The sequence below is a fragment of the Mycobacterium sp. NGS51 genome, assembly GCF_059812525.1.
Genome location: NZ_JCALCV010000021.1, coordinates 1 through 55,455, shown reverse-complemented (window position 1 = coordinate 55,455; position 55,455 = coordinate 1). Strand labels below are relative to the sequence as shown.

Below are 55,455 nucleotides of genomic sequence, written 5' to 3'. Positions count from 1 at the left end.
CTGGGTATTCCCCGACGAGTTCGGCCGAACCGCGGATCAGGCGCTGGAATCCACTCTCACCGCCGGCGGGATCGCCGAGGCGCTCGAGAACAACATCGAGGGCGGCGGCACCGTTACGCCGCTGCGCGCCTGGCGATCACGCCGCAGCCGGTTTTCTCAACTCGGCGATTCCTCGGACCCGAGGGTGTCGAAGACCTCGTGATACAGCAGCGCGTGGACTTGCTCCACGCGCGGAATGTCGTAGAACTCCAACGGGTCCTGTGACGCCGACTCGATGATCAGCGTCCCAGTGCGCAAGATCCGATCGATGATTCCGTGCCGGAATTCCACGCTGTTGATGCGGGCCAGCGGAATGTCGATTCCGCTGCGGCTCAACACTCCGTGGCGAAACATCACCCGCCGGTCGGTAATCACGAAATGGGTGGTCAGCCAGGTCAGGAACGGCCACAGCGTCAGCCAGCCGACAACCACCAGCCAGATCGCCCAGATGACCGCGAAGGTGATGTTCTTGGCGTTGCGATCCCAATCGGTGGTGCTGACAACGGCGGCGACGAATGACGCCAGCGCCGTGGCCAACAGCAGGACGAGGACCGCGCCGATCAGCCGCTTCCAGTGCGGGTGTCGATGCAACACCACCTGTTCGTCGCCGGCCAGCACGTTATCGGGGTAACCCACGGCAGCACTCTAGACGGCAGAACGCAGATGCGTGATGTCTCCGGCCGAGACCGTCACGGTCTGAGCACCGGTGTCCACGCACAGTCGGCCCAACTCGTCGACGCCCTGAGCCACGCCGACGACCTCCCGATCGCCGGGCAGCAGCGCCTGCACTCGTGAACCCAACGTCACGCTGTAGCGCTGGTAGTCAGCCAACAGCTTCGGGTCGGCGCCGCCGGCGGTTCGCCAAGCATCGATTCGACTGGCCAGTTCGCGAAGTATGCGGTGGGCCAATGCGTTTCGATCAGCTGTCGATCCCGTCATCAGCAGCGAGGTGGCCACCGGGTCGGGTGCTTCCGCTGCCGTCAGTGTCACGTTGAGGCCCAGCCCGACGACGATCGCCGCCGCCGGCGCGGCAACTTCGGCGAGAATCCCGGCCAGCTTGCCGTCGCCGACCAGCACGTCGTTGGGCCACTTGAGGCCCGCGGTGACGTCGGCTTCTGCGGCCAGCGCGTCGACGACGGCAACACCGGTAGCCAGTGGCAGCCAACCCCAACCCGACCGGGGCACCGAGGAACCGTCGACGCCCACAGATAAGGCGACCTGAGTGCGTGGCGGTGCCGACCACTGCCGGCCATGGCGCCCGCGACCGGCGTTCTGATATTCGGCCAGCAACACTGACCCGTTGATGTCTTCGCCGGCGGCCGACCGGGCCAGTAGGTCGGCGTTGGTGGAGCCGGTCTCGGCGACCACGTCGAGCCGACGCCATGCCAGCTCCGGCCCGACCAGTCCATCGCCGATCACCGCCGCGTCTAGCGGCGGCCGGGGCAGGTCAGCGTCCATTTGGCGATTTTTTCACGTTGAGTCTGCGGCTACCAGGCAAATGTGTGAGTGGACTGCCTGGTGAACGCAGAATCAACGCGCCGACCGGCATGCCCGCGATTCGGCCCACCGATCGAGCGCGGCTAAGCTCGTCACCCATGACGAGCGTTTCCGAGAGCCATGTCGAAGCGGCCGCTGAGCACGAGATCGACATCCACACCACCGCCGGCAAGCTGGCCGAACTGCGCAAGCGGGCCAACGAGACGCTGCATCCGGTCGGTGAGGCCGCAGTCGAGAAGGTGCACGCCAAGGGCAAGCTGACCGCCCGCGAGCGCATCACCGCGCTGCTCGACGAGGACTCGTTCGTCGAACTCGACGCGCTGGCCAAGCACCGCAGCACCAACTTCGGGCTCGGCGAGAAGCGGCCGGTCGGCGACGGCGTCGTCACCGGCTACGGCACAATCGACGGCCGCGACGTGTGTGTCTTCAGCCAGGACGTCACGGTGTTCGGCGGCAGCCTCGGCGAGGTGTACGGAGAGAAGATCGTCAAGGTCCAGGAGCTGGCGATCAAGACCGGCCGCCCGCTGATCGGCATCAACGACGGCGCCGGCGCGCGCATCCAAGAGGGCGTCGTCTCGCTGGGGCTCTACAGCCGGATCTTTCACCGCAACATCCAAGCTTCGGGCGTGATCCCGCAGATCTCGCTGATCATGGGCGCCGCGGCCGGTGGGCACGTCTACTCCCCCGCGCTGACCGACTTCGTCGTGATGGTCGACCAGACCAGCCAGATGTTCATCACCGGCCCGGACGTGATCAAGACGGTCACCGGTGAGGACGTCACGATGGAGGAGCTGGGCGGCGCGCACACCCACATGGCCAAGTCCGGCCTGGCGCACTATGTGGCCTCCGGCGAGCAGGACGCTTTCGACTACGTCCGCGAGCTGCTGAGCTACCTGCCGCCCAACAACTTCACCGATCCGCCGCGCTACCCGGTGCCGATCCCCGACGGTGCCATCGAAGACAACCTCACCGACGAGGACATCGAGCTGGACACGCTGATCCCGGACTCGCCGAACCAGCCGTACGACATGCACGAGGTGATCACCCGAATCCTCGACGACGACGAGTTCTGCGAGGTGCAGGCCGGTTACGCGCAGAACATCGTGGTCGGGTTCGGCCGCGTGGACGGCCGACCGGTCGGGATCGTGGCCAACCAGCCCACCCAGTTCGCCGGCTGCCTGGACATCAACGCCTCGGAGAAGGCGGCCCGCTTCGTGCGGACCTGCGACTGCTTCAACATCCCGATCGTCATGCTGGTCGACGTGCCGGGCTTTCTGCCGGGCACCGGGCAGGAGTACAACGGCATCATCCGCCGCGGCGCCAAGCTGCTGTACGCCTACGGTGAGGCCACCGTCGCCAAGATCACCGTCATCACCCGCAAGGCCTACGGCGGCGCCTACTGCGTGATGGGGTCCAAGGACATGGGCGCCGACGTCTGCGTGGCCTGGCCGACGGCGCAGATCGCGGTAATGGGCGCCTCCGGCGCGGTCGGGTTCGTCTACCGCCAGCAGCTGAAGGAAGCGGGCGAGGACGGCCGGGATGTTGACGCGCTGCGCTTACAGCTGCAGCAGGAGTACGAGGACACTCTGGTCAACCCCTACGTTGCCGCCGAGCGCGGCTACGTCGACGCGGTGATTCCGCCGTCGCACACCCGCGGCTACGTGGCGACCGCGCTGCGGCTGCTGGAACGCAAGATCGCCCAGACGCCGCCCAAGAAGCACGGAAACATTCCGCTGTGACCGACGGGACCGAGATGAGCGACCAGGAGCATGCACACGAGCCGCATATCGCGGTGCTCAAAGGCAACCCGACCGACGAGGAATTGGCCGCGCTGATCGCGGTATTGGGCAGCGCCGGCGGCGGCGCGGCCGAGGCGGTGCAGCCCCAGCGCAGCCGGTGGGGCCTGCCTATCGACAAGCTGCGCTACCCGGTATACAGCTGGCAGCGTGTGACGCTGCTGGAACGGACGCACATGCGCCGATGACGATGCAGTGCGCAGCGATGAGGAGGAATGGCGCCATCCAGCCGCGCCGATGACCCGGCTGGTGCTCGGGTCCGCCTCGCCCGGTCGGCTCAATGTGCTGCGTCAAGCCGGCATCGAGCCGCTGGTCGTGGTCTCCGGCGTCGACGAGGACGCCGTCATGGCGGGGCTGCCATCAGATGCCTCATCCGCTGAAGTTGTCTGCGCGCTGGCGCGAGCCAAGGCCGAGCAGGTGGTCACTAGCCTGGAGGCGTCCGTCGCCGCGGATTGTGTTGTCATCGGCTGTGATTCGATGCTGGACGTCGATGGCCGGCTGGTCGGCAAACCAGGCTCGGCCGATGCCGCACAAGCCCAATGGCATTCGATGGGCGGCCGGTCCGGCCAGCTGCACACCGGCCACTGTCTGGTCCGCCTCCACGACGGCGCCATCGCCGCATGCGAAGTCGAATCATCGTGCACCACAGTGCATTTCGCTAGCCCCCAGCGAGAGGACCTGCAGGCGTACATCGATAGCAGCGAGCCGCTGCGCGTCGCCGGCGGCTTCACGATCGATGGGCTCGGTGGCTGGTTCGTCGACCGGATCGAGGGCGATCCATCGACCGTCATCGGCATCAGCCTGCCGTTGACCCGCCGGTTGTTGCAGCGCGTCGGGTTGTCCGTCAGCGCGCTGTGGGCAGACAACGCCGTCGGCTAAGCGCGGAGTCCAACGACGTCATCGAGATTGCGTTCAGGGCTGTGATTCCTCGAAATTCACGACCCTGGGCGCAATCTCAACACGTAGTGTCATCGCGATGACGACGTGGACCGAGTTCATGGTCGACGCGCCTCGGATCGCCACGGTCTTCACCCGCCGCCATCGCGCCACCGGCAACCTGTGCCTGCTTGCCACGCTTCGCTCCGACGGGTTTCCACGGATCAGTGCGATGGAGCCGCGAATCTTCGAGGGCCATCTGTGGCTCGTTGGCATGCCCGGCACCACCAAGTTCGCTGACCTAGCCCGCGACCCGCGGTTTTGCCTGCACACCGCCACCATCGACACCCATGTCAGCGAAGGTGACGCGAAATTGTGGGGCATCGCCCACGATGTCCGCGACCCAGCGCTGCACCAGCGTTTCGCCGCGGCGCTCTTCGACGAGACCGGATTCGATCTACGCGGACAGGAGTTCGACCACTTCTACTGCGCCGCCGACATCATCGGCGCCTCCGCGGTGCAGGTCGACGGCGACAACCTGGACATCACGATCTGGAAGCCGGGCCAGCCAGAGATGGTGGTGCGCAAGCATTGACGTCAGTACCTGTGGTCGAATCGCTGATCGAGACCTGATCGCAACATAACCGCGACCGCTCCGAGCCCAGACACACCGCAAATGGTTGCTTAGGTTCGGCCGATTGGCGGCAACACTGGACTCATGCCGGTGGAAGAGACCATGTGGAACGTGCCCGTATCGCGGGATATCGACCGCTATGACACCGAACAGCTCCGAGCCGCACTGGCCAATGTTGTTCGAGACCAGTTGTCGCCGGGCAAGCGACTTTTGCGGGTGGTGAGCTGGTGCCCCAATGGCGGCGCGCTGTTTCGGCCGAGGCCGGACGCCCGCCGCTTTGCGGTGGCCTACGAGGTCGCGCTGAGCGTCTGACTCCGGCGACGCATCGCGACGGTAGGCTCAATGCCGTGCCGCTACCAGCAGATCCCAGCCCCACCCTGAGCGCCTATGCCCACCCGGAACGGTTGGTCACCGCCGACTGGCTGGCCGGCAACATGGGCAAACCCGGCCTGGTGATCGTCGAATCCGACGAGGACGTGCTGCTCTACGACGTCGGTCATATCCCCGGCGCAGTCAAGATCGACTGGCACACCGACCTCAACGATCCCCGGGTGCGGGACTACATCACCGGCGAGCAGTTCGCCGACTTGATGAACCGCAAGGGCATTTCGCGCGACGACACCGTGGTGATCTACGGGGACAAGAGCAACTGGTGGGCCGCGTATGCGCTGTGGGTCTTCACGCTGTTCGGCCACCCGGACGTCCGGCTGCTGAACGGCGGGCGCGACCTGTGGCTGTCCGACGGCCGGGAGACCACGCTGGATGTCCCGTCCAAGACGTCGACCGGCTATCCCGTCGTGCAACGCAACGACGCACCGATCCGCGCTTACAAAGACGACGTCTTAGCAGCGTTGGGTTCTGGCCCGCTGATCGACGTCCGTTCGCCACAGGAGTACACCGGCGAGCGCACTCACATGCCCGACTATCCCGAGGAAGGCGCGCTGCGGGCCGGCCACATTCCCTCTGCGGTGTCGATCCCGTGGGCCAAAGCCGCCGACGACAGCGGCCGGTTCCGCAGCCGCGAGGAGCTCGAGCAGCTCTACGGGTTCATCGAGCCGGACGACAAGACCATCGTGTATTGCCGGATCGGCGAACGGTCCAGCCACACCTGGTTCGTGTTGACTCATCTGCTCGGCATCCCGGGCGTGCGTAACTATGACGGCTCCTGGACCGAATGGGGCAACACCGTGCGGGTGCCGATCGTCGCCGGCGAGCAACCCGGAGCCGTACCGGTCCGATGAGCATGCCCGCGCCGCTGGCCGAGGTGGTGTCCGACTTCGCCGAAGTCCAGGGCCAGGACAAGCTGCAGTTGTTACTGGAATTCGCCAATGACCTGCCAGCATTGCCGGCCGATCTGCAAGAGGCGGCCATGGAACCGGTGCCCGAGTGCCAAACCCCGCTGTTTCTGCACGTCGACGCTCATGACCCCGACCGGGTCCGGCTGCATTTCAGTGCGCCCGCCGAGTCCCCCACGACTCGCGGATTCGCCTCGATCCTGGCCGCCGGGCTCGACGAGCAGCCCGTGGCCGACATCCTGGCGGTGCCCGATGATTTCTACGCCGATCTGGGGCTGGCGGCCCTGATCAGCCCGCTGCGGTTGCGCGGCATGTCGGCGATCCTGGCCCGGATCAAGCGGCGGCTGCGCGAGTCCAATGGGGCACCAGCTGGTTCGGCGCCACACCGCGACGCTTAAACTTCCCCCGACAGACTTGTAAGAGGATTTCTTAAAAAGCAAGCCCTTAGCGACCAGACGTCCAGCCATACAGGAGGCGCAGTGCCTAGTCACGCCAGCTCGAAGATCACCAAGGTTCTCGTCGCCAATCGCGGGGAGATCGCGGTCCGGGTGATCCGGGCGGCCAGAGACGCCGGCCTGCCCAGCGTCGCGGTGTACGCCGAACCCGACGCCGACGCGCCGCACGTACGGCTGGCCGACGAGGCGTTTGCGCTCGGCGGGCAGACCTCGGCGGAGTCCTATCTGGTGTTCGACAAGATCCTGGAGGCCGCCGCGAAGTCCGGCGCCAACGCCATTCACCCGGGCTACGGATTCCTTTCGGAGAACGCCGATTTCGCTCAGGCGGTCATCGATGCCGGCCTGATCTGGATCGGCCCCAGCCCGCAGTCGATCCGCGACCTCGGTGACAAGGTGACCGCCCGCCACATCGCCGCCCGCGCCCAGGCCCCGCTGGTGCCCGGCACTCCCGATCCGGTGAAGGACGCCGACGAGGTGGTGGCCTTCGCCCAGGAGTACGGGGTGCCGGTCGCGATCAAGGCCGCGTTCGGCGGCGGCGGTAAGGGCATGAAGGTCGCCCGCACCATCGAGGAGATTCCCGAACTGTTCGAGTCGGCCACCCGCGAGGCCGTCGCGGCCTTCGGGCGCGGGGAATGTTTCGTCGAGCGCTACCTGGACAAGCCCCGCCACGTCGAGGCGCAGGTGATCGCTGACCAGCACGGCAACGTCGTCGTCGCCGGTACCCGGGACTGCTCGCTGCAGCGCCGCTTCCAGAAGCTGGTCGAGGAGGCGCCGGCGCCGTTCCTGACCGACGCACAGCGCAAGGAGATCCACGAGTCGGCCAAGCGGATCTGCAAGGAAGCCCACTACTACGGCGCCGGTACCGTCGAATACCTGGTCGGCCAGGACGGGCTGATCTCGTTCCTCGAGGTGAACACCCGGCTGCAGGTCGAGCACCCGGTTACCGAGGAGACCGCCGGCATCGACCTGGTGTTACAGCAGTTCAAGATCGCCAACGGCGAAAAGCTGGACATCACCGAAGACCCGACCCCGCGCGGGCATGCCATCGAGTTCCGGATCAACGGCGAGGACGCCGGCCGCGGCTTCCTGCCGGCGCCCGGCCCGGTCAACCGGTACGACATCCCGACCGGGCCCGGCGTCCGGCTGGACTCCGGCGTCGAAGCCGGTTCGGTGATCGGCGGTCAGTTCGACTCGATGCTGTCCAAGCTGATCGTCTACGGCGCCAGCCGTCAGGAGGCGCTGGCCCGGGCCCGCCGCGCGCTGGACGAATTCCACGTCGAAGGACTGGCCACCGTCATCCCGTTCCACCGCGCAGTGGTCTCCGACCCCGCGTTCATCGGCGACGACGACGGCTTCTCGGTGCACACCCGCTGGATCGAGACCGAATGGAACAACACCATCGAACCGTTCACCGGCGCGGAGCCGCTCTACGATGAAGCGGATGCCCGTCCGCGCCAAAAGGTGGTCGTCGAGGTCGGCGGCCGCCGACTCGAGGTGTCGTTGCCGGCCGATCTGGCGTTGTCCAACGGTGGCGGCGACACGGCGGGCGTCATTCGCAAGAAGCCCAAGCCGCGCAAGCGTGGCGCCCTCTCCGGCGCCGCGGCCTCCGGTGACGCAGTGACCGCGCCGATGCAGGGCACCGTGGTCAAAGTCGCCGTCGAAGAGGGCCAGGAAGTCACTGCCGGTGACCTGGTGGTGGTGCTGGAAGCGATGAAAATGGAGAACCCGGTCACCGCGCACAAGGACGGGACGATCACTGGGCTGGCCGTCGAGGCCGGTGCCGCGATCACCCAGGGCACGGTGCTCGCCGAGATCAAGTAGCTCGCGGGCTGATACCGAGGAGCCGGACATAGACCCTATCGAAATCAATGCCGGCACATGGTATCTGCGGGCACTCCGAGCGGACGACCGGATCGACGACCGACCGGTGCTGGCCGAGCTCGGGGTCACCGATCCCGACTACATCGAACGCAGTGCCGCCCAGTGGGCATCGGACAGCTGCTACACGTGGGCGGTATGCGAACCGACGACGGGCGAGATGCTGGCCGAAGTCAAGCTCGATCCGGCGACCGGTGAGATCCGCACCCGAACCCGCGCAACCCACGACCAGCCGGCGGCGGCGGGCAGCGCATCGGTGCGGCGCTTCGCCATGACACTGCCGTCGAAGCCGCAGTGACCAGGGATTCTGAGAATCGCTCTCAGGTCGTTGTCGACCCGACAGGGCGGGAGTAGTGTTCATCACCAGGTTGAGTTAACAGCCGCCCGGAAAAGCGTCAAAGACGTGCGGGAGGCCCAGCCGCCCGCCGCGAGGGGGCATCAAAACCGCCTGACGTGATCCACAGCACGAACACTCGTCGACTGATGGAGTCACCAATGTCTTCCGCCAAGAACAGACGCGTTGAGAGCAGCACCGCTGCAGCAGACGCCGTATTTCCGTCCCAACCGTGGGAAACCCACACCGTCCGATTCACCGCTCAGTGGGTGTCGTCGGTCGCCGTGATCGGTGCGTACGGTGAACTCGACGCGTCGAACGCCAATCAGCTCGCCAATTATGTACAGCGTTGCTCCGCTCATGCCAAGCGAGTGATCGTGGACTTGACCGGCCTGGAATTCTTTGGCACAGCAGGCTTTTCAGCGCTGCACACAATCAACGTCAGGTGCGCTGGCGCCGATGTGGAGTGGGCCGTCGTGCCCGGTCCCGCGGTTTCCCGGTTGCTGCGGATCTGCGATCCGGACCACACACTGCCGACCACGGATTCGTCGGCGGCTGCCCTGCCCACCGACGATGACGAGCCGCAGCGGTTACTCCAGCTGATCCCGCAGGCGCGCTAGCGATTTCGCGAGCAGCCGAGACACGTGCATCTGTGAGATGCCGACGCGCTCGGCGATCTGCGTCTGCGTCATCGACTCGAAGAACCTGAGCACCAACACCGTTCGCTCACGTTCGGGCAGCGCATCCAGCAACGGACGCAACGATTCACGGTTCTCGATTCGCTCCAGGCCGGTGTCGACATCGCCGAGTGTGTCGGCGATGGCGCGGGCGTCTTCATCACCGCTGCCGCCGCTGTCGATGGACAGCGTGTTGTACGAGCTGCCGGCCACCAGACCTTCGATGACCTCGGTGCGGTCCATGTCCAGTTCTTCGGCCAACTCCGTGGCGGTGGGTGCGCGGCCCAGCCGCTGGGACAGGTCGGCGGTAGCGGTGCCCAGCCGTAGATGGAGCTCCTTGAGCCGTCGGGGCACCTTGACCGACCAACTGTTGTCCCGGAAATGGCGCCGAACTTCGCCCATGATGGTCGGGACCGCAAACGAGACGAAGTCCGACCCCGCGTCGACGTCGAAGCGGACGACGGCATTGACCAGCCCAACCCGCGCAACCTGGACCAGGTCGTCGCGTGGTTCGCCCCGGCCCTCGAACCGCCGGGCGATGTGATCGGCCAGCGGCAGGCACCGTTCGACGATCTTGTCCCGCTGACGCTGGGATTCCGGTGAATCGGCCGTCAAACTGACCAGTTCACGGAACATGTCGGGAACGTCGGCGTATTCGTTGGGCCTCGAGCTCGAACCGCCGACAGCTCGCGGTGTCACCTGGCGGAGCCCGCCCGTCGCGTAGTCAGCGTGATGCCGAACACCCCGCCGGATCCATCTTGGGCTCGCCCGTCGTGGAACGTCTGCACGTCATCAGCCAGCGAGGTCAGCACATGCCAGCTGAAACTCCCGGGGGTCACCACCTCCGCGGTCTGGCAGGCTGCCGACGCCTGCACCACCAACTCGTCGTCGCGCGGATCGACCACCAGCACCAACGACGCGTTGTCGGCGGCAGACCGGATCAACCGGGTGCACACCTCATCCACCGCCAGTCGAAGGTCGGCGACTGCATCGAAGTCGAGGTCCTCAAAAGTGCCGACCGCGCCGACCAGAGTGCGCAGCACGGCAAGGTTCTCCAAGCGTGCGGCGACCCGAAGCTCAATGGCGCGGTCACTCCGTTGCTGGGTGTTGCCCGGCACATCGGTAGTGGTCATCTGCCCTCCCGGCATGGTTCGACTGAGACTACCCCCGCGTTGGAGCCGGTTAGTCATGGCCACCGCCGGGTATTCCAGCCGCCATGGACGAGGCTGAGACGACGGAAACTCCCCGCACGCGCCGACTTCGGCGCACTGCGCTGATTGCCGTTATCACGCTGGTCGTCTTGATTCTGGTCGCAGTGGGAATCTATGTCATCGCGTTTGTGATCCTGTCTCCGATGCTGGCGTAGCCGCGTTTTCGCATCGTTGCTGGATGCCGTCGAAGTCATCATTGTGCAGACTTGATACCCCTTCGCTGCGGCGAATAAAACCCAGGAGAATGTGATGGACGACCGCGACGACAAATCCGACGAAGTTCCCGTCGCCGACGCCGTCGAGCAGGACCAGGAAGCCACATCCGTGCCGAGCGTGCTCGAGGGCGAAATCCCGCCGGTAGAGGCGAATACCTCCGACTGGCAAGAGCAGCACCAGGAAATCGTCGGCGGCGACGATGACGACCGCGAGGAGTACCGGCAGTAAGCTTCCGCCGGCCGCGCCGCGGGACTTAGGCTTATTGCCATGAGCGTCACTACCCGGCAAGTTCTGCTGCGAGCTGTTGTGCTGCTGGCCGCGTGGGCGATTGGACTGCTGGTGGCGGCGTGGGTGGTGCCGGGTGTTTCAGTGTCGGTGCCGGGGTTCGTCGTCGCCATAGTGGTGTTCTCGATAGCGCAGGCGGTCCTGTCCTGGTGGATTTTGAGGTTGCCCCGCGCCTATGCGTCGCTCGTGCTGGGGGCCACCGGCCTGGCACTGACTGTGGTCGCTTTGATCATTGCCGCGGCTGTGACACGCGGGCTCGATATCTCCGACACGCCATCCTGGGTTGCCACCACGGTTGTGGTGTGGCTCGTGACCACGGTGGGGGCGATCATGGTGCCCGAGTTGCTCGCCCGCGACGAGGCCGGCTCGGACTGACTAGCATTGTGTTTGTCTCGTCCTACGACGGAAGGCGCGCTGATGGGAGACAGGCATCACGATCCGAGCGATCACTTCCGTACCACCCAGCCCCACGCTGGTATCTCCATGAAGGACAACCTGTTCTGGCCCGGATTTATCCTGCTGGCCGTCGCGGTAGCCGGGATTATCAGCACTGCGGCAGCCGCCGCTTACCAGCATTACGAGTGGCTCGGCACAACAGTGCTCGTCGCCGTGCTCGGCACGGTAACCGGGGCGCTGTGGTTCGTCGTGGAGCGTCGCCGCGTGGTCCGCATCGACGAGCAGTGGCACGTTGCGCACCGCGACGGCCGACCGCACCAGCCCGCGACCTGAGCCGACAGCCCTCAGCCGGCCAACGCGGGGCCGACGATCGGCGGGACGCCCATCGTCAGAGTCAGGACCATCAGCACCAACAGGAACCATCCGGCGCCCTGCCACGCCCACCAGGTTCGACGATCACGCCACACGCGGTACGTGCGCAGGAATGCCCAAAACCCACCGGCCAGCAGGATCGCCGGTGCGCCGAACGCCAACAACGTGCGCTGCGGCGCGCCGCACGCCGCGGTGTCGACCGCCAGCGGACCGGTACAGGTGCTGACCCACAAGGCGGCGACGATGAAAAAACCCACCGCGGCGGCCCCCGCCAACACCGCGAATCGGACGGCCGACCCAATGTCGCCGTCATGCTGCTCGATATGGTCGCCACGTGACCGTTGGCGCGGTATCTGCATCCTGAACCTCGATCCTGCGTTCGGCTGCTCTAGATCCATCGTCCGATCGGTCGCATCAGTTACATCCGGTCGTAGTCAGCCATACCCGACTCCGTCGCGCTCACGCGCGGGAGCGGTTATACCCAGTGGTCGGAAGGGGTAAACGTCCCTGCCGACCGGCGCCGCACGCTACGACGCAACCGCACAGGAGAGCGCCCCGATGACACTGCCCACCGCCGATGAATTGCGCACCCGAGTGCACCGCGCATTGGCCGCTATCGGCGCCTCGCCGACGCTTGGCGAGCCGGGCGGGTCCGGCTTGCCGGCCAGCACTCCCATCACCGGCGAGGTACTGTTCACGGTCGCCCAGACCGGCGATGTCGAAAGTGTGGTCGCGACTGCCGCCCGGGCGTTTCCGGCGTGGCGCGCCACCCCGCCGCCGGTGCGGGGCGCGTTGGTGGAGCGCCTCGGCGACTTGCTCACCGCGCACAAAGAAGCACTCGCCGCCCTGGTGACCGTCGAGACCGGCAAGATCACCGCCGAGGCGCTGGGCGAGGTGCAGGAGATGATCGACGTCTGCCAGTTCGCCGTCGGGTTGTCGCGTCAGCTGTACGGCCGCACCATCGCTTCCGAACAGCCCGCCCATCGGCTGATGGAAACCTGGCATCCGCTCGGCGTGGTCGGTGTGATCACCGCGTTCAACTTCCCGGTTGCGGTGTGGGCCTGGAACACCGCGGTGGCGTTGGTCTGCGGCGACACCGTGGTGTGGAAACCGTCGGAACTGACCCCGTTGACCGCGCTGGCCTGCCAGGCGCTGATTGAACGCGCGGCCGGCGATGTCGGAGCGCCACCTGAGGCCAGCCGCCTGGCCCTGGGTGGTCCTGAGGTCGGCGAGCAATTGGTCGACGACGAGCGCGTCGCGCTGCTGTCGGCGACCGGTTCGGTGCGGATGGGTCGGCGGGTCGGGCCGCGGGTCGCGCAGCGGTTCGGCCGGGTGCTCCTGGAGTTGGGCGGCAACAACGCCGCGATCGTGACGCCGTCAGCCGACCTGGATTTGGCGCTGCGCGCCATCGTGTTCGCCGCCGCCGGTACGGCCGGGCAACGCTGCACCACCCTGCGCCGGCTGATCGTGCACAGCTCGATCGTCGACGAGGTTTTTGAGCGGGTCGTCTCGGCCTACCGTCAGCTGTCGATCGGCGATCCGTCCGACAGTGCCACCCTGGTCGGACCGCTGATCCACGAAACCGCCTACCGCGACATGGTGGGCGCCTTGGACCAGGCGCGGGTCGACGGCGGCGAGGTGATCGGCGGTGAGCGCCACGACGTCGGACCGCCCGGTGCCTATTACGTTGCGCCCGCCGTAGTGCGGATGCCCTCGCCGACGGCCATCGTGGCGACCGAGACGTTCGCGCCGATTCTCTACACGCTCGCCTATGACGATCTCGAGGACGCTATCGCGTTGAACAACGCTGTCCCGCAAGGGCTTTCGTCATCGATTTTCACCACCGACATGCGCGAAGCAGAGCGCTTCATCGACGGGTCGGACTGCGGCATCACCAACGTCAACATCGGCACGTCGGGCGCCGAGATCGGCGGCGCGTTCGGCGGCGAGAAGCACACCGGCGGCGGACGCGAGTCCGGGTCGGACGCATGGAAGGCCTACATGCGCCGGGCCACCAACACCATCAACTACTCCGACCAACTGCCGCTGGCGCAGGGTGTGCACTTCGGCTAGTCAGCGTCGGTGGCTACGGTGAGCTCAAGCGGATACCGAATCCGTCTCTCGATCCCAGACCCGGTGCTTGGCCAGTGCGGCGGCGAAGGCGTCGAAGAAATCGTCGGCCAGGTCGCCTGCGGCGGCTGTCGTCGTCAGCACGCCTTGGGCGTCGACCACATCCGTACTCTGGGCGGTCTGCTCGGATATGCCGGCTTTCGGGAGCAACTTCACGCCCGCCCCGAACGCCGCCACCGGCTTGAGGTGCTTGTAGGCCTCGGTCACGAAGTGCAGCGCATACCCGTCGCCGGACAGCGTTTCAATGGCGTCGGGTCCGCACGGCACCACCACCGCGTCATACAGCACCGAAGCCACGCTGTTGATGGCGCGGTCCACCGCGAGCTCGCCGCCGGAGCCACCGGACAGCGTCCCGCCTCCGATCGGTGCCAGCACCTCGGCGATCGCGCCGCGCTGCCGCATCGCCTCGATGAACGCTTCGGTGCCTTGCACGTCGACACCGTCGGCGGCCAGGATGGCGATCTTGCGGCTTTCGATGGTGTCGGTGGCGGTGTTGAGCTGGGACAGCGCCGGCGAAGCCGGCATCTTGTCGTCGACGGGTTGCTCGTCAGGCACGGGCAGGCCCAATTGGCCGGCCACCTGGGCGGCCAGGTCGTGGTCGACCAGGTTCAGCTGATCGACGACCCGCGATCGGATTTCGATGGTTTCGCAATGGCCGAGTTCGAAAGCGTATGCGGCGACGATGTGTTTGGCTTCCGGCGCTGACATGCTCTTCCAGAACATCCGCGCCTGACTGTAGTGGTCCTGGAAACTCTCGGCCCGTTGACGGATCTTGTGACCGTCGACTTTTTCGGTGTAGTGCCGGAACACGCCCTCGTCGGCCATCGCGGGGCAGCCACCACCCAGTGAATTCTTGTAGTAACTGGATTTGCCTTTCGGGATGGCGGTTTGGCCGTAGCCGTCGTGTTGGTTGTTGCGGACGTCAGCCACCGGCCGGTTGACCGGCAACTGCGCGAAGTTGGGTCCGCCCAACCGGATCAGCTGGGTGTCCAGGTAGGAGAAATTGCGGAACTGCAGCAGCGGGTCGTTGGTGAAGTCGATGCCGGGCACCACGTTGGCGGTGCAGAACGCGACCTGCTCGGTTTCTGCGAAGAAGTTGTCCGGGTTGCGGTTGAGCACCATCTTGCCCACCGGCCGAACCGGAACTTGTTCCTCCGGAATGATTTTCGTCGCGTCCAGCAGATCGAACTCGAAGTTGAACTCGTCGCTTTCACCGATCAGCTGCACACCGAGCTCGTACTCGGGATACTGACCGGCCTCGATGGCGTCCCACAGGTCGCGCCGGTTGAAGTCGGGGTCTTTGCCGGCGACCTTTTGGCATTCGTCCCATACCAGCGAATGCACGCCGAGCTTCGGCTTCCAGTGGAACTTCACGAATGTGCCCTCGCCCTTGGCGTTGACGAACCGGAAAGTGTGCACGCCGAAGCCCTGCATCATTCGATAACTGCGCGGCAACGACCGATCCGACATCAGCCACATGATGGTGTGCAGCGTTTCGGGCTGCAGCGACACGAAGTCCCAGAGCGTGTCGTGGGCGGATTGGGCCTGCGGAATCTCGTTGTGCGGTTCGGGTTTGACCGCGTGCACAAAATCGGGGAACTTGATTCCGTCCTGGATGAAGAACACCGGGAAGTTGTTGCCGACCAAGTCGTAATTGCCTTGGTCGGTGTAGAACTTGGTGGCGAACCCGCGCACGTCGCGCACGGTGTCAGCAGAACCGCGAAAGCCGGCGACCGTGGAGAACCGCACAAACACCGGCGTTTGCTTGCCCGGTGTGGTCAGGAACTTCGCGACGGTGTATTCGGCAAGTGCGTCGTCATAGGGCTCGAAGTAGCCGTAGGCGCCGCTGCCCCGGGCATGGACGACGCGCTCGGGGATGCGCTCGTGGTCGAAGTGGGTCACCTTCTCCCGAGCATGGAAGTCCTCCAGGAGCGTGGGACCGCGTGCACCGGCACTGAGCGCATCGTCGGTGTGATCGACCCGGACTCCTTGCTGAGTGGTTAAGTACCCGGTGCTGCGGTCGACTCGGTATTGGTCAAGCTGCTGTTGCTTTTCATTTTCGTTGTCTGCCATCGCGTCCCTCCGGGATAGGAATTCGCACGCTGGGTACCCATACCGGATTTAGACAAACGCTCGACAGGCGCGCGCCGCCTCGGCGTCAGTTCGCCCGCGGCAACTGGCCTGGCTTGTATCCGAACACCGCCGAGGTCGGCCCGATCAGATGGCGCGCCTTGACGTCGACCAAGCCGTGGGCCCTAAACATCTCGACACACTCGGCAACCGAAGATTCGTAGCCCTCGCGAGTCTCGAGCATGACATTGAGGCTCGACAGCAGGCTGGCGTAGTTGTGACGGTGACCGGGGTCGACCATGGCGTCATAGACGATCACGGCACCGCCCGGCGGAATCGCGGCATACGCCTTATCGATCAGTTCCCGCCGGGTGGACTGGTTGTAGCCGTGGAACACGTGGCCGAAGGAAACGACATCGGCGGGTGGTAGGGGATCCTCGAGGCAATCGCCGGCGATGAAGCGGACCCGGTCCTTGAGCCCGAACGACGCGACATACTCCTCGAAGACCGGCTGCACTGCGGCGAAGTCGAAACCGGCGCCGCGTAGGTGCCGGTGCGTGAGCGCGACCCGTACCGGAAGTGCACCCTGGGCCGAGCCGACGTCGAGGAACGTCCGGAAACGCTTCCAGGGGAATCGGACAGCCAGCAGGGTGGCCTCGACGGTCGAAACGCCCGTCATCCCGGTCAGGAATTCCCGCATCGCCGCAGGATCCCGGTAGAGCGTGGAAAAGAACTTGTCTTCGCCCTGTCCTTCCTCGGCGGCGGGACGCCCCGTCCGCAGCAGATCCGGAAGGCCGCACCACAGCTCGTAGAGGCGTTTGCTGGACAACTCCATCAGTCCGGCGGCATAGCTCGGCTTGGCTCTATCCAGGAAAATGGCGCTGCGCGCCGAGTTGGAATACCGCCCCGACCGGTCGCGGCGCAGCAGCCCGAGGGCAACCAGCGCATCCAGCGCGTCGCCGGCGGCCCGGGGGTGCCAGCCGAAGGCTTCGATCAGCTCCCCTCTCGTCCGCGGCCCCTCGGCCAATTCGGTGAAGACACCGCATTCGACGGCGGTCAGGACGAGCCGGGAGGACCAGAACGCCATCCCCGTCTCCACGATCTGCTGCGGGCCGGCGATGCGCTGAACCACCCGTCCCACTAGCGGGCTCTGGAAGACTCGCATGATCAGCCGCTCCCGCCGGATGTCGCGCGCCCGGTAGCTGATCAATGGAGCGGCGGCCTTCTGCAATCCCTTATCGCGGCGTGCCATTGGCTAACTTTTACCATTCGCCGGTGCCGACCGGCACAGGTGGTCGAAAATTTGCCCGCATCCGGTTTATTGGACGTTTCGGCTGAATATGATGGCAGCAAACGGCGCAACGGGATGTGCAAGTAGCATCGCGGTATGCCAGCAACCAGACGGCGGTTATCGCCCGAGAGTCGGCGCGCTGAGTTGCTAGCCCTCGGAGCGCAGGTCTTCGGCCAGCGACCCTACGACGACGTCCGCATCGACGAGATCGCGGAGCGGGCCGGTGTTTCGCGAGCGCTGATGTACCACTATTTCCCGGATAAGCGAGCGTTTTTCGCCGCAGTCGTCAAAGACGAAGCCGACCGGCTGTTCGACGCCACCCACAACCTTCCCGACTTGGGCTTGACGCTCTTCGACGAGGTTCGGGCGGGCGTGCTCGCGTACATGTATTACCACGAACAGCATCCGCACTCCTCCTGGGCGGCGTATGTCGGCCTGGGCCGCACCGATCCCGTGCTGTTGGGCATCGATGACGAGACCAAGAATCGCCTGATGATGCACATCATGTCGCGCATCTGCGATATCGAGGGACCCGGAAGCCAGCTCGAGCCCGATGTCGAGAAGGACGTGCACGTGATCGTGCACGGCTGGATAGCGTTCACCTTCGAGCTGGGCCGACAGCGGATCATGAACCCCTCGATCGAAGCGAGTCGACTCGCCGACGCGTGCGCGCACACGCTGCTCGACGCGGTCGCCCGGGTTCCCGGCATCCCACCCGAGCTGGTCGAAGCGGTGGGTCCGGACAAACGCTCATGACCTTGTCGTAGCCCCTTGGCACTATGGCGCAGTGAGCACCACACCGGCCGATCCACTCGCGCGGTTCAGCCCGGTCACCCGGGACTGGTTCGCCGGTACCTTCGCTGCGCCGACACCCGCCCAGGCCGACGCCTGGGCAGCGATCGCCGACGGCCATAACACCCTGGTCATCGCACCGACCGGGTCCGGCAAGACGCTGGCGGCATTCCTGTGGGCAATCGACAGCTTGGCCGCCTTGGCCGAGCGGCCGGCCGGCACCCGGGTTCTGTACGTGTCGCCGCTGAAAGCCCTGGCTGTCGACGTCGAGCGCAACCTGCGCACACCACTCACCGGGATGGCCAGAGTCGCCGAGCGGCGTGGTCTGCCCACCCCGGAGATCGGCGTGGGGGTGCGGTCGGGTGATACCCCGCCCGCCCGCCGTCGCCAACTCGTCAGCACACCGCCCGAGGTGCTGATCACCACGCCGGAGTCGCTGTTTTTGATGCTGACCTCGGCCGCGCGGCAGACCCTGACCGGCGTGCAGACCGTGATCGTCGACGAGGTGCATGCCATCGCCGGCACAAAGCGCGGTGCGCATCTGGCGCTGTCGCTGGAACGCCTCGATGAGCTGTTGCCCCGGCCGGCGCAGCGCATCGGGCTGTCGGCCACCGTTCGCCCGCCCGAGGAGGTGGCGCGGTTTTTGTCGGGGGCAGCCCCGACGACAATCGTGGCGCCGGCCGCGGCCAAGACGTTTGACCTGACGGTGCAGGTACCTGTGCCCGACATGGCCGACTTGGCGAACACTCCCCCGCAAGCGGGTGGTACCCCCTCCATCTGGCCCGATGTCGAGGCCCGGTTGGTGGACCTGATCGAAGCGCACACCTCGACGATCGTGTTCGCCAACTCGCGGCGGTTGGCTGAACGGCTCACCGCGCGGCTCAACGAGATTCACGCCGAGCGCTCCGGCGTCGACTTGCCGGCGGAGGCCAACCCGCAGGTGGCCGGCGGTGCTCCCGCTCAGCTGCTGGGCAGCGGTCAGACTTACGGCGCCGAGCTGGTGCTGGCCCGCGCCCATCACGGGTCGGTGAGCAAAGAGCAGCGTGCCGTCGTCGAAGAAGACCTCAAAAGCGGACGGCTCAAGGCGGTGGTGGCGACCTCCAGCCTGGAGTTGGGCATCGACATGGGCGCGGTGGATTTGGTGATTCAGGTCGAGGCGCCGCCGTCGGTGGCCAGCGGTCTGCAACGCATCGGCCGGGCCGGGCATCAGGTCGGCGAGACCTCTCGGGGGGTGCTGTTTCCCAAACACCGCACCGATCTGATCGGCTGCGCGGTGACCGTGCAGCGCATGCTCACCGGGCAGATCGAGACGATGCGGGTGCCCGCCAATCCGCTGGACATCCTCGCCCAGCACACGGTGGCCGCCGCCGCGCTGGAGCCGGTTGACGCCGACCGCTGGTTCGACACGGTCCGGCGCAGCGCGCCGTTCGCGACGCTGCCGCGCAGCGCCTTTGAGGCCACGCTGGATTTGCTGTCCGGCAAGTACCCGTCCACTGAATTCGCCGAGCTGCGGCCACGGCTGGTCTACGACCGGGACAACGGAACGTTGACCTCCCGCCCGGGCGCCCAGCGGCTGGCGGTCACCTCAGGCGGGTCCATCCCCGACCGTGGACTGTTCGCGGTGTACCTGGCCACCGAAACGCCGTCCCGGGTCGGAGAACTCGACGAAGAGATGGTTTACGAGTCCCGGCCCGGCGACGTCATCGCCCTTGGTGCGACCAGCTGGCGGATCACCGAGATCACCCATGACCGGGTGCTGGTGATTCCGGCGCCGGGGCAGCCGGCCCGGCTACCGTTCTGGCGCGGCGACGACGTCGGGCGACCGGCCGAGCTGGGCGCGGCACTCGGTGCGTTCACCGGCGAGCTGGCCGGCCTGGACGCCAGCGCGTTCGAGAAGCGTTGCGCGGACTTGGGTTTCAACGACTACGCAACCGACAACCTGCGGCGGCTACTCGACGACCAGCGTGCCGCCACGGCGTTGGTGCCCACCGATGCCACGCTGTTGGTCGAACGGTTCCGCGACGAACTCGGTGACTGGCGGGTGATCCTGCACTCGCCCTATGGACTGCGGGTGCACGGTCCGCTGGCGCTGGCGGTGAGCCGCCGGCTGCGCGAGCGCTACGGCATCGACGAGAAGCCCACTGCCTCTGACGACGGGATCGTGGTACGGCTGCCGGACGCGGATACCGCGGACAACCCACCGGGAGCCGAGTTGTTCGTCTTCGACGCCGACGAGATCGACCCGATCGTCACCGCCGAGGTGGGCGGATCGGCGTTGTTCGCGTCGCGCTTTCGGGAGTGCGCGGCGCGCGCCCTGCTGCTGCCCCGCCGCCATCCGGGCCGCCGCTCGCCGCTGTGGCATCAGCGCCAGCGCGCGGCTCAACTGCTCGACGTGGCCCGCAAATACCCCGACTTCCCGATCGTGTTGGAGACGGTGCGCGAATGCCTGCAGGACGTCTATGACGTCCCCACGCTGACCGCACTGATGGCCCAGATCGCCCAGCGTCGGGTGCGGATATTGGAGGCCGAGACCGCGACTCCGTCGCCGTTCGCGGCGTCGCTGCTGTTCGGCTATGTCGGGACCTTCATGTACGAGGGCGACAGCCCGCTGGCGGAACGCCGCGCCGCCGCGCTGTCGCTGGATGCCACCCTGCTGGCCGAGCTGCTCGGCCGTGTCGAGCTACGCGAGCTGCTCGATCCGAACGTCGTCGCGGCCACCGGCCGGCAGTTGCAGCACCTGGCGGATGACCAGGCGGCCCGCGATGCCGAGGCGGTCGCCGACCTGCTGCGGCTGCTGGGCCCACTGACCGAAGACGAAGTCAGCGCCCGCGCCGGCGGCGCCGACGTGGGCGGCTGGCTGGAAGGTCTGCGCACCGCTAAGCGGGCGCTGCCGGTGTCATTTGCCGGGTGTGATTGGTGGGTGGCCATCGAGGACATCGGCCGGCTGCGCGACGGGGTCGGGGTGGCGGTGCCGGTCGGAGTGCCGGCCAGTTTCACCGAAACCGTCGCCGACCCGCTGGGTGAACTATTGGGGCGCTATGCCCGCACGCGCGGCCCGTTCACCACTGCCGAGGCCGCCGCGCGGTTTGGCCTGGGTCTGCGGGTGGCGGGCGACGTTTTGGGTCGGTTAGCCGTCGACGGCCGGTTGGTGCGCGGCGAGTTCACGACCGATACCTCCAGCGACCAGTGGTGCGACGTAGAGGTGCTGCGGATTCTGCGTCGACGCTCGTTGGCGGCGCTGCGCGCACAAGTCGAACCGGTCCGCACCACCGCCTACGCCCGCTTCCTGCCGGGCTGGCATCAGGTGGGGTCGTCAACCAACGCCGGCGCGGATGGCCTGGCCGCTGTGATCGATCAGCTCGCCGGCGTGCCGTTGCCCGCCTCGGCAGTCGAGCCGCTGGTACTGGCGCCGCGGGTGCGCGACTATTCACCGGCCATGCTCGACGAGCTGCTGGCCTCGGGAGAAGTCATCTGGTCGGGTGCGGGGTCGATCTCTGGTTCCGACGGCTGGATCATCTTCCACACTGCCGACGCCGCGCCGTTGACGCTGCCCACCGGCACCGACATCGAGTTCACCAACGCCCACCGCGCGGTGCTGGAAACGCTGGCCGGCGGCGGCGCATTCTTCTTCCGACAGCTCTGTGACGGGATCGCCGACGGCGAGCTCAAAGCCGCGCTGTGGGAACTGATTTGGGCCGGCTGGGTCACTGGCGACACCTTCGCGCCGGTGCGCGCGGTGCTCGGCGGCGGCCCGGGCGCCCGTAAACGTTCCGCGCCGGCGCACCGCAACCGCCGCCCACCGCGCCTGAGCCGCTACAGCGTCGCGCACGCCCAGACCCGCGCCACCGACGCAACAGTGGCCGGTCGGTGGTCGGCGCTACCGGCGCCGGAGCTGGACTCGACACTGCGGGCTCACTATCAGGCCGAGCTGCTGTTGAACCGCCACGGTGTGCTGACCCGCGGCGCAGTGGCCGCGGAGGCCGTTCCCGGCGGGTTCGCCACGCTCTACAAGGTGCTGACGGCGTTCGAAGATGCCGGCCGCTGCCAGCGCGGCTATTTCGTCGAGTCGCTGGGCGGCGCCCAGTTCGCGGTCGCGTCCACGGTCGACCGGCTGCGCAGCTACCTGGACGGCGTCGACCCGGAACGCCCCGAGTACCGGGCGGTGGTACTGGCCGCCGCCGACCCGGCCAACCCGTATGGCGCCGCGCTGCCGTGGCCGCCGAGCGACGGCACGGCACGGCCCGGCCGCAAAGCGGGCGCGCTCGTCGTGCTGGTGGACGGCGCGCTGGCCTGGTTTTTGGAGCGCGGCGGCCGGTCACTACTCAGTTTCACCGAGGACCCCGAGGCCGGCCGCGCGGCAGCCGCCGCCGTTGCTGATGTGGTCGGCATGCGGCGTATCGACTCCCTTCTGGTTGAGCGGGTCAATGGCGTGCCCGTGCTGGAGTTGCGTGATTCGCCGGTGCACGCGGCTCTTACTGACGCCGGGTTCACCCGCACTCCACGCGGGTTGCGGCTGCGGGGGTGAGCCACCATGCCTGAAGGTGACACCGTCTGGCACACGGCCGCCACGCTGCGCCGGGCGTTGGCCGGAAAGACGTTGACGCGTTGCGACATCCGAGTGCCGCGGTTTGCCACCGTCGACCTGACCGGGCAGGTCGTCGACGAGGTACTCAGCCGGGGCAAACATTTATTCATCCGGGCCGGGTCCGCCAGTATCCATTCGCACCTGAAGATGGACGGTAGCTGGCGGGTCACCAACAGTCCGCCCGACCATCGGGTGCGGATCATTCTGGAAGCCGGTGATGTTCGGGTAGCGGGAATCGACCTCGGCGTGTTGGAGGTGCTCGACCGGGCGCACGACCAAGACGCGGTGGCGCATCTGGGACCGGATCTGCTGGGTGAAGACTGGGATCCGCGGCTCGCGACCGCCAACCTGACGGCCGATCCGCAGCGGCCCCTGGCCGAGGCGCTGCTCGACCAGCGGGTGATGGCCGGGATCGGCAACGTCTACTGCAACGAACTGTGCTTTGTTAGCGGCCTTGCGCCGACGGCACCGGTCACCGCACTCGCCGATCCACAGCGACTGGTCGCGCGAGCTCGGGACATGTTGTGGGTCAACCGTTCCCGTTGGTCGCGCTGCACGACCGGTGACACCCGTCGCGGCCGTCAGCTGTGGGTATACGGACGCGCCGGGCAGCAGTGCCGTCGCTGCGGCACGATAATCGAGTCGGATACCGGCGGCGATCGCGTGACGTACTGGTGCCCGAGTTGTCAACGCCACAGCGGATTGCCAGTGCCGCGGGAATAATCGCGGCCGATTGGCAGTTCACAACCTCGACTGGCGACACGGTATCGCCGGATAACCGAAGGACATGAGCGTGCTCAGATTGCAGAAGTCTGGTTCCTGGAAGACGCGTGCGTTCGGCGCAATCCGTGGCACCGTGCAGGCCATGACCCTGACCCGAGTTTCGGCTGCACCGGGCCGGACGCTAACGCCTGATCAGGGCGCGCTGCGGATCATCCCACGCGGCGTGGAGCGCTGCTGACATTAACAACTCGGTCGTCGCCGGAGCGGCGCACCCCGCTGGCGGCCAGCTGCCCAATGGCCCCGATGATTGCGCCGGCTGACGAACCGTCGCCGGCGGCCGCTGATCGGGTCGTCGAACTCCAGGGTGTGAGCCAACAACTGCAACGGCGTACTGAAATCATCAGCGGCGATGTCAATGACCTTGGGGTACAACGGATCACCGTGAATAGGCAGGCCGACCGACGCCATGTGCACGCGCAGCTGATGGGTTCGTCCGGTCCGCGGTGTGAGCCGGTAGCGCCCGTCGGGGGCAAGCAACTCGACCAGCGTCTCGGCGTTGGGTTCGCCGGGCTCCTCGACGGCTTGTAAACAGCCTCGCCGTTTGATGATTCGGCTGCGGATCACCTGGGGCAACGTGGCATCTGGGTCCACGTCCGCGCGCGCCAGATACGTCTTGCGGACCGCTCCGCGAGCGAACATCGTCTGGTAGACACCGCGCACTTCACGGCGGGTGGTGAACAACAACACCCCGGCGGTCAACCGGTCCAGGCGATGCGCCGGGCTCAGCTCCGGCAGTCCCAGTTCGCGGCGCAACCGTACTAATGCAGTCTGCGCGACGTGGCGGCCGCGCGGCATGGTGGCCAGAAAGTGCGGCTTGTCGACGACGATGATGTCGTCGTCTCGATGAAGTACCGGCATGTCGAACGGCACCGGCACTTCGTCGGGCAACTCGCGGTAGAGGTAGACGCTGGCACCTGTCGGCAGCACGGTCGTGGCGTCAACCGGATTGCCGTCGGCGTCGACGACGTCGCGGGCCCGCCCGCCGAACCGGGCGTTGAGCTCGGCCAGCACCGGTCCGCCGCGCAGTCGCACCCGCGCCGGCCCCAATCCGTCGCGAACCGGCAACGGCGCCGGTCTCACGTTAACGGCACCGGCTCGAGAATTTCGGCGCGGGCCTCGGGAGCGCTGGCGCGCAACGCATCCGCAGACTCGTCGTCGGGCTGGGTCTGTGACAGTATTTCGGCTTCCACCCGCGCGGTGTAGGTCTGCACCTCGCGGTCGATGTCTGCGGCGCTCCAGCCCAGTACCGGCGCGACGACCTCGGCCACCTCGCGTGCGCAATCGACGCCGCGGTGCGGGTACTCGATCGAAATTCGCATCCGGCGTGCCAAGATGTCCTCCAGATGCAGCGCGCCCTCGGCGGCCGCGGCGTAGGCGGCCTCCACCTTCAAATAGACCGGTGCCTGCGCGATCGGGTCCAGCAGGTCGGGACGATCATCGGCCATCGCCAGCACCTCGCCGATCAGCGACCCGTAGCGGTCCAGCAGATGCCGCACCCGATACGGGTGAAGCCCGCGCAGCGCGCCGACGTGTTCGGTCTGGTTGATCAGCGCGAAGTAGCCGTCGGCGCCCAGCAGCCGCACCTTCTCGGTGATCGACGGCGCGACGCGGGCCGGAATATATTGCGCCGCCGCGTCAATCGCATCGGCTGCCATCACCCGGTAGGTGGTGTACTTGCCGCCGGCGATGGCGACCAGGCCGGGTGCGGGAACCGCCACCGCGTGCTCGCGGGACAGCTTCGAGGTGTCGTCGCTCTCGCCGGCCAGCAGTGGCCGCAATCCGGCATACACCCCGTCGATGTCGGTGTGGGTCAGCGGAGTCGCCAGCACGGTGTTGACGGTGCCGAGGATGTAGTCGATATCGGCCTTGGTGGCCGCCGGGTGGGCCAAGTCGAGATTCCAGTCGGTGTCGGTGGTGCCGATGATCCAGTGGCTGCCCCACGGGATGACGAACATCACCGACTTCTCGGTGCGCAGAATGATCGCGACGTCGCTGACGACGCGGTCACGCGGCACCACGATGTGCACACCCTTGGAGGCACGCACCTGAAACCGGCCGCGCTGCTTGGACAATGCTTGGATCTCGTCAGTCCACACCCCGGTCGCGTTGACCACGACATGACCGTGTACATCGGTGACCGCGCCATCCTCGGAGTCGCGGACCTGCACCCCGGTCACCCGGTCGCCTTCTCGCAGCAACGACACGACCTGGCTCGAGGACCGCACCACCGCGCCGTAATGCGCGGCGGTGCGTGCCACGGTCATGGTGTGTCGGGCGTCGTCGACGACGGTGTCGTAGTAGCGGATCCCGCCGATCAGCGAACTGCGCTTCAGGCCGGGGCACAGCCGAAGCGCGCCGGCCCGGGTCAAATGCTTCTGCGCCGGCACGGATTTCGCTCCGCCGAGTTGGTCGTAGAGGAAGATACCGGCGGCCACATACGGGCGTTCCCACCACCGCTTGGTCAGCGGATACAGGAACGGCAGCGGCTTGACCAGATGCGGAGCCAGCGTGGTCAGCGACAATTCCCGCTCGTAGAGCGCCTCACGGACCAGTCCGAATTCCAGTTGTTCGAGGTAGCGCAGACCACCGTGGAACATCTTCGACGACCGACTGGAGGTTCCGGAGGCAAAGTCACGCGCCTCGACCATCGCCACTTTCAGTCCGCGGGTGGCGGCATCCAGCGCGCATCCCGAGCCGACCACGCCGCCGCCGATCACCACCACGTCGAATTGCTCGGCACCCAGCCGCTCCCAGGCAGCCGCACGTTGTTCGGGTCCCAAGGCGGAGGCCGGCCAGTACTGCCCGTTGCCCGGTCCGCGGATCGGGTCGCTCACGACACAGAACTCCTGTCGGTTACTCGTCGGTAGACGCTGGCCTAAGGCTACCGGGAGTCAATCCAGATCATCGTGAGCCATCAGCCGCCGCGCAGCCTCGGTGATGGAGCCCGACAGCGACGGATAGACGACCAGCGTCCGGGCCAACTGGTTGACCGTGATGCGGTTTTGCACGGCCACCGCGATCGGCAGGATCAGCTCCGAGGCGATCGGAGCGACAACCACGCCGCCGATCACCACGCCGGTGGCCTGGCGGCAGAACAGTTTGACGAAGCCGTGGCGCAGTCCGGACATCTTGGCCCGGGCGTTGGTCTTCAACGGCAACATGATGGTGCGGGCCAGCACGGACCCGTCGTCGATGGCCGATTGCGGGACACCGACCGCCGCGATCTCGGGCCGGGTGAACACCGCCGCCGCGACCGTGCGCAACCGGATCGGGCTGACCGCCTCCCCCAGCGCGTGCCACATGGCGATCCGGCCCTGCATCGCTGCCACCGACGCCAGTGGCAGTAAACCGGTGCAGTCCCCGGCGGCGTAGATGCCGGGCACTGAGGTCCGCGAGACCCGGTCGACGGTCAGGTAGTTGCCGCGGCCCAGCTCGATTCCGACCCGGTCCAGGCCCAGGCCGGCGGTGTTGGGGGTCGACCCGATCGTCATCAGGGCGTGACTGCCCTCGACGGTGCGGCCGTCGGTCAGCTTCACCACGACCCCGTCGTCGGTGCGGGTCACCGAGTCAGCGCGGGCGTTCTTGACCAGCTGGACGCCGCGTTCGGCGAACGATTCCTCGAGCACTCGCGCGGCGTCGGCGTCCTCGTAGGGCAGCACCCGATCCCGGCTGGCCACCACCGTCATCTCGACGCCCAATTCGGTGTAGGCGTTGACGAACTCGGCACCGGTGACCCCGGAGCCCACGACGATGAGGTGGTCAGGCAGCGACTCCAGGTCATAGAGCTGACGCCAGGTCAGGATGCGCTGGCCGTCGGGCTGGGCCGACGGCAGGATGCGCGGGCTGGCACCGGTGGCGATCAGCACGAAGTCGGCGACGAGTTCGCTGGTGTTCCCGTCGTGAGTAGTCACCTTGACGCAGTGCCGGGCCAAGCCGGGCGCGGTGTCGACCAGCTCACCGCGCCCGGCGATCACCTCGACGCCGGCGCTGATCAGCTGCGCGGTGATGTCGGCGGACTGCGCAGCAGCCAGCGTCTTGACCCGCTGGTGAATTTCGGCGAGCGAGATCTTGGCGTCCTCGATGTCGATGTCGAAGCCGAGGTGGGGGGCGCGACGCAGTTCGGTGCGCACGCCGGTGGACGCGATCAACGTCTTGGACGGCACCACATCGGCCAGCACGGCTGCGCCGCCGATGCCGTCGGAGTCAACGACGGTGACCTCGGCATCACGTGCAGCGGCCACCAGCGCCGCCTCGTAGCCGGCCGGCCCACCGCCGATGATCACGATGCGGGTCGCCACAGCCCCTAACCTAGCGGCGATCGCAAATTCGGCGCAGCCTGGTCGGATGACCGCCGAGCAAGCGAGTGGCGTCTAAGCTTTGTCCACGTGCCGCTCTACGCCGCCTACGGGTCGAACATGCATCCCGAGCAGATGCAGCAGCGGGCACCGCACTCGCCGATGGCCGGAACCGGCTGGCTGCATGGTTGGCGGCTGACCTTCGGCGGCGAGGACATCGGCTGGGAAGGCGCGCTGGCGACCATCGTCGAAGACGCGGCCTCGAAAGTGTTCGTCGTGCTCTACGACGTGACGGCGTCGGATGAGATGGACCTGGACCGCTGGGAAGGCTCCGAGCTGGGCATCCACAAGAAGATCCGCTGCCGAGTGGAGCGCTTGTCGTCGGACACCACAACCGATCCGGTGCTTGCCTGGTTGTATGTGGTTGATGCTTGGGAAGGCGGCCTGCCGTCGGCCCACTACCTGGGCGTGATGGCCGATGCGGCTGAAATAGCCGGTGCACCAGAGGAATACGTCCACAATCTGCGCACCCGCCCGGCACGCAACATCGGCCCGGGCACATAACCCTTCTGCGCCGAGCGTGCGTGTCCCCGGCCGACACGCCGGGGTTAACCCGTATTTTGCGCACGCTCGCGGTGGACTAAAGAGCAGCCTGCTCGACGATGTTCACCAGCACCCGCACGCCGATCGCCAGGGCGCGCTCGTCGAGATCGAAGGTCGGCTGGTGCAGATCCAACTGCGGCCCCTGGCCCGACCACACGCCGAGTCGCGCCATCGCGCCGGGGATTTCCTCCAGATACCAGGAGAAATCCTCGCCACCGCCCGACTGCCGGGTATCGGCCAGCACATCGGGGCCCACGGCCTCGATGGCGTGCGCCAGGATCCGCGTCGAAACCTCCTCGTTGACCACCGGCGGCACGCCGCGGTGATATTGCAGCGTGTGCTCGACCCCCAGCGGTGACAGCAGCGCGGAGACGGCCTCACGGATGATGCCCTCCAGGCTCTGCCAGGTCTCCCGGCTGGCGGTGCGGACAGTCCCGGCCAGCACGCCGGTCTGCGGGATCGCGTTGGCGGCCACCCCGGCGTTGACTGCGCCCCACACCAGCACCGTGCTTTTGCGCGGGTCGATGCGGCGCGACAACACACCGGGCACTCCGGTGATCAGGGTGCCGATCCCGTAGACCAGGTCGGCGGTCAGGTGCGGACGTGACGTGTGCCCGCCGGGTGAGTACAACGAGATCTCGAGCCGGTCGGCCGCCGAGGTGATCGGGCCGGGTTTCACCGCGACCCGGCCGACCGCAAGCCGCGGATCACAGTGCAACGCGAAGATCCGGGTGACTCCGGACAGCGCCCCCGCCGCGATCGCGTCGATCGCCCCGCCGGGCATCAGCTCTTCGGCGGCCTGAAAGATCAGCCGCACCCCGACCGGCAGTTCGGGCACCGAAGCCAAGGCCTGTGCGGTGCCGAGCAGGATCGCGGTGTGCCCGTCGTGTCCGCAGGCGTGCGCGACGTTGGGCATCGTCGACTCATAGGGGGCGCCGGTCCGCTCGGCCATCGGCAACGCGTCCATGTCGGCGCGCAACGCGATCCGCGGTTCGTTTTCCGGGCCGAAATCGCAGGTCAGCCCGGTGCCACCGGGGAGCACCTTGGGGTTGAGGCCGACGTCGGCCAGCCGCTCGGCAACAAATTGAGTAGTGGCATATTCCTGCCGGCCCAATTCCGGGTAGCGGTGGATGTGACGCCGCCAATCGATCAGGTCGTCGTAGTGGGCGGCCAGCCAGGATTCGGCACTGTCGACGAGACTCATGTCGCCGCCGGACGAAACACGATGTGCGCGAACGCCGATTCCGGTTCAGGGTGGATTGCCTCGAACAGATCAACCAGGTCAGTGCCACGGCGCCACACCGCATCGTCGACGGCATTCAACGCGGTGGCAGTGGGCATTCTCGCAGTATCTCACCGAGTAGGCTCGCGCTTTGTGACTGGTCCGCCCGATGCCGACGCGCTGGCGCAACGGGCGGCGAAACTCATCGCCGAGGGCACCGGTGTTGCCGAGCACGACGTCGCGATTGTTCTCGGATCGGGGTGGGCGCCGGCCGTCACGGCGCTGGGCACCTCGACCGCAGTACTACCGATGGCCGAATTGCCCGGGTTCACCCCACCCACCGCGGTCGGGCACATCGGTCAGGTGTTGTCGGTCGGCATCGGTGAACACCGGGTATTGGTATTGGCCGGCCGCGTCCACGCCTACGAAGGACACGACCTGCTGCACGTCGTGCATCCGGTGCGGACGGCCTGCGCGGCGGGTGCCCGGGTCGTCATCCTCACCAACGCGGCCGGCGGTCTGCGCACGGACTTCGCGGTCGGTCAACCGGTGCTGATCAGCGACCATCTGAATCTGACCGCGCGGTCTCCGCTGGTCGGGCCGCAGTTCGTGGACTTGGTCGATGCGTACGCGCCGCGGCTGCGGGAGCTGGCCCGGCAGGTCGACCCCGAGCTGGCCGACGGTGTGTATGCCGGATTGCCCGGGCCGCATTTCGAGACGCCGGCCGAAATCCGGATGCTGCGGGTGCTGGGAGCCGACCTGGTGGGAATGTCGACCGTGCACGAGACGATCGCCGCGCGGGCGGCCGGCGCCGAGGTGCTAGGTGTGTCGCTGGTGACGAACCTGGCGGCCGGGATCACTGGCGAGCCGCTCAGCCACGTCGAGGTGCTGGCCGCCGGTGCCGCCTCGGCCACCCGAATGGGTTCGCTGCTGGCCGATGTCGTTGCGCGGTTGTGACGCCTCAGGAGTGGATCGCGCACGATCCAGATCCGGTGACGGCCGCCGAACTCGCCCGCTGCGATCCCGCGGAGCTGTCCGCGCGGTTCTCCCGGCCATTGACGTTCGGCACCGCCGGGTTGCGCGGCCCGGTGCGGGGCGGTCCGGATGCGATGAACCTCGCGGTGGTGTTGCGTGCCAGCTGGGCGGTGGCGCAAGTGCTCAAACGCCGCGGTTCGGCCGGTTCGACGGTGATCGTCGGGCGCGACGCCCGGCACGGCTCGGATGCGTTCGCCGCGGCAACCGCTGAAGTGTTTGCCGCCGAGGGCTTTTCAGTGCTAGCACTGCCGCAGCCGGCACCTACACCGGTCGTGGCATTCGCGGTGCGGCATATCGGCGCGGCGGCCGGCATCCAGATCACCGCATCACACAACCCGCCGGTCGACAACGGCTACAAGGTGTATTTCGACGGTGGCATTCAGATCATCTCGCCTACCGATCGCGACGTCGAAACCCACATGGCGGCCGCCCCGTTCGCCGATCGCATTGCGCGCTCGGCCGTCGAACCCGCGGACAGTGCGCTGATCGACCGCTACATCGAGCGCGCCGCCAGTGTGCGACGTTCGACGGCGGGGTCGGTTCGAGTAGCGCTGACGCCGCTGCACGGGGTGGGCGGTGTGGTGGCCGTCGAAACTTTGCGCCGCGCCGGGTTCGACGACGTGCACACCGTGTCCGCCCAATTCGCGCCGGACCCCGACTTCCCCACCGTGGCGTTCCCCAATCCCGAAGAGCCCGGCGTCACCGACGCGCTGTTGGTTCTGGCCGTCGACGTCGACGCCGACATCGCGATCGCGCTGGATCCCGACGCCGACCGCTGCGCGGTCGGAATACCCACCCCGTCGGGGTGGCGCATGCTCTCTGGCGACGAAACCGGCTGGCTGCTCGGCGATCACCTCCTCTCCCATGTCGATGCCCCCGCGACGAGCGCGGTGGCCAGCACGGTGGTGTCGTCGCGAATGCTGGCCGCGATCGCCGCGCGCTATGGCGCCCGGCACGTCGAGACGCTCACCGGTTTCAAGTGGCTGGCCCGCGCCGACGCGGACCAGCCGGAGAGCACCTTGATCTACGCCTATGAGGAGGCGATCGGGCACTGCGTGGACCCGGTCGCAGTGCGCGACAAGGACGGCATCAGCGCCGCGGTGCTGGCCTGTGATCTGGCGGCGTCCTTGCGGCAACAGGGCCGCTCGGTACTCGACGTGCTTGACGATCTCGCGCGCCGCTACGGGGTGCACCTCGTGGGCGCCGTGACACGTCCGGTAGCCGAGACCGGCGAGGCAGCCGAGTTCATGCGCCGGTTACGGTCCGCCCATCCGACCCGGTTGGCCGGATTCCAGATCAGCACAACCGATCTCGCTCCGCGCACCGATGCACTGGTCTTCACCGGCGGCGCCGCCGACACGTCAGTCCGGGTGGTCGTCCGCCCGTCGGGAACGGAACCAAAGCTCAAGTGCTATCTGGAAGTTCGCTGCGCACCGGCCGGCGACCTGGATCATGCTCGGCATCACGCAGCCGCGCTGCGCGACGAACTGGTCTCCGTGATTCAAAGGTGGTAGCTCACCGCGGACCGAATTGCCGATCGCCGGCGTCACCGAGCCCTGGGACAATGTAGGCGTTCTCGTTGAGTCGCTCGTCGATCGCGGCGATGAACAGCCGCACTGTTGGAGCCGATTCCTGCAGCGCCGCAATGCCTTCCGGAGCTGCCACCACGCACAGCGCGGTGATGTCGACCGCGCCACGGCGACACAGTAACGCGATGGTGTGCGCCATCGACCCACCGGTGGCCAGCATCGGGTCAAGCACCATCACCGCCTGATCGCTCAAGTCTTCGGGCAGCGACTCCAGATATGGGACCGGAAGAAAGGTTTCCTCATCGCGGGCGACCCCGACGAACCCGACACGGGCTTCCGGCAGCAACGCATGCGCCTGATCAACCATGCCCAGACCGGCCCGCAGCACCGGCACCAGCAGCGGCGGTCGAGCCAGCCGCGTACCGGCCGTGTCGGCCAATGGTGTGCGCACCGTGACGGTCTCGCAGGGCGCGTCCCGGGTAGCTTCGTAGACCAGCATCAACGTCAGATCGCGCAACGCAGCGCGAAACGCCGCGCTGCCGGTCTGTTCGTCGCGCAGCGTGGTGAGTCTGGCCGCGGCCAGCGGGTGATCGACGACGCACACCTCCACGGCAATCGACCCTAGTATTTTGCTGCTGGACACGCGTGCGTTCATGGCGGGCTCGCCGAACAACGGCTCCTATACTCCCGGCATGCGACGCCGTCGCGGGCGCTATGGCAACCGATACCGAACAGTCAGCCTGTTTGGCGCATTGGCGCTATTGGCCGTCGTGATGTCCTGGCCGACAGCGCATTTCGCTGGCCCGAAAGCGCCGGTGAGCTTCACGGCCGCCACCGTCCCGTCGCCGGCCCACGTCGTGGTGGTGGTGGAGGAGAACCGCTCCTACTCGAACATCATCGGTAACGCGGCGGCCCCCTATATCAACGCACTGGCCGCGGGCGGCGCGTCGATGACGCAATCGTTCGCCGAGGTACATCCGAGCCAACCGAATTACTTCGCGCTGTTCGCCGGAAGCACACTCGGGGTCAAAGAGAACACCTGCCCGGTCAACGGCGCCAACACCCCAAACCTGGGCGCACAGTTGCTGGCCTCGGGACGCACCTTCATCGGGTTCGCCGAAGGCCTGCCGGCCGCAGGCTCGCAAGTCTGCAGCACCGCGAAGTACGCCCGCAAACACGCGCCGTGGGTCAGCTTCAGCAACATTCCGCCGTCGTACTCGCTGCCGTTCTCCGCATTTCCGCCGCCGCAGAACTACGCCAGCCTGCCGACGGTCTCATTCGTCATCCCGAACGTCGACAACGACATGCACGACGGCTCGATCGCCCGCGGCGACACCTGGCTGCAGCAGAACCTGTCGGCCTATGCCGAATGGGCAAAAGCCAACAACAGCTTGCTGATCCTGACCTGGGACGAGGACGACAACTCCGAAAACAACCGGATCCCGACCATCTTCTACGGGGCCGACGTCAGGCCCGGCACCTACAGTCAGCCGATGAGCCACTACAACCTGCTGTCCACCCTGGAGCAGATGTACGGGCTGCCCAAGCTCGGTTTGGCGGCGCGGGCGCCGGCCATCACCGATATCTGGGTCGGCTAACCCGCTCGGTCACCGGCACGGCACCCGTCGTTATTCTGTGCCGCATGGCTGCTGACCTCGTGCCGATCCGCCTGAGCCTGACCGCCGGTGACCGCTACACCATCTGGGCGCCCCGCTGGCGCGACGCCGGTGACGAGTGGGAGGCGTTCCTCGGCCACGATGAAGACTTGTATGGCTTCGAGACGGCCGCTGACCTGGTCGCCTTCGTGCGTACCAACACCGACAACGACCTGGTCGACCATCCGGGCTGGCAGCGGCTGACCGAGGCCAACGCGCACAAGCTGGACCCCGCCGAGGACCAGCAGTTCGACCTGATCGCGGTCGAGGAGGTGGTCGCCGAGAAGCCGACCGAGGAGTCGGTGACGGCGCTGGCCGGCACGCTGGCCGTGGTGTCCTCCATCGGCTCGGTCTGCGAGCTACCGGCGGTGATGAAGTTCTTCAACGGCAACCCCAGTCTGGGCACTGTGGCCGGCGGTATCGATCACTTCACCGGCAAAGCGGGACTGCGGCGCTGGCATGGGATCGCCGAGGTCATCGCCCGCAGCTGGGACGACGTGCTGGCCGCCGTCGACCGCGTCATCAGTACTCCCGACGTCGACACCGCGGTGGCGTCGAAGGCCGCCGACGAACTGGCGGAACCGCTCGAAGAGCCCGAGGAAGACGACGTCGAGGACGCAGCGGCGGACGAGGTCGAGCCCGCCGACGATGCCGCCGACGATGCCGCCGAAGAAGAGGACACCCGGGCGGCAGGTGACACTGCGGTGCTGGGCGGCGACGAGGACTTCTGGGGCCAGGTGGGTATCGACCCGATCCAGCTCCTGACCGGGGCCGGCACGTTCTACACACTGCGGTGCTATTTCGACGAACGTCCGATCTTCTTGGGCCGCAACGGGCGGATCAGTGTGTTCAGCTCGGAGCGGGCCCTGGCGCGTTATCTCGCCGACGAGCACGACCATGACCTGTCGGACCTGAGCACCTACGACGACATCCGCACCGCCGCCACGGACGGGTCGCTGCAGGTGGAGGTCACCGACGACAATGTCTACGTGCTGACTGGCCTGGGTGACGATTTTGCCGACGGGCCAGATGCGGTGGACCGGGAGCAGCTCGACCTGGCGGTGGAATTGCTGCGCGATGTCGGCGACTACGCCGAGGACAACACCGTCGACAAGGCGCTGGCGAACGAACGCCCGCTGGGCAAGTTCGTGGCGTACGTCTTGGAGCCCGGTTCGGCAGGCAAGCCCGCCGCCCCGTTTGCCGAAGTGGTGGGTGAGTGGGAGGCGCTGGACCGGTTCGTGGAATCGCGGCTCAGGCGCGAATAGCGCGCAGCGCCAAGAGCCGTCGGACTGCGTCGTCCATGTGCTCGTCGATGAGCCGCAGCGCCGCTGCCCTATCACCGGAGCCGATGGCGTCGCGCAGCGTGACATGCTCGGCAACCTGTTCGGCCAGGTCCGGGTAGGCGTCTTGGAGTTCGCCGAGCAGCATTCGGGTTTCCAACAGCAAGGTCCGCATCGCCCGGTGCAGCCGCGGGCTGCCGGCGCACGCGACCAGCACCTCATGAAATTGCTGGTCCGCGTCCGCCACTGCAGCACCATCAAGGCGGGCGGCCGCCGCGATCATCGCGTCGACGGGCTCGCCCAGACAGGCGCGGGCGGCGCCGGTGTCGCCGCGCAGAATCTCTTCGATCGCCGCCCGCTCGATGGCCTTGCGGACCTGGTAGACGTCAGACACGTCGGCTTCGGTGAGCTCGACCACGAAGATGCCGCGGTGGCGTTCGCTGCGCAACAGCCCCTCGGCCACCAGACGCTGCATCGCCTCGCGCAACGGGCCGCGCGACACCGCGAACTGGGCAGCAAGGCCCGCTTCCCCCAGCTGTTGACCGGGGGCCAGCTGGCCGCGGGTGATTGCGTCGCGCAACCGCTCGGCGATCAGCTCGGCCGTCGACTGTCTGCTCAACGGCTCGAAGGCTGCCGGGTCTGAAACCGTCATCGTCGCTCCTCGAACAACGACCCCAGGCCGGTGGCATGTCGCGCTATCCCGGCAATACGCAAGCCCTCCCACACGGTGACCGCGTTGGCGGTCAGCACTGGCTTGTCGAGCAGCTGCTCGAGCGCCTCGACCTGCGCCACGGTGTGCATGGCGGTGTCCGGGATCAGCAGCGCGTCGGCAGTCGGATTGTCGTTGCTTTGGGCCAGCTTCTGCACTTGTTCCGGGTCCAGCCGCCCCACTTCGGCCGCAGTGTCGATACCGGCATTACCCATCGACTCGACGCCGATGTTATGTGCGGCAAGGAAACCGACGAACAGGTCGGCGATGTCTCGCGGATAGCTGGCCGCTACGGCAACCCGCGAGCAACCCAGTGCGGTCAGTGCATGCACGAACGCGAAGGAGGTGCTCGACGCCGGCACTCCGGCAGCCTTGGAAAGTCCGTCGGCCTGCTCGACCGCCCCGTCCGGCCCGTAGACGAATCCCCCTGAGGTGCAGGCGAACATCACCGCATCTGGCCGGTGTGGCGCCAACAACGCCGCTCCCTCGGCCAGTTTGGCCGGGCTTCCCAGGTCGCGCAGCTCGTCGACGGCGTGCAGGTCTGTTCCATACACGTGCACCACGGCCAGATTCACCCCGAGCCGCTCAGCGGCCCACGGGTAGTCGGATTCCGCGGCGTGGTCGGGGTAGATGAAGCCGACGGTGTCGTTCATCGCTGTGCCTCCGCGAAGACGTCTCGCAACCAGCGGCCCGGTCCCATCATCGGTAGCTCCATCCGGCCCAGGCAAGCCCACATGGTCAGCTGGTTGGCCGTCAGGATCGGCTTGCCGAGCATTTCCTCCAGCGGCGCGATGATGTCGTAGGTGCGCAGGTTCGTGCAGCTGACAAAAATGGCCTGCGCGTCAGGGTGGTCGGCGGCGACGATCCGTTCAGCCACCGTGCGGTAGTTCACCTTCCAAATACCGCCCCCCAGGCCGAGATAATCGGATTGCAGCACCGCCACGCCCAGCTGGTTGAGGAAGGCGTGCAGAAGTTCGGTCAACTCTTCGTCATAGGGTGTGATCACGGACATCCGCGAAATCTTCAGCGCTGTGACGGCTTCGGCCAGCGCACCCGACGTCGTGACGGCCGCCTTGGCGCCGGCGGCTTCGATGGCGGCGACCAAGGTCTTCTCATACTCCACGCCGTGGACGAAACTACCCGAAGTACACAGGTAGGCGATCACCTCGGGCTCGACGTGCAGCACGTCACGAGTCGCCGCCTCCAGATGGCTTGTGTTCGAAACCAGTTCGGCCATCAACCGGCTCACCGGAACGGGTTCATAGTGGGTGCGGGCCAAGTGCAGGGACACGTCGGCCGGGATCCATCGCCACAACTCGCGTTCTAATGCCAGGTCGAAGGGCGCGATGATGCCGATGCCTCGTTGCTCAACTGGTCCGTCGAACTCTGGCAAGCTCGACAGATCCATGGGTGGTCCCAACTGACGTACCACTCCAGGCCGGCCCTGGATTGTTGACAATCATACGATGTGTTTCTACCGTGTCAATGTGGGCGCGCGCTCTGTCGTCACGGTCCAACACGGCGAGTCGGTCCCCGGCCAGCTTTCCTCGATCGATGCGGACGCCGAACTGCGGCTGGTGCCGTCGTCGCGGCTCGCCGACGCGCTGCCGGGCGCCGATGTGCTCTTTGTCTACGACTTCTCCTCGCCGGCGTTGCGGTCGGCCTGGCCGGCTGCCGATTCGCTGCGCTGGGTGCAGGTCGCGGCCGTCGGAGTGGACGCGGTGCTGTTCGACGATCTGATCGACAGCCCGGTGGTTCTCACCAATTCACGTGGCATCTTCGAACGTCCGATCGCGGAATACGTTCTGGGTCAGATCCTGGCTTTCGCCAAGGATTTTCGGCGGTCGGTGCGTGCGCAGGAGACTCAACACTGGCGCCACTTCGAATCGGAGCCGATTGCCGGCGCATCGGTCGTCGTCGTCGGCACCGGCCCGGTCGGCCGGGCCATCGCCCGGTTACTGCGGGCCGTCGGCATGAACGTGCGCGGTGTCGGGCGCACGCCGCGCCCCGATCCAGACTTCGGTGAGATCAGCGCGGATCTGCATGCCGCGGTGGCCGACACCGACTATGTGGTGCTCGCTGCTCCCCTGACGCCGCAGACTCGCGGAATCGTGGACGCCGAAGCCCTGGCCGCCATGTCGCCCCGGGCGCGGTTGATCAACATTGGCCGCGGTGAGTTGGTGGTGACCGATGCGTTGGTGGCGGCGCTGCAGGACGGGCGCGTTGCCGGTGCGGCACTCGACGTCGTCGATCCAGAACCGTTGCCGCCGGGCCATCCGCTCTGGACTGCGCCCAATGTTGTTCTGACTCCACACAATAGCGGCGACGTGCACGGGTGGACCGTCGAACTGCAGCAGCAGTTCATCGCCAACTTCCACCGCTATCGCGCCGGCCAACCATTACACAATGTCGTCGATAAGCACCGCGGCTACGCGCCGACCGGGGCCGGCTAAGGAGTAGCGCGCATGACACCGCCAGCGACGATGCGAGCGAAGCGATGAAGAGGAGCGGCGCACCATGACCCAGCCCACCGACCTGACTGCGCTGCAGCTGGTCGCTGCCTACACGTCCGGTGAACTCTCACCCGTCGAGGCGACCGCGGCCGCGCTGTCGGTCATCGCCGAGCGTGATGGCGAGATCAACGCCTTCTGCCTGGTTGACGAGGAGGCGGCGCTGGCGCAGGCCCGCAAGTCGGAGGCCCGTTGGCAAGGCCACTACACCAAGGGACTGCTCGACGGTGTGCCGATCGCCATCAAGGACGTGTTCCGAACCGCCGGTTGGCCCACCCTGCGCGGCTCGCGGCTCACCGACGCCGCCGGGCCCTGGCCCGACGACAGCCCGGCGGTGGGCAAGATTCGCAACGACGGCATGGTGATGGTTGGCAAGACCACCACCCCGGAGTTGGCCTGGAAAGGCGTCACCGACAGCACGCTGCATGGTGTGACCCGCAACCCGGTCGATCCCACTCGCACGGCGGGCGGTTCCTCTGGCGGCAGTGCCGCGGCAGTGGCCGCCGGCATGGCGCCGTTGTCGATCGGTACCGACGGCGGCGGCAGTATCCGGATTCCGGCCAGCTTTTGCGGAGTCGTCGGCTTCAAGCCCACCCACGGGCGGGTGCCGATGTATCCGATCAGTCCGTTCGGCCCACTGGCGCATGGCGGGCCGATCACCCGAACCGTCGAGGACGCCGCGATGTTGATGGACATCATCGCGCTGCCGGACCATCGTGACCCGACCTCGCTGCCACCGACGCTGGCCACCTATCGCGGCGAACTTCACCGCGACGTCGTGGGATTGGGCGTTGCCTATTCGGCCACGCTGGGCTACGTCGAGGTCGATCCCGAGATCGCGTCCGCGGTAGCAACGGCCGTGCGGGCGCTGGCCGATGCAGGGCTGAACGTCGTCGAGGCCGATCCCGGCTTCGCCGACCCGATTGACGCCTTCGAAACCGTATGGGCCACCGGGGTTGCCAGCAGCCTGCGGGCCTACGGCGACCAGAGCCGCGACCTCGTCGACCCCGGTCTGGTGGAGATGTGGGACCGGGGATTGACCGTATCGGGCGTCGACTATCTCGACGCCCGTCAGGTCTGCGTCGACCTGGGCCTGGCGATGGGCCAGTTTCACGAAACACACAACCTGCTGCTCACGCCCACGACGCCGATCCCGGCATTCGCCGCCGGCCATGACGTGCCCGTCGGCTCCGGGATGCGATCGTGGGCGCAGTGGACACCGTTCACCTACCCGTTCAACATGACTCAGCAGCCGGCGCTGAGCATCCCGATCGGGGTGACGCGCGACGGGCTGCCCATTGGTCTGCAGATTGTCGGTCCCCGGCACAGCGACGACCTGGTGCTGGCCGTGGGCCGGTTCGCCGAGCAAGTGCTGGGTTAGGTCCTTCGCGCGAGCGTGCGCAAAAGCGGTGTCCCACACGGCGTGTCGGCCGCGGACACGCACGCTCGCGCAGAAATGCCTAAGCGCGGGCGAAGGCCAATTGCTCGCCGATCGCGCCGCCCATCCACAGGTCGGTGCAGGCCGCCGCGATGTCGTCCAGCCCCTCTTCGATCGTGGCGAAGACATTACCGGGCACCCAGCCGATGTCCCCGTTGATCAGTAAGTTGTTGCGGCCGTAGAAGATTGCCAGATCGGTAGCCCCTTGCGGGGAATGCGCCTCGGAGCCTTCGTCATAGCCGTAGGCCGGGTTTCCGATCTCGGACGCCACGAAGCCGAAGAAGCACACGTCGCCGGGAATCGGTGTCACCGTGCAGTTTTCGCGTCCCGGCACACCCAGCGGCGGTAGCAGCGTGTACACCTCGTTACGGGCGTACTTACCGTGATAGGCCTGGCCAGCCACCGGCAGCGCATCCCAGACTGCCGCGCAGGTACGCGGCGCTTGATCGTCGAGCAACCGCGCCCGGCAGGAAACGTTGCGCTTGGTCAGCGTGATCGAGATAAAGCGCGCCACGTCGGCCCCCTACCTTTGTCGATTGTTGACAATTCACTAGCATAGTGGCGTGCCGACGGATACCGAACGCATGGTGGTGGCCCGGGCCATGGAACAGCAACCGGCCGACGGCACCCGATTCGACGTCATCGATCCCTCGACCGAGCAGCCGATCGGCGCGGTGCTGGACATGGGACCCGACGCGGCCACCGCCTGCCTGGACGCCGCGGTCTCGGCGCAGCCGTGCTGGGCGGCGACCACCCCCACCCAACGGGCCGACGTCTTGACCCGCGCCTACCAGTTGATGATCGAGCGCACCGACGAGTTGGCGCTGCTGATGACGCTCGAGATGGGCAAGCCCCTGCCGGAGGCGGCCGGTGAAGTGCGTTATGCGGCCGAGTTCTTCCGCTGGTTCGCCGGTGAGGCGCTGCGGATCGACGGCGGGTTGATGGCCTCACCCGACGGCCGGTCCCGTCTGCTGGTCACCCACCAGCCGGTCGGGCCGTCGTTGCTCGTCACGCCGTGGAACTTTCCGCTGGCGATGGGCACCCGCAAGATCGGCCCGGCGCTGGCAGCGGGCTGCACCTGTGTGGTCAAGCCGGCCGAGCAGACCCCGCTGTCGATGCTTGCGCTGCTGGGCATCCTGCGCGAGGCCGGTGTTCCCGAGGGCGTCGTCACCATAGTGACGACCACCGATCCGGCAGCGGCGATGGCCCCGTTGCTGGCCGACCCGCGGGCGCGCAAGCTGTCGTTCACCGGCTCCACTGCCGTCGGTCGGGTGCTGCTGGCGCAATGCGCCCAGACCGTCAAGCGCACCTCGATGGAACTCGGCGGCAACGCGCCTTTCATCGTGTTCGACGACGCCGACATCGACGAGGCTGTCGCCGGAGCGCTGGCCGCCAAGATGCGCAACATCGGCCAGGCCTGCACCGCCGCTAACCGGATCTACGTTCAGCGCTCCATTGCCGAGTCGTTCACCGCCGCGCTCGTCGACCGGATGCGCGCGCTGAAAGTCGGGCGCGGCACCGAGACCGGGGTGGACGTCGGGCCGTTGATCGACGCCGACGCGGTGGCCAAGGTGTCGGCATTGGTGGCCGACGCCCGCGGTCGCGGGGCCACCGTACGGCTCGGCGGGCAGCGCCTCGACATGCCCGGATACTTCTATCCCCCAACGGTTCTCACCGATGTTCCGGATGACGCCGACATGGCGTGCACCGAGATCTTCGGACCGGTGGCCGCGGTCAGCGCCTTCGACACCGAGGACGAGGTCGTCGCACGGGCCAACGACACCGAATACGGCCTGGTCGCCTACCTCTACACCAACGACACCCGGCGCGGCTGGCGCGTGGCCGAGGCGCTCGACACCGGGATGGTCGGCCTCAATCAGGGTGTGGTTTCCACACCGTCCGGCCCGTTCGGCGGGGTCAAGCAGTCCGGGCTCGGCCGCGAAGGCGGCTTCCTCGGCATTGCCGAATTTCTGGAAACCAAGTACATCGGCGCGGCCCGCTAAGGCCGGCGAGTTGCGCAAGCGGGAGGGGCCTATGGCGCGCAATGTATCGCGGCGCGCCGCCGCACGGCTATCAAGTACTGCTTGGGGCCACTTGCTCCGTGAGGTGGTGGGGGCAGTACGACGTCGCCGCGATCGCCGCGAACTGTGCTGCGACGTCCATTGTGAGTGCGGGGTTGTTGGTCTTGAGGTCCTTGAGGAGCTCGAGACCCGATTCGCCGTTATCCATTAATCCACATGCCGCTCTGCCGGCCGCTATGGCTCGATCTGCATCGTTATAGGTGATTCCTGTTTGTCGCAGAGCAGCGAGGAACGCTGCATCCTCGGCCGCGGGTACACGGTCAACGCCGGGATCGCCGTACGCGGGCACGGCGATCACGACGGATGCGCTGAGGAGTGCTGAAAGCAGCGTCATGACTCCTGATTTCGTTTGTCGCATGGTGCCAACTTCCTGCCGGGCGCCCGGTTACCCGTGGCCGCGAACGCTAGTTTCGAAAGTGGTAGTACTGGTGGGACTTTCGTATACCGCCGCGCTATTCCAAGTGGGTCTTGGGCGCTGTGGGCGGGGTCTTGGTGCCTGCGGACAAATGCACTGCATGGATGCCTGGCTTTGTCGACAGTTGCGCGACCAGATCATCCAGGCCGCCCTGATTGACTTGCCAGTGCTGTACCGCGTCCGGTTGCTGTCGTAGTTGGGCGATGACACTGTCGAGCTTGACCGGCGCGGTGCTGTTTTTGCCCGGGGTAGCGCTGCCTCGAATTCCGGTTCCGCTGATGACACGGGGGGCGGAACCGGCCAGCGCGCCTCCGGCCAAGCTCCCCAGCGCCGCTTGACCGACCAGGCCGGATGGGAAACCGGCGACCGCAGGTGCGGCGGCCAAGCTGGTGGCGGGCAACACCGTGGAGGCCAGCCGGATCGCCGGCGTGGCCGTGGCCCAACTCGGCGGCACCGACAACGCTCCCACCGCGGACGCCTCGCCCACACCCGCTGATACGGCAGTGGCGGCGCTGCCGGAGACCGCAGGGCGTAGTCCCCCGAGCCCAGCCCCCAACGACGATTTCGGGATATCGGCGGTGCCGGTCGCGGGGACAAAGAACCTCTGGAACTCCGCCATCGCTAAGTTGGGAATGCTCATGACCACGTCACCGTTCGACCGAAACTTGTTGACCGACGACGCCAACGAGAACAAGTCCTCATACGTCGAGGTGATCGATGACGAGCTGACCGGGTTGTTGAGCAAGTTCCCCAAATCTGCGCCGGACTGCGGGCTGCCCGAGGCGAGGTTTTGCACCAGCTGTGGGATACCGCCGGCCCCATCTTGTGACGACAGCGCCGACTGCGCGTTGTTGCCTGCCGACACGCCGGCGGCCCGGGCGGCCGCGGCGGCCTGGCTGGCCTGTGCGCCCTCGTTGGTAGTCGGCGGCGGCTCGCTGAACGGCGTCAACTGGGTGGCGGCCACCGACGAGCCAGCATAGCCGTACATCGCGGCGGCATCTTGGGCCCACATCTGACCGTAATTGGCTTCGGTAGCCGCGATCGCTGCGGTGTTTTGCCCGAAGATGTTGGTCGCCACCAGCGATGCCAACTGGCTGCGGTTGGCAGCGATCACCGGCGGCGGCACCGTCGCCGCGAATGCGGTCTCATAAGCGGCCGCTGCGGCCCTGGCCCGGATGGCTGTCTCGTTGGCCTGCGCCGCCGTGGTTGACATCCAAGCCACATATGGGGCGGCTGCCGCCGCCATCGACACCGACGACGGGCCCCTCCACGACCCGCTGGTCAGCCCCGAGATCACCGAGCCGTAAGAGGACGCGGTGGATTGCAACTCGGCGGCCAGCCCATCCCAGGCCGCAGCCGCGGACAGCAGTGATCCCGCGCCCGGGCCGGAATACATTCTTGCGGAGTTGATCTCCGGTGGTAGCGCTCCGAAATCCATTGCCATACTCCTGCCTAACCCGTTGCGATTGCGTTCGCGGTCTCGGTGACCGCATAGGAACTAGCACTGCTCGTCAAAGTGCTGACAAACATCTGGTGAATCACGGCTGCTTGAGCGCTGACCGCCTGATACATCTGGGCATGTGCGGCGAATTGTGTTGCCGTCAGCGCCGAGATCTCAGCGGCCGCCGCCGGGACCACGCCCGTCGTCGGCGCCGCCGCAGCCGTGTTTTCGGCGGTCATCGTCGAGCCGATGCGCTGCAAGTTGCCGGCCGTTGCCGCCAACATTTCGGGTTGTGTTGTCACAAAAGACATGTGGTTCTCCTCACGGGTGAAAGCGGGTCAGCACTTGGTAACGCAGTCACTCCGCGGGCGGCGGAATCACGATGATGGTGGCGTTGGCGGGGGCGGCGGCATTGTCGGCAACCACGCCCCCGGTGACGCGCGCAGCGGTCCCGCTGACAGAGCGCCCGGCGCTTCCGGCGAGCGCGCGTCCGGCCAGACTCGACAGCGCCATTGGCCCGAACAAGCCGTCGGTGTTCTGCGCGGCGATCGTCGGGGCGGCGCTCAAGGCACCGCCTGGTAGCACCGCCGCGGCCGTCCTGACCGCCGGAGCCGCCGAGGCCCAACTCGTCGGTACCGACAGCCCCCCGACCAGGTTGGCCCGGCCCACCGCTCCCGATACGGCACCCTTGCCTAAGCCCCCCGGTCCAAGCCCAGGCGTCACCGAACTCACCTCGCCGACCAAGGGCGCCAATGCTCCGGTGACGGGTTTGGCCGGGCCAAGCAAAGAGCCGATAGCGGCCCCGTTCTGGCCCAGTTTCAGGATCTGTCCCGATGTGAGCCACCAGCCGCCGGGGATGGTCGCCATGCCGACCGGGGAGTATGCGCCGGTGAGGGTCTCCATCAATCTGGCAATACCGGACAGCCCCGACCCCATGCCCGAGGGCAATGACGTCGCCGCCGAAGTCGACGTGCCGGTCGTTGCGAGGCCGTGCAGCATGTTCGGCACTGTCGAGATCAGCTGTGACAGCTGCGTCTGCGCACTGGAGCCTGCAGAGGCGCCGCTCGCTTGCTGGACCGCCGCCGATTGGGCCGCCACCCCGCTTTCGTTGGTGGTCTTCGGCGGCGCAGTGAACGCGGTGAGATGGGTGGCAGCCGCCGACGAGGCGGCGTAGGTGAACATCGCCGCGGCGTCTTGGGCCCACATCTCGGCGTAGTGGGCTTCGGTGGCGGCAATCGCCGGGGTGTTCTGGCCCAGGATGTTTGACGCCACCAGCGACATCAGTAAGGCCCGGTTGGCCGCGATAACCGGCGGCGGCACCGTTGCCGCGAATGCGGTCTCATAGGCGACCGCTGCCGCGCGCGCCTGGGTGGCCGTCTGCTCGGCTTGCGCGGCAGTGGTCGACATCCAGGCCGCATACGGTGCGGCAGCGGCCACCATCGACGCCGACGAGGGCCCCCGCCAGCCACTAGTCAGGTCTGCAATTGCCGACCGGTAAGCCGTCGCTGTGGAGTGCAGTTCGGTGGCTAACCCATCCCAGGCCGTCGCGGCGGCCAGCATCGGTCCTGGGCCCGGTCCGGAATACATTCTGGCAGAGTTGACTTCCGGTGGAAGCATCGCAAAATCCATGTTGTTTCCTTTAATTCAGATCGATGTCTCGTCGCTGGGTCTTCGCGGCGATAACCTCGGGATACGTCGATGGCCTGAACGGAGTCGTCGTAGGGTCGCCGGTGACCGCCGAATGCATTCGCTGAGGGCTTCGGTGGTCAGTTAGCATTCCCCGATGTAGCAGAGCGGAACCAGAAGCACCGTTACGTGACTCCGTTGCACGCAAACGGATTCGCCTAGACAGCTACCCTGACGCCAAGGTGCTGACACCACCGACTGTGACGCTCGTAACCGCAATTCGATTGGGCCAGAAGAGAACACCATGCATTGTCGGCAGCGCTCCCCTTGATCTCGTAGGGGTGACGCTCTACGGAAATCGACGCAGGTTGGGTCGCGGGCCATAGTCCAATGGCAAAACGACCTGATGCCGACTAATCAGCAACGGGAGACGCAAAACTGTTTCAGAAGTTCTCGACCAATAACGGATGTGGCGAGCGCATGAGAGTTGGCTTCATCTAGCCGCACACTTGACGTGGATGGGCCGGCCGGCAACGACGACCAGTGCACCCCTGACACCTCAGAATACCGCGCCGATAGCCGACCACGGTGTAGTGACACGGCCGCGAACGTCTTGTGGAACACAGCTGGCGGACCAACGTCGGGTTGCGGTTCGTCGGTACCAGCGGCGGCTTCAGGGCTCGCGGCGAGTAATAGCGCATGCGCTGGGTGGTCTGCAGGAGGCTCGGATTGCGTTAGTACCGCGCGCACCGCGCTGGATCCGATGACGCTCGCGCACAAACACATCACGGCAGCGATGGCAATAGCCCATCGCGTACGCCGCGGTCTGCGTCCGGCGCGGAAGCTCATAGTTCGCCTAACGTAGCAGCGGTGCAGGGTTGTCGCATTCGCTGAACATCCACTCATAGAAAGTGCATATGTAGCATATATTCTCGTCAACTTGAGGATGTCTGCACTTGCGGCGCGCGTACAACCGCTGAGGATTGCCCCGCCGAATAGACTCAAAAGCACTGGGGCTGAAGCCGAATCCACGCCAAGAGCGTCGCGACCAGCTATGGCGAGGCACGCGGGGCATACGTGGGCCGGATGAACTTCAGCGAATTAGGCAGGTTCTGAATGCGATTGGCGTTCAGGTGAGCCGATCGGCGTCTGCTCCACTGCCGCCAATGTTAACTTCGGTTTGCCGTCTGCTCACAGGGGTGCTCGTGCTACCGCGTGTGTGCGCTGCCCGGCGACAACAACCGCGGTGGCCAACCCGTGAATCAAGAATCTCCGCTAAACGAAGCAGTCCGGGCTCGGCGGGTTTATCGGTTCTCCCGGCGGCGGCCGAGCGGCAGCAGTCGGTGGTCGCGGGTGAATATCCGACGCACCAGCCCGAGCGCCACCACCACAGTGGTGACCGCGACCGATCCCAGGATCAGAAACATCACGACCGCCTGCACAAGTACCGCCTCTACCGGGGATACCCCGGCCAGGATGAGCCCGGTCATCGCGCCCGGCAAGAAAACCAGGCCGGTGGCCTTGGTGGTTTCGATCTGCGGAGTCAGCGCCGACCGCAACGCCGTTCGCAGGTAGGGGGCGGCAGCTTGCCGGTAGGGCTGAGCGAGAGCCAGTCGGGCTTCAACCTCGTCGCGCTTGTCGCGCAACTCGTCGACCAAACGGCGGGCCACCAGCACCGTGGCCGTCATCGAGTTGCCGATCATCATGCCCGCGATCGGGACCAGGGTCCGGGGCTCCAGGGGAAACACCCGCAACCCGAATATCACGCCGAGCGTGACGACCGCCGCGGTGGCGAAGGCGGCGATCGCCAGCGGCCCCAGGCGGGGGACCTCCGGCGCGCGCCTGCGGGCGACATCACCGGCATACGCGACCATGCCCGCCGTCCACGCCCACGACCACCACATCGACCGGCCCGGCTCGAAAAGCAAGACCAATACGCCACCCACCAGCAGCAGCTGCACCAGCGCGCGCACCGCCGCCCACAGCACCTGGCGTTCCAAATCCAGCCGCTGCCATAGCGAGATCGCCGCCGCGAATCCCACCAACGCCAGCGATATCGCCAGCCCTACCCATCCGACCTCGCCGTTCATCGCGTCACCTCCCCGCTGCCGGTCCGGCTCCGGTGCAGCGGCCCTGTTCGATGTGCACCACCCAATCGGCGATGCGCTCAACCTGCGCCGAATCGTGGGTGACCCACAGCGCAGGAATTCCGTCCTCGTCGGCCAGCGCGCGCACCGCCTGTTCGATCGCGCGCGCCGCGGTGTTGTCGACGGCCGACGTCGGCTCGTCCAGCAGCAGCACCTGCGGCTGCGCAATCAGCGTGCGGGCCAAGCACATCCGCTGCGCCTCGCCGCCGGAGAGCGCCGTCGCGTCACGATCCAGCCACGACCCCGTCAACGCCACCCGCGCCAGCATGTCGCGCATCTGCGCGTGCGATGCATCCGGGTCGGCGGCCCGCAGGTTGTCGCTGACGGTGCCGGGAAACGGTGTCGGGCGCTGGAAACACATGCCGACTTGGCGCCGCAACCAGAGCGGGTCGGCGTCTTCGACGTCGTTGCCGTAGAACAACACTCGCCCGCTGGTCGGTATCTCCAGCCGATTACACAATCGCAGCATCGTCGACTTGCCCGATCCCGACGGGCCGAACACCACCGTTACCCCCTTCTTCGGGATCTCGGCGGTGAACCCGTCCAGCGCACGTACAGTGTCACGTTCGACCACGACGTCGGCGAAGTCGAACACCGAGTCGGTAGCGGCCACCGCGCTAGCCGACCAGCACCGCGTACCGCGGTTTGATGACGTCGTCAATGATCGCCAACCGCTCGTCGAATGGAATGAAGGCCGACTTCATTGCGTTGATGGTGAACCGTTCGAGGTCAGTCCAACCGTAGCCGAAAGCCTCTACCAGCCGGTGCATTTCGCGGCTCATGAAGGTGTCGCTCATCAGCCGGTTGTCGGTGTTGATCGTCACCCGGAATCTGGCCCGCGCCAACAGGTCAAACGGGTGGTTGGCGATGCTGTCGACCGCGCCGGTCTGCACGTTGGAGCTGGGACACATCTCGAAGGGGATCCGCTTGTCCCGCAGGATCGATGCCAGCCGACCCAACCGGACCCGGCCATCGGGCTCGACATCGATGTCGTCGACGATCCGCACGCCGTGGCCCAGCCGGTCGGCGCCGCAAAACGCGATCGCCTCGTGGATGGATGGCAAACCGAATGCCTCACCGGCATGAATCGTGAAGCGGGCGTTGTGGTTTCGCATGTATTCGAACGCGTCGAGATGCCGCGTGGGCGGGTAGCCGGCCTCCGCGCCGGCGATGTCGAATCCGACGACGCCCTTGTCCCGGAATCGAATCGCCAGCTCGGCGATTTCGCGGGACAGCGCGGCGTGCCGCATGGCGGTGACCAGGCAGCGCACCGTGATAGCGCGCCCCTCGGCTGCGGCCGCCTTCTCGCCGTTGGCGAAGCCTGCCAGCACGGCATCGGTGACTTCGTCGAAGGACAACCCACGGTTGATGTGCAGCTCTGGAGCAAATCGCACTTCGGCGTACACCACCGAGTCGGCAGCCAGGTCTTCCACGCATTCGCAGGCCACCCGATGCAGTGCCTCGGGAGTCTGCATGACCGCGACAGTGTGCGAGAACGGTTCCAGGTAGCGCTCCAGCGAGCCGCTGTGCGACGCGGTGCGAAACCAGGTGGCCAGCTCGTCGACATCGGTGGCCGGCAGATCGTCGTATCCGGTCTGACCGGCGATCTCGAGCACGGTCGCCGGGCGCAGCCCGCCGTCCAGGTGATCGTGCAACAACGCCTTCGGTGCCTGCCGGATCATCTCCAGGCTCAGCGGTGTGGTCATGACCCAATCCGATCGATGATCAGCGGCCGCTGGGCCGGCGGGGTGTCACCGATGCTCCACGCGCCATCCAGCTCGGCCATTGCCGCGTCGAACCGTTCGGGAGTGTCGGTGTAGAGGGTGAACAGCGGCTCACCGGCGGCCACCGGATCTCCGGGGCGGCGGTGGATTCGGATTCCGGCCCCGGGCTGCACCCGCTCGCCCGGCCGGGACCTGCCCGCACCGAGCCGCCATACCGCCAGCCCTACTGCCATTGCCTCAATGTCGCCCATTGTGCCGCCCCGGGGTGCTGTGACGGTCTCGGAACACCTACCGATTGGCAACGGTACCGACAAGTCACCCTGCTGCGCGGCCACTAATGCCCGGAATCGGTCCATCGCGGTGCCGTCGCCCAACGTTTGGGCCGGATCGTGGCCGTCGACGCCGGCGATCTGCAGCATTTCGGCGGCCAGCGCCACCGTCAGCTCCACCACGTCGGGCGGTCCGCCGCCGGCCAGTACCTCAAGGGCTTCGGCCACCTCCAGCGCGTTGCCTGCGGTGTAGCCGAGCGGAGCGTTCATGTCGGTGAGCATGGCGCAGGTGGGTACGCCGTGCGCGTCGCCCAGCCGCACCATGGCACGTGCCAGCTCCTCGGCCTGCGGTCGCGACGTCATGAACGCTCCGGAACCGACCTTGACGTCGAGCACCAGCGCGCCGGCTCCTTCGGCCAGCTTTTTGCTCATCACCGAACTGGCGATCAGTGGCAGCGACTCCACGGTGCCGGTGACGTCACGCAACGCATAGAGTTTCGCGTCGGCGGGCGCCAATCGGCCAGCCGCGAAGATAGCGGCGCCGATGTCGCGGAGTTGTTGGCGGACTTGATGTTTCGTAAGGTCCGCGGTGAAGCCGGCGATCGATTCCAGCTTGTCCAGCGTCCCGCCGGTGTGGCCGAGTCCACGGCCCGAGGCCTGGGGCACTGCGGCACCGCAGGCCGCGACGACGGCTACCAACGGCAACGTGATCTTGTCGCCGACCCCGCCGGTGGAGTGCTTGTCCACCGTGGGTAGCGGCGCGCCGCCGCGGCGCAGATCACCGAAGTCCATCTGATCACCTGAGGCGATCATCGCCGCCGTCCAGCGGGCGGTTTCGCCGGCGTCCATGCCCTGCAAAAGAACCGCCATCAGCAGCGCCGCCATCTGTTCCTCGGCGACACGTCCGCCGGTGTAGGCGTCGATTACCCAGTCGATCGCGGCATCCGACAACCGATTGCCGTCGCGTTTGGTCTTGATGACCGTTGGCGCGTCGAAGCTCACGGGAGGTCACCCGGGCCGAACGCGTCGGGCAACAAGTCACCCAGCCGGCGCGGGCCGTCGGGGTGATCGATCAGCAACTCCGGTCCGCCGTGCTCCAACAGCACCTGCCGGCACCGCCCGCAGGGCATCAAAAGAGAGCCACCCGCTTCGAGGCAGGACAGCGCGAGTAGCCGTCCGCCGCCGCCCGCATGTAGGGCGCACACCACAGCACACTCGGCGCAGAGACCTAGGCCATATGAGACATTCTCCACATTGCAGCCGGTGATCACGCGTCGATCGTCGACCAACGCCGCTGCTCCCACTCGCAGCCCCGAATACGGCGCGTAAGCACCCTGCGCTACCTGAATCGCCGTGTCGCGCAGCAATTCCCAGTCAACAGTGTCGGTCATCATCGCGGCAACGAGCGTGGGGTGCAATACACGGGGCGGGCTCCGATCACTGTTGGTTAACTCACAGCGCCAGCCTAGATCCACCGCCGTCCAAAGCGTCGGCGGCCGCGGAGTGGTTTATCCGGTCCATAAATGGGTTTAGAGTCCACCCGACGGCCCATCAATTCACTGGTGGCCGTCTCAAGCGCGGCGAAGCCGGGCCGCGGCGGGTCGACACGGGATTCCGGAGGCGGTGATGACGACGGCGACATCCTCGACAGTGCCCGAATCGGTACGGCGGGTGCGCCGGACCCTTTACCGCGGTGATCCGGGCATGTGGTCGTGGGTGCTGCACCGCATCACCGGCGCCACGATCTTCTTCTTCCTGTTCGTGCACGTGCTGGACACCGCGCTGGTCCGGGTGGCGCCGCAGACCTACAACGAGGTCATCGAGACCTATAAGACCCCGATCGTGGGCCTGATGGAGCTGGGTCTGGTGGCTGCCGTGCTCTACCACGCGCTCAACGGCATCCGGGTCATTCTGATCGACTTCTGGTGGCAGGGCGCCCGCTATCAGCGGCTGATGCTGTGGGCCATCGCGATTATCTGGTTGCTGGTCATGGTTCCGGCGACGGTGGTGGTCGGCATCCACATGTGGGGGCGGTTCGGATGAGCACACCTGATCTTCAGCTGGGCCGTGGCCAGTTCGCCCCGGTGCGCCAGCGCAGCCAGGACCGCCCCGCCGGCTTGGACAATCCGCGGGCGCCGCGCCGCCGCGCCGGGATGCCCAACTTCGAGAAGTACGCCTGGCTGTTCATGCGGTTTTCCGGCATCGTGCTGGTCTTGCTGGCGCTCGGGCACCTGTTCGTGATGTTGATGTGGGACGACGGCGTCTATCGCATCGACTTCAACTACGTCGCCCAGCGCTGGGCGTCGCCGTTCTGGCAGACCTGGGATCTGTTGTTGTTGTGGCTGGCACAGCTGCACGGCGGCAACGGTCTGCGCACGATCATCGACGACTACACCCGCAAAGATTCCACCCGATTCTGGCTGAACACGCTGCTGGCGCTGTCGATGATCTTCACGCTGGTGCTGGGGACTTACGTGCTGTTGACCTTCGACCCAAACATCTCATGATCCAAGAACATCGATACGACGTGGTGATCGTCGGCGCCGGCGGCGCCGGCATGCGGGCGGCGGTGGAAGCGGGTCCGCGCGTGCGGACTGCCGTGCTGACCAAGCTCTATCCCACCCGCAGCCACACCGGCGCCGCCCAGGGCGGAATGTGCGCGGCGCTGGCCAACGTCGAAGACGACAACTGGGAATGGCACACCTTCGACACCGTCAAGGGCGGCGACTACCTCGCCGACCAGGACGCCGTCGAGATCATGTGCAAAGAAGCCATCGACGCGGTGCTCGACCTCGAGAAGATGGGGATGCCGTTCAACCGCACCCCCGAGGGCCGCATCGACCAACGCCGATTCGGCGGCCACACCCGCGATCACGGCAAGGCCCCGGTGCGCCGGTCCTGCTATGCCGCCGACCGCACCGGCCACATGATCCTGCAGACGCTGTATCAGAACTGCGTCAAGCACGACGTGCAGTTTTTCAACGAGTTCTACGTGCTCGACCTGGCGCTCACCCAAACCCCGAAGGGGCCGGTCACCACCGGGGTCATCGCCTATGAGTTGGCCACCGGCGAGATTCACGTGTTTCACGCCAAGGCCGTTGTGATCGCCACCGGTGGCTCGGGGCGGATGTACAAGACCACCTCGAATGCGCACACCCTGACCGGCGACGGCATCGGCATCGTCTTCCGCAAGGGACTTCCGTTGGAAGACATGGAGTTTCACCAGTTCCACCCGACCGGCCTGGCCGGGCTGGGCATCCTGATCTCCGAAGCCGTACGCGGCGAGGGTGGCCGGCTGCTCAACGGCGAAGGTGAGCGGTTCATGGAGCGCTACGCGCCGACGATCGTCGACCTGGCGCCGCGCGACATCGTCGCCCGCTCGATGGTGCTCGAGGTGCTGGAGGGCCGCGGTGCCGGGCCCAATAAGGACTACGTCTACATCGACGTGCGTCACCTGGGCGAAGACGTGCTGGCAGCCAAGCTGCCCGACATCACCGAATTCGCCCGCACTTATTTGGGTGTGGACCCGGTCAACGAGCTAGTGCCGGTCTATCCGACCTGTCATTACGTGATGGGCGGCATTCCGACCACGGTCACCGGGCAGGTGCTGCGGGACAACACAACTACCGTGCCGGGGCTGTATGCGGCGGGCGAGTGCGCCTGCGTGTCGGTGCACGGCGCCAACCGGCTGGGCACCAATTCGCTGTTGGATATCAACGTCTTTGGGCGCCGGGCCGGGATTGCCGCCGCCAACTACGCGGCCGGCCACGACTTCGTCGAGCTGCCGCCGGAGCCGGCGGCGATGGTCGTCAACTGGGTCGCGAATATCTTGTCCGAGCACGGCAACGAACGTGTTGCCGACATTCGCGGCGCGCTGCAGCAGACGATGGACAACAACGCCGCGGTGTTCCGCACCGAGGAAACGCTGAAGCAGGCGCTCACCGACATCCACGCGTTGAAAGAGCGGTATTCTCGAATCACGGTGCACGACAAGGGGAAGCGATTTAACAGCGACCTGCTGGAAGCCATCGAGCTGGGATTCCTGCTGGAGCTGGCCGAAGTCACCGTGGTGGGCGCGTTGAATCGCAAGGAATCCCGCGGCGGGCACGCCCGCGAGGACTACCCCAACCGCGACGACACCAATTACATGCGCCACACCATGGCCTACAAGCAGGGTAGCGAGCTGCTGTCCGACATCCGGCTGGATTTCAAGCCGGTGGCACAGACCCGCTACGAGCCCAAGGAACGGAAGTACTGATGTCGTCAGACGAGGTTGTCGAGACCCCGGAAGCCGGTGACCCGCCGTTGCCGCCGGTTCCCGACGGCGCGGTGATGGTGACGCTGAAGATCGCCCGGTTCAATCCGGAGAACCCGGACGCTGCTGGCTGGCAGAGCTTCCGGGTGCCGTGCCTGCCCAGTGACCGGCTGCTGAATCTGCTGATCTACGTCAAGAGTTACCTCGACGGCACACTGACGTTCCGGCGCTCCTGCGCGCATGGGGTGTGCGGTTCCGACGCGATGCGGATCAACGGCCACAACCGGCTGGCCTGCAAGGTGCTGATGCGCGACCTGCTGCCCAAAAAGCCGAGCAAGCAATTGACCATCACCATCGAGCCGATCCGGGGGCTGCCCGTCGAGAAGGACTTGGTGGTCGACATGGAGCCGTTCTTCGACGCTTATCGCGCGGTCAAGCCCTACCTGATCACCAGCGGCAACCCGCCGACCCGGGAGCGAATCCAAAGCCAGACCGACCGGGCCCGCTACGACGACACCACCAAGTGCATCCTGTGCGCGGCCTGCACCACCAGCTGCCCGGTGTTTTGGCATGAGGGTTCGTATTTCGGGCCGGCCGCGATCGTCAATGCGCACCGCTTCATCTTCGACAGCCGCGACGAGGCCGCCGCTGAGCGGCTCGACATCCTCAACGAGGTCGACGGGGTGTGGCGCTGCCGCACCACGTTCAACTGCACCGAGGCCTGCCCGCGCGGCATCGAGGTGACCAAGGCCATTCAAGAGGTCAAGCGCGCGCTGATGTTCGCGCGTTAGTTTTTGGCGCGAGCTCGTGGGCTTGCCTCTTGCGCGAGCGTGCGTGTCCCCGGTTATCAACCCGGCGTGTCGCCCGGAAACATGCACGCTCGCTCGCGGTAGAGGTGGCTTTCCTGCCGCGAGCGACCGCCGCTGTCGTTGAGATTGCGCGTAGGGCTGTGATTCCGCGAAACCCACGACCCTGGACGCAATCTCAATAATCACGAGCTGAAAAGACCGACGGTGCGGGCATCGGCGATGGCCGCATCCGCGATCACCCGGGTCGCTTCTGCCGCTGACGTTGTCGGCGCCACCGTCAACGGCTTGCTCACGGCGTACAGCTGGAAGCGATAATGGTGCCCACCGGTGCCGACCGGTGGGCATGGACCGAAACACTCCGACTTACCAGCGGCATTCAGGCTGACCGTCGCTCGCTGAGGCAAGACGTCTTCTCGAATTGCGGTAGTCGCGGGCGGGATGGCGGTGACCACCCAGTGCACATAGCGCCCGGCAGGAGCGTCGGGGTCATCGACCACCAGCGCCAGCGACTCTGTGCCGGTCGGCACGTTCTCCCAACGCAGCGGTGGAGGGACGTTACGACCCTTGCAAGAGAACTCGCTAGGAATGGGCGTCTTGTCGGCGAACGCGGGACTGGTCAGAACGAACTTCCCAGCCGCGGCGGGCGGCGACGACGTCGAGTTCACCGCGGCGCCCCCGCACCCGCTGAGGGTGAGACAAAGCACCGCCAAAGTGGCGATAGCCCGTCTCATAGGCGTGTGTATACGCGTCTTCGGTCAAGGCGTAAAGCTGTCATAGATTCAGCGCGTTGACGTTACTGC

Annotated in this window: 60 protein-coding genes (1 of these 60 only partly in view); 32 read left to right on the top strand and 28 right to left on the bottom strand. The window is 66.6% G+C overall.

Annotated features, from left to right (window positions below; all coding sequences use genetic code 11):
- Nucleotides 1-202: the 3' end of a GtrA family protein gene (locus tag AC5Y5W_RS21580; protein ID WP_499891216.1), read on the top strand. 461 nt of this gene lie to the left of the window's left edge; the window shows 202 of its 663 coding nt (coding positions 462-663); its start codon lies off the left edge, out of view; it ends in the stop codon at nt 200-202.
- Here the strand turns inward: AC5Y5W_RS21580 and AC5Y5W_RS21575 are convergent.
- Nucleotides 157-675, bottom strand: a complete 519-nt coding sequence (locus AC5Y5W_RS21575; RefSeq protein WP_500012534.1) for a PH domain-containing protein — start codon at nt 673-675, stop codon at nt 157-159. The genes AC5Y5W_RS21580 and AC5Y5W_RS21575 overlap by 46 nt on opposite strands.
- Nucleotides 676-684: 9 nt before the next feature.
- Complete coding sequence (locus AC5Y5W_RS21570) at nt 685-1,497, bottom strand: biotin--[acetyl-CoA-carboxylase] ligase (RefSeq protein WP_500012532.1); 813 nt, start codon at nt 1,495-1,497, stop codon at nt 685-687.
- Nucleotides 1,498-1,634: 137 nt separating this feature from the next.
- On the opposite strand from AC5Y5W_RS21570, the gene AC5Y5W_RS21565 reads away from it, so the two are divergent.
- The 10 genes from AC5Y5W_RS21565 (at nt 1,635) to AC5Y5W_RS21520 (ending at nt 9,424) form a co-directional block, all read left to right on the top strand.
- Entirely contained in the window at nt 1,635-3,275 is a 1,641-nt protein-coding gene (locus AC5Y5W_RS21565; RefSeq protein ID WP_500012530.1) for an acyl-CoA carboxylase subunit beta, read from the top strand.
- Nucleotides 3,272-3,520: an acyl-CoA carboxylase subunit epsilon gene (locus AC5Y5W_RS21560; RefSeq protein ID WP_500012529.1), complete on the top strand. Its 249-nt coding sequence runs from the start codon at nt 3,272-3,274 to the stop codon at nt 3,518-3,520. Before AC5Y5W_RS21565 ends, AC5Y5W_RS21560 begins: the two co-directional genes overlap by 4 nt.
- Before the next feature lie 49 nt (nt 3,521-3,569).
- The gene (locus AC5Y5W_RS21555; protein WP_500012599.1) at nt 3,570-4,211 is read left to right on the top strand and encodes a Maf family protein; all 642 of its coding nucleotides are present in this window, start codon (nt 3,570-3,572) and stop codon (nt 4,209-4,211) included.
- Between the two features lie 97 nt (nt 4,212-4,308).
- A complete protein-coding gene (locus tag AC5Y5W_RS21550; protein WP_500012527.1) occupies nt 4,309-4,803 on the top strand; it encodes a pyridoxamine 5'-phosphate oxidase family protein in 495 nt (164 codons plus the stop codon).
- 123 nt (nt 4,804-4,926) lie between these two features.
- A complete protein-coding gene (locus AC5Y5W_RS21545; RefSeq protein WP_499891226.1) occupies nt 4,927-5,154 on the top strand; it encodes a hypothetical protein in 228 nt (75 codons plus the stop codon).
- Between the two features lie 35 nt (nt 5,155-5,189).
- Entirely contained in the window at nt 5,190-6,083 is an 894-nt protein-coding gene (locus tag AC5Y5W_RS21540; RefSeq protein WP_500012526.1) for a sulfurtransferase, read from the top strand.
- A complete protein-coding gene (locus tag AC5Y5W_RS21535; RefSeq protein ID WP_500012524.1) occupies nt 6,080-6,535 on the top strand; it encodes a SufE family protein in 456 nt (151 codons plus the stop codon). The genes AC5Y5W_RS21540 and AC5Y5W_RS21535 overlap by 4 nt, the downstream gene beginning before the upstream one ends.
- 81 nt (nt 6,536-6,616) lie before the next feature.
- Entirely contained in the window at nt 6,617-8,413 is a 1,797-nt protein-coding gene (locus tag AC5Y5W_RS21530) for an acetyl/propionyl/methylcrotonyl-CoA carboxylase subunit alpha (RefSeq protein WP_500012522.1), read from the top strand.
- A gap of 28 nt (nt 8,414-8,441) precedes the next feature.
- Nucleotides 8,442-8,768, top strand: a complete 327-nt coding sequence (locus AC5Y5W_RS21525) for a hypothetical protein (protein ID WP_500012597.1) — start codon at nt 8,442-8,444, stop codon at nt 8,766-8,768.
- Between the two features lie 197 nt (nt 8,769-8,965).
- Nucleotides 8,966-9,424 (top strand): STAS domain-containing protein, encoded by a 459-nt coding sequence (locus tag AC5Y5W_RS21520; protein ID WP_500012520.1) that lies wholly within the window; start codon nt 8,966-8,968, stop codon nt 9,422-9,424.
- On the opposite strand, the gene AC5Y5W_RS21515 is transcribed toward AC5Y5W_RS21520, so the two are convergent.
- Both AC5Y5W_RS21515 and AC5Y5W_RS21510 read right to left on the bottom strand, forming a co-directional pair.
- Nucleotides 9,395-10,180 carry an RNA polymerase sigma factor SigF gene (locus tag AC5Y5W_RS21515; protein ID WP_500012518.1) on the bottom strand — a complete coding sequence of 262 codons (786 nt, stop codon included), beginning with the start codon at nt 10,178-10,180 and terminating at the stop codon, nt 9,395-9,397. The two genes, AC5Y5W_RS21520 and AC5Y5W_RS21515, sit on opposite strands and share 30 nt — an antisense overlap.
- Nucleotides 10,177-10,614, bottom strand: coding sequence for an anti-sigma factor (locus tag AC5Y5W_RS21510; RefSeq protein WP_500012516.1), 438 nt, complete (start codon nt 10,612-10,614; stop codon nt 10,177-10,179). The genes AC5Y5W_RS21515 and AC5Y5W_RS21510 overlap by 4 nt, the downstream gene beginning before the upstream one ends.
- Nucleotides 10,615-10,697: 83 nt before the next feature.
- On the opposite strand from AC5Y5W_RS21510, the gene AC5Y5W_RS21505 reads away from it, so the two are divergent.
- The 4 genes from AC5Y5W_RS21505 (at nt 10,698) to usfY (ending at nt 11,922) form a co-directional block, all read left to right on the top strand.
- The gene (locus tag AC5Y5W_RS21505; RefSeq protein WP_499891239.1) at nt 10,698-10,847 is read left to right on the top strand and encodes a hypothetical protein; all 150 of its coding nucleotides are present in this window, start codon (nt 10,698-10,700) and stop codon (nt 10,845-10,847) included.
- A gap of 94 nt (nt 10,848-10,941) precedes the next feature.
- Nucleotides 10,942-11,136 carry a hypothetical protein gene (locus tag AC5Y5W_RS21500; RefSeq protein ID WP_500012514.1) on the top strand — a complete coding sequence of 65 codons (195 nt, stop codon included), beginning with the start codon at nt 10,942-10,944 and terminating at the stop codon, nt 11,134-11,136.
- Between the two features lie 39 nt (nt 11,137-11,175).
- A complete protein-coding gene (locus AC5Y5W_RS21495) occupies nt 11,176-11,568 on the top strand; it encodes a hypothetical protein (protein WP_500012512.1) in 393 nt (130 codons plus the stop codon).
- Nucleotides 11,569-11,610: 42 nt separating this feature from the next.
- Complete coding sequence (gene usfY / locus AC5Y5W_RS21490) at nt 11,611-11,922, top strand: protein UsfY (RefSeq protein WP_500012510.1); 312 nt, start codon at nt 11,611-11,613, stop codon at nt 11,920-11,922.
- A gap of 11 nt (nt 11,923-11,933) precedes the next feature.
- On the opposite strand, the gene AC5Y5W_RS21485 is transcribed toward usfY, so the two are convergent.
- A complete protein-coding gene (locus tag AC5Y5W_RS21485; RefSeq protein WP_499891246.1) occupies nt 11,934-12,320 on the bottom strand; it encodes a hypothetical protein in 387 nt (128 codons plus the stop codon).
- A 199-nt stretch (nt 12,321-12,519) separates the two neighbouring features.
- On the opposite strand from AC5Y5W_RS21485, the gene amaB reads away from it, so the two are divergent.
- Nucleotides 12,520-14,034 (top strand): L-piperidine-6-carboxylate dehydrogenase, encoded by a 1,515-nt coding sequence (gene amaB / locus AC5Y5W_RS21480; protein ID WP_500012508.1) that lies wholly within the window; start codon nt 12,520-12,522, stop codon nt 14,032-14,034.
- Between the two features lie 24 nt (nt 14,035-14,058).
- Here amaB and AC5Y5W_RS21475 read toward each other — a convergent pair whose 3' ends face one another.
- Together AC5Y5W_RS21475 and AC5Y5W_RS21470 are read right to left on the bottom strand one after the other, a co-directional pair.
- Nucleotides 14,059-16,164, bottom strand: coding sequence for a catalase (locus AC5Y5W_RS21475; RefSeq protein ID WP_500012506.1), 2,106 nt, complete (start codon nt 16,162-16,164; stop codon nt 14,059-14,061).
- A gap of 85 nt (nt 16,165-16,249) precedes the next feature.
- Nucleotides 16,250-17,413 (bottom strand): methyltransferase, encoded by a 1,164-nt coding sequence (locus AC5Y5W_RS21470; protein ID WP_500012505.1) that lies wholly within the window; start codon nt 17,411-17,413, stop codon nt 16,250-16,252.
- A gap of 135 nt (nt 17,414-17,548) precedes the next feature.
- Here AC5Y5W_RS21470 and AC5Y5W_RS21465 point away from each other — a divergent pair, with 135 nt between their 5' ends.
- The 4 genes from AC5Y5W_RS21465 to AC5Y5W_RS21450 all read left to right on the top strand — a co-directional run bounded on the left by AC5Y5W_RS21465 (nt 17,549) and on the right by AC5Y5W_RS21450 (nt 23,790).
- Nucleotides 17,549-18,208 carry a TetR/AcrR family transcriptional regulator gene (locus tag AC5Y5W_RS21465; protein WP_499900678.1) on the top strand — a complete coding sequence of 220 codons (660 nt, stop codon included), beginning with the start codon at nt 17,549-17,551 and terminating at the stop codon, nt 18,206-18,208.
- A 31-nt stretch (nt 18,209-18,239) separates the two neighbouring features.
- Nucleotides 18,240-22,769 (top strand): ATP-dependent helicase, encoded by a 4,530-nt coding sequence (locus AC5Y5W_RS21460; RefSeq protein ID WP_500012503.1) that lies wholly within the window; start codon nt 18,240-18,242, stop codon nt 22,767-22,769.
- Nucleotides 22,770-22,775: 6 nt separating this feature from the next.
- Nucleotides 22,776-23,552, top strand: coding sequence for an endonuclease VIII Nei2 (gene nei2 / locus AC5Y5W_RS21455; protein WP_500012501.1), 777 nt, complete (start codon nt 22,776-22,778; stop codon nt 23,550-23,552).
- A gap of 64 nt (nt 23,553-23,616) precedes the next feature.
- Entirely contained in the window at nt 23,617-23,790 is a 174-nt protein-coding gene (locus AC5Y5W_RS21450) for a hypothetical protein (RefSeq protein ID WP_500012499.1), read from the top strand.
- A gap of 2 nt (nt 23,791-23,792) precedes the next feature.
- Here AC5Y5W_RS21450 and AC5Y5W_RS21445 read toward each other — a convergent pair whose 3' ends face one another.
- The 3 genes from AC5Y5W_RS21445 to AC5Y5W_RS21435 are packed head-to-tail and all read right to left on the bottom strand — an operon-like array spanning nt 23,793 to nt 27,910.
- The gene (locus AC5Y5W_RS21445; protein ID WP_500012497.1) at nt 23,793-24,692 is read right to left on the bottom strand and encodes a pseudouridine synthase; all 900 of its coding nucleotides are present in this window, start codon (nt 24,690-24,692) and stop codon (nt 23,793-23,795) included.
- The gene (locus AC5Y5W_RS21440) at nt 24,689-26,446 is read right to left on the bottom strand and encodes a glycerol-3-phosphate dehydrogenase/oxidase (protein ID WP_500012495.1); all 1,758 of its coding nucleotides are present in this window, start codon (nt 26,444-26,446) and stop codon (nt 24,689-24,691) included. The genes AC5Y5W_RS21445 and AC5Y5W_RS21440 overlap by 4 nt, the downstream gene beginning before the upstream one ends.
- A 57-nt stretch (nt 26,447-26,503) precedes the next feature.
- Nucleotides 26,504-27,910 carry an NAD(P)H-quinone dehydrogenase gene (locus AC5Y5W_RS21435; protein ID WP_500012493.1) on the bottom strand — a complete coding sequence of 469 codons (1,407 nt, stop codon included), beginning with the start codon at nt 27,908-27,910 and terminating at the stop codon, nt 26,504-26,506.
- Between the two features lie 87 nt (nt 27,911-27,997).
- On the opposite strand from AC5Y5W_RS21435, the gene AC5Y5W_RS21430 reads away from it, so the two are divergent.
- Complete coding sequence (locus tag AC5Y5W_RS21430) at nt 27,998-28,471, top strand: gamma-glutamylcyclotransferase family protein (protein ID WP_499891268.1); 474 nt, start codon at nt 27,998-28,000, stop codon at nt 28,469-28,471.
- Nucleotides 28,472-28,547: 76 nt separating this feature from the next.
- On the opposite strand, the gene AC5Y5W_RS21425 is transcribed toward AC5Y5W_RS21430, so the two are convergent.
- A complete protein-coding gene (locus AC5Y5W_RS21425; protein ID WP_500012492.1) occupies nt 28,548-29,714 on the bottom strand; it encodes an amidohydrolase in 1,167 nt (388 codons plus the stop codon).
- On the bottom strand, nt 29,711-29,851 hold the full coding sequence (locus AC5Y5W_RS21420) for a hypothetical protein (RefSeq protein WP_500012490.1): 141 nt from the start codon (nt 29,849-29,851) through the stop codon (nt 29,711-29,713). The genes AC5Y5W_RS21425 and AC5Y5W_RS21420 overlap by 4 nt, the downstream gene beginning before the upstream one ends.
- A gap of 34 nt (nt 29,852-29,885) precedes the next feature.
- Here AC5Y5W_RS21420 and AC5Y5W_RS21415 point away from each other — a divergent pair, with 34 nt between their 5' ends.
- Nucleotides 29,886-30,689 carry a purine-nucleoside phosphorylase gene (locus AC5Y5W_RS21415; RefSeq protein WP_500012488.1) on the top strand — a complete coding sequence of 268 codons (804 nt, stop codon included), beginning with the start codon at nt 29,886-29,888 and terminating at the stop codon, nt 30,687-30,689.
- Nucleotides 30,686-32,281, top strand: coding sequence for a phospho-sugar mutase (locus AC5Y5W_RS21410; protein WP_500012487.1), 1,596 nt, complete (start codon nt 30,686-30,688; stop codon nt 32,279-32,281). The genes AC5Y5W_RS21415 and AC5Y5W_RS21410 overlap by 4 nt, the downstream gene beginning before the upstream one ends.
- A 1-nt stretch (nt 32,282) precedes the next feature.
- Here AC5Y5W_RS21410 and upp read toward each other — a convergent pair whose 3' ends face one another.
- Nucleotides 32,283-32,906, bottom strand: a complete 624-nt coding sequence (gene upp, locus AC5Y5W_RS21405; RefSeq protein ID WP_500012485.1) for a uracil phosphoribosyltransferase — start codon at nt 32,904-32,906, stop codon at nt 32,283-32,285.
- A gap of 82 nt (nt 32,907-32,988) precedes the next feature.
- Between upp and AC5Y5W_RS21400 the strand changes: the two genes are divergently transcribed.
- Nucleotides 32,989-33,894 (top strand): alkaline phosphatase family protein, encoded by a 906-nt coding sequence (locus tag AC5Y5W_RS21400; RefSeq protein WP_500012483.1) that lies wholly within the window; start codon nt 32,989-32,991, stop codon nt 33,892-33,894.
- A gap of 44 nt (nt 33,895-33,938) precedes the next feature.
- Nucleotides 33,939-35,216: a protein export chaperone SatS gene (gene satS / locus AC5Y5W_RS21395; protein ID WP_500012481.1), complete on the top strand. Its 1,278-nt coding sequence runs from the start codon at nt 33,939-33,941 to the stop codon at nt 35,214-35,216.
- Here satS and AC5Y5W_RS21390 read toward each other — a convergent pair.
- Genes AC5Y5W_RS21390 through AC5Y5W_RS21380 form a run of 3 tightly spaced genes read right to left on the bottom strand, consistent with a single transcriptional unit; the run spans nt 35,203 to nt 37,348 of the window.
- Nucleotides 35,203-35,883 (bottom strand): GntR family transcriptional regulator, encoded by a 681-nt coding sequence (locus AC5Y5W_RS21390; protein ID WP_500012479.1) that lies wholly within the window; start codon nt 35,881-35,883, stop codon nt 35,203-35,205. The two genes, satS and AC5Y5W_RS21390, sit on opposite strands and share 14 nt — an antisense overlap.
- Entirely contained in the window at nt 35,880-36,593 is a 714-nt protein-coding gene (locus tag AC5Y5W_RS21385; protein WP_500012478.1) for a maleate cis-trans isomerase family protein, read from the bottom strand. The genes AC5Y5W_RS21390 and AC5Y5W_RS21385 overlap by 4 nt, the downstream gene beginning before the upstream one ends.
- Nucleotides 36,590-37,348 (bottom strand): maleate cis-trans isomerase family protein, encoded by a 759-nt coding sequence (locus AC5Y5W_RS21380; protein WP_500012476.1) that lies wholly within the window; start codon nt 37,346-37,348, stop codon nt 36,590-36,592. The genes AC5Y5W_RS21385 and AC5Y5W_RS21380 overlap by 4 nt, the downstream gene beginning before the upstream one ends.
- 58 nt (nt 37,349-37,406) lie before the next feature.
- On the opposite strand from AC5Y5W_RS21380, the gene AC5Y5W_RS21375 reads away from it, so the two are divergent.
- Both AC5Y5W_RS21375 and AC5Y5W_RS21370 read left to right on the top strand, forming a co-directional pair.
- On the top strand, nt 37,407-38,393 hold the full coding sequence (locus AC5Y5W_RS21375; RefSeq protein WP_500012474.1) for a D-2-hydroxyacid dehydrogenase: 987 nt from the start codon (nt 37,407-37,409) through the stop codon (nt 38,391-38,393).
- A 64-nt stretch (nt 38,394-38,457) separates the two neighbouring features.
- Nucleotides 38,458-39,831 carry an amidase gene (locus tag AC5Y5W_RS21370; protein WP_500012473.1) on the top strand — a complete coding sequence of 458 codons (1,374 nt, stop codon included), beginning with the start codon at nt 38,458-38,460 and terminating at the stop codon, nt 39,829-39,831.
- Between the two features lie 79 nt (nt 39,832-39,910).
- Here the strand turns inward: AC5Y5W_RS21370 and AC5Y5W_RS21365 are convergent, their stop codons facing one another.
- A complete protein-coding gene (locus AC5Y5W_RS21365; protein ID WP_500012472.1) occupies nt 39,911-40,402 on the bottom strand; it encodes a DUF3830 family protein in 492 nt (163 codons plus the stop codon).
- Nucleotides 40,403-40,490: 88 nt separating this feature from the next.
- Here AC5Y5W_RS21365 and AC5Y5W_RS21360 point away from each other — a divergent pair, with 88 nt between their 5' ends.
- Entirely contained in the window at nt 40,491-41,891 is a 1,401-nt protein-coding gene (locus AC5Y5W_RS21360) for an NAD-dependent succinate-semialdehyde dehydrogenase (RefSeq protein ID WP_500012595.1), read from the top strand.
- 70 nt (nt 41,892-41,961) lie between these two features.
- Here the strand turns inward: AC5Y5W_RS21360 and AC5Y5W_RS21355 are convergent, their stop codons facing one another.
- From AC5Y5W_RS21355 to AC5Y5W_RS21310, 10 genes are all read right to left on the bottom strand, one after another.
- A complete protein-coding gene (locus tag AC5Y5W_RS21355) occupies nt 41,962-42,303 on the bottom strand; it encodes a DUF732 domain-containing protein (protein WP_500012470.1) in 342 nt (113 codons plus the stop codon).
- A gap of 118 nt (nt 42,304-42,421) precedes the next feature.
- On the bottom strand, nt 42,422-43,822 hold the full coding sequence (locus tag AC5Y5W_RS21350) for a PPE family protein (protein WP_500012468.1): 1,401 nt from the start codon (nt 43,820-43,822) through the stop codon (nt 42,422-42,424).
- Nucleotides 43,823-43,836: 14 nt separating this feature from the next.
- Nucleotides 43,837-44,136: a PE family protein gene (locus AC5Y5W_RS21345; RefSeq protein ID WP_500012466.1), complete on the bottom strand. Its 300-nt coding sequence runs from the start codon at nt 44,134-44,136 to the stop codon at nt 43,837-43,839.
- A gap of 46 nt (nt 44,137-44,182) precedes the next feature.
- Complete coding sequence (locus AC5Y5W_RS21340) at nt 44,183-45,454, bottom strand: PPE family protein (protein ID WP_500012464.1); 1,272 nt, start codon at nt 45,452-45,454, stop codon at nt 44,183-44,185.
- 414 nt (nt 45,455-45,868) lie between these two features.
- The gene (locus tag AC5Y5W_RS21335; RefSeq protein WP_500012462.1) at nt 45,869-46,300 is read right to left on the bottom strand and encodes a hypothetical protein; all 432 of its coding nucleotides are present in this window, start codon (nt 46,298-46,300) and stop codon (nt 45,869-45,871) included.
- Between the two features lie 455 nt (nt 46,301-46,755).
- Nucleotides 46,756-47,541 (bottom strand): ABC transporter permease, encoded by a 786-nt coding sequence (locus AC5Y5W_RS21330; protein WP_500012460.1) that lies wholly within the window; start codon nt 47,539-47,541, stop codon nt 46,756-46,758.
- Between the two features lie 4 nt (nt 47,542-47,545).
- The gene (locus tag AC5Y5W_RS21325; protein ID WP_500012458.1) at nt 47,546-48,211 is read right to left on the bottom strand and encodes an ABC transporter ATP-binding protein; all 666 of its coding nucleotides are present in this window, start codon (nt 48,209-48,211) and stop codon (nt 47,546-47,548) included.
- A gap of 4 nt (nt 48,212-48,215) precedes the next feature.
- Nucleotides 48,216-49,304 (bottom strand): adenosine deaminase, encoded by a 1,089-nt coding sequence (locus tag AC5Y5W_RS21320; protein WP_500012456.1) that lies wholly within the window; start codon nt 49,302-49,304, stop codon nt 48,216-48,218.
- On the bottom strand, nt 49,301-50,593 hold the full coding sequence (locus tag AC5Y5W_RS21315; protein ID WP_500012454.1) for a thymidine phosphorylase: 1,293 nt from the start codon (nt 50,591-50,593) through the stop codon (nt 49,301-49,303). The genes AC5Y5W_RS21320 and AC5Y5W_RS21315 overlap by 4 nt, the downstream gene beginning before the upstream one ends.
- Complete coding sequence (locus tag AC5Y5W_RS21310; RefSeq protein WP_500012452.1) at nt 50,590-50,982, bottom strand: cytidine deaminase; 393 nt, start codon at nt 50,980-50,982, stop codon at nt 50,590-50,592. Before AC5Y5W_RS21310 ends, AC5Y5W_RS21315 begins: the two co-directional genes overlap by 4 nt.
- A gap of 313 nt (nt 50,983-51,295) precedes the next feature.
- On the opposite strand from AC5Y5W_RS21310, the gene sdhC reads away from it, so the two are divergent.
- Genes sdhC through AC5Y5W_RS21290 form a run of 4 tightly spaced genes read left to right on the top strand, consistent with a single transcriptional unit; the run spans nt 51,296 to nt 54,637 of the window.
- Nucleotides 51,296-51,634 carry a succinate dehydrogenase, cytochrome b556 subunit gene (gene sdhC / locus AC5Y5W_RS21305; RefSeq protein ID WP_500012593.1) on the top strand — a complete coding sequence of 113 codons (339 nt, stop codon included), beginning with the start codon at nt 51,296-51,298 and terminating at the stop codon, nt 51,632-51,634.
- A complete protein-coding gene (locus AC5Y5W_RS21300; protein WP_500012451.1) occupies nt 51,631-52,098 on the top strand; it encodes a succinate dehydrogenase hydrophobic membrane anchor subunit in 468 nt (155 codons plus the stop codon). Before sdhC ends, AC5Y5W_RS21300 begins: the two co-directional genes overlap by 4 nt.
- Nucleotides 52,095-53,849 carry a succinate dehydrogenase flavoprotein subunit gene (gene sdhA / locus AC5Y5W_RS21295; RefSeq protein WP_500012449.1) on the top strand — a complete coding sequence of 585 codons (1,755 nt, stop codon included), beginning with the start codon at nt 52,095-52,097 and terminating at the stop codon, nt 53,847-53,849. The genes AC5Y5W_RS21300 and sdhA overlap by 4 nt, the downstream gene beginning before the upstream one ends.
- On the top strand, nt 53,849-54,637 hold the full coding sequence (locus AC5Y5W_RS21290) for a succinate dehydrogenase iron-sulfur subunit (RefSeq protein ID WP_065014995.1): 789 nt from the start codon (nt 53,849-53,851) through the stop codon (nt 54,635-54,637). The genes sdhA and AC5Y5W_RS21290 overlap by 1 nt, the downstream gene beginning before the upstream one ends.
- Nucleotides 54,638-54,837: 200 nt before the next feature.
- Here the strand turns inward: AC5Y5W_RS21290 and AC5Y5W_RS21285 are convergent, their stop codons facing one another.
- Nucleotides 54,838-55,386, bottom strand: a complete 549-nt coding sequence (locus AC5Y5W_RS21285) for a YbhB/YbcL family Raf kinase inhibitor-like protein (RefSeq protein WP_500012447.1) — start codon at nt 55,384-55,386, stop codon at nt 54,838-54,840.
- Nucleotides 55,387-55,455 lie beyond the last annotated feature (69 nt).

Coding starts and splice junctions, on each gene's coding strand:
- AC5Y5W_RS21565 (WP_500012530.1), top strand. CDS start 1,635: ATGACGAGCGTTTCCGAGAGCCATGTCGAAGCGGCCGCTGAGCACGAG.
- AC5Y5W_RS21505 (WP_499891239.1), top strand. CDS start 10,698: ATGGACGAGGCTGAGACGACGGAAACTCCCCGCACGCGCCGACTTCGG.
- AC5Y5W_RS21570 (WP_500012532.1), bottom strand. CDS start 1,497: ATGGACGCTGACCTGCCCCGGCCGCCGCTAGACGCGGCGGTGATCGGC.
- usfY (WP_500012510.1), top strand. CDS start 11,611: ATGGGAGACAGGCATCACGATCCGAGCGATCACTTCCGTACCACCCAG.
- AC5Y5W_RS21390 (WP_500012479.1), bottom strand. CDS start 35,883: ATGACGGTTTCAGACCCGGCAGCCTTCGAGCCGTTGAGCAGACAGTCG.
- AC5Y5W_RS21290 (WP_065014995.1), top strand. CDS start 53,849: ATGTCGTCAGACGAGGTTGTCGAGACCCCGGAAGCCGGTGACCCGCCG.
- AC5Y5W_RS21545 (WP_499891226.1), top strand. CDS start 4,927: ATGCCGGTGGAAGAGACCATGTGGAACGTGCCCGTATCGCGGGATATC.
- AC5Y5W_RS21350 (WP_500012468.1), bottom strand. CDS start 43,822: ATGGATTTCGGAGCGCTACCACCGGAGATCAACTCCGCAAGAATGTAT.
- AC5Y5W_RS21425 (WP_500012492.1), bottom strand. CDS start 29,714: ATGAGTCTCGTCGACAGTGCCGAATCCTGGCTGGCCGCCCACTACGAC.
- AC5Y5W_RS21470 (WP_500012505.1), bottom strand. CDS start 17,413: ATGGCACGCCGCGATAAGGGATTGCAGAAGGCCGCCGCTCCATTGATC.
- AC5Y5W_RS21550 (WP_500012527.1), top strand. CDS start 4,309: ATGACGACGTGGACCGAGTTCATGGTCGACGCGCCTCGGATCGCCACG.
- sdhC (WP_500012593.1), top strand. CDS start 51,296: ATGTGGTCGTGGGTGCTGCACCGCATCACCGGCGCCACGATCTTCTTC.
- AC5Y5W_RS21555 (WP_500012599.1), top strand. CDS start 3,570: ATGACCCGGCTGGTGCTCGGGTCCGCCTCGCCCGGTCGGCTCAATGTG.
- AC5Y5W_RS21380 (WP_500012476.1), bottom strand. CDS start 37,348: ATGGATCTGTCGAGCTTGCCAGAGTTCGACGGACCAGTTGAGCAACGA.
- AC5Y5W_RS21510 (WP_500012516.1), bottom strand. CDS start 10,614: ATGACCACTACCGATGTGCCGGGCAACACCCAGCAACGGAGTGACCGC.
- AC5Y5W_RS21375 (WP_500012474.1), top strand. CDS start 37,407: ATGTGTTTCTACCGTGTCAATGTGGGCGCGCGCTCTGTCGTCACGGTC.
- AC5Y5W_RS21285 (WP_500012447.1), bottom strand. CDS start 55,386: ATGAGACGGGCTATCGCCACTTTGGCGGTGCTTTGTCTCACCCTCAGC.
- AC5Y5W_RS21300 (WP_500012451.1), top strand. CDS start 51,631: ATGAGCACACCTGATCTTCAGCTGGGCCGTGGCCAGTTCGCCCCGGTG.
- satS (WP_500012481.1), top strand. CDS start 33,939: ATGGCTGCTGACCTCGTGCCGATCCGCCTGAGCCTGACCGCCGGTGAC.
- AC5Y5W_RS21345 (WP_500012466.1), bottom strand. CDS start 44,136: ATGTCTTTTGTGACAACACAACCCGAAATGTTGGCGGCAACGGCCGGC.
- AC5Y5W_RS21485 (WP_499891246.1), bottom strand. CDS start 12,320: ATGCAGATACCGCGCCAACGGTCACGTGGCGACCATATCGAGCAGCAT.
- AC5Y5W_RS21370 (WP_500012473.1), top strand. CDS start 38,458: ATGACCCAGCCCACCGACCTGACTGCGCTGCAGCTGGTCGCTGCCTAC.
- AC5Y5W_RS21465 (WP_499900678.1), top strand. CDS start 17,549: ATGCCAGCAACCAGACGGCGGTTATCGCCCGAGAGTCGGCGCGCTGAG.
- AC5Y5W_RS21360 (WP_500012595.1), top strand. CDS start 40,491: ATGGAACAGCAACCGGCCGACGGCACCCGATTCGACGTCATCGATCCC.
- AC5Y5W_RS21340 (WP_500012464.1), bottom strand. CDS start 45,454: ATGGATTTTGCGATGCTTCCACCGGAAGTCAACTCTGCCAGAATGTAT.
- amaB (WP_500012508.1), top strand. CDS start 12,520: ATGACACTGCCCACCGCCGATGAATTGCGCACCCGAGTGCACCGCGCA.
- AC5Y5W_RS21535 (WP_500012524.1), top strand. CDS start 6,080: ATGAGCATGCCCGCGCCGCTGGCCGAGGTGGTGTCCGACTTCGCCGAA.
- AC5Y5W_RS21420 (WP_500012490.1), bottom strand. CDS start 29,851: ATGCCCACTGCCACCGCGTTGAATGCCGTCGACGATGCGGTGTGGCGC.
- AC5Y5W_RS21330 (WP_500012460.1), bottom strand. CDS start 47,541: ATGAACGGCGAGGTCGGATGGGTAGGGCTGGCGATATCGCTGGCGTTG.
- sdhA (WP_500012449.1), top strand. CDS start 52,095: ATGATCCAAGAACATCGATACGACGTGGTGATCGTCGGCGCCGGCGGC.
- AC5Y5W_RS21310 (WP_500012452.1), bottom strand. CDS start 50,982: ATGACCGACACTGTTGACTGGGAATTGCTGCGCGACACGGCGATTCAG.
- AC5Y5W_RS21475 (WP_500012506.1), bottom strand. CDS start 16,164: ATGGCAGACAACGAAAATGAAAAGCAACAGCAGCTTGACCAATACCGA.
- AC5Y5W_RS21400 (WP_500012483.1), top strand. CDS start 32,989: ATGCGACGCCGTCGCGGGCGCTATGGCAACCGATACCGAACAGTCAGC.
- AC5Y5W_RS21520 (WP_500012520.1), top strand. CDS start 8,966: ATGTCTTCCGCCAAGAACAGACGCGTTGAGAGCAGCACCGCTGCAGCA.
- AC5Y5W_RS21385 (WP_500012478.1), bottom strand. CDS start 36,593: ATGAACGACACCGTCGGCTTCATCTACCCCGACCACGCCGCGGAATCC.
- AC5Y5W_RS21500 (WP_500012514.1), top strand. CDS start 10,942: ATGGACGACCGCGACGACAAATCCGACGAAGTTCCCGTCGCCGACGCC.
- AC5Y5W_RS21320 (WP_500012456.1), bottom strand. CDS start 49,304: ATGACCACACCGCTGAGCCTGGAGATGATCCGGCAGGCACCGAAGGCG.
- AC5Y5W_RS21450 (WP_500012499.1), top strand. CDS start 23,617: ATGAGCGTGCTCAGATTGCAGAAGTCTGGTTCCTGGAAGACGCGTGCG.
- AC5Y5W_RS21335 (WP_500012462.1), bottom strand. CDS start 46,300: ATGAGCTTCCGCGCCGGACGCAGACCGCGGCGTACGCGATGGGCTATT.
- nei2 (WP_500012501.1), top strand. CDS start 22,776: ATGCCTGAAGGTGACACCGTCTGGCACACGGCCGCCACGCTGCGCCGG.
- AC5Y5W_RS21495 (WP_500012512.1), top strand. CDS start 11,176: ATGAGCGTCACTACCCGGCAAGTTCTGCTGCGAGCTGTTGTGCTGCTG.
- AC5Y5W_RS21355 (WP_500012470.1), bottom strand. CDS start 42,303: ATGACGCTGCTTTCAGCACTCCTCAGCGCATCCGTCGTGATCGCCGTG.